General features: G+C 54.9%; 45 protein-coding genes and 1 tRNA gene (2 of these 46 cut by a window edge). 18 read left to right on the top strand and 28 right to left on the bottom strand.

Annotation, left to right across the window (positions count from 1 at the left end; translation table 11 throughout):
• The 9 genes from Q9245_RS12630 to Q9245_RS12590 form a co-directional block, all read right to left on the bottom strand.
• A protein-coding gene (locus tag Q9245_RS12630; protein ID WP_305897524.1) for a DUF1329 domain-containing protein crosses the window boundary here: on the bottom strand, positions 1-787 show its 5' portion. The gene continues 602 nt to the left of window position 1, outside the view; 787 of the gene's 1389 nt are visible here — the first part of the coding sequence; its start codon is at positions 785-787; its stop codon lies beyond the left edge, outside the window.
• A 200-nt stretch (positions 788-987) separates the two neighbouring features.
• Positions 988-3630 carry an aminopeptidase N gene (pepN, locus tag Q9245_RS12625; protein WP_305897523.1) on the bottom strand — a complete coding sequence of 881 codons (2643 nt, stop codon included), beginning with the start codon at positions 3628-3630 and terminating at the stop codon, positions 988-990.
• Between the two features lie 31 nt (positions 3631-3661).
• Entirely contained in the window at positions 3662-4498 is an 837-nt protein-coding gene (locus Q9245_RS12620) for a DUF2797 domain-containing protein (protein WP_305897522.1), read from the bottom strand.
• Complete coding sequence (locus Q9245_RS12615) at positions 4495-4797, bottom strand: YeaC family protein (protein ID WP_305897521.1); 303 nt, start codon at positions 4795-4797, stop codon at positions 4495-4497. Before Q9245_RS12615 ends, Q9245_RS12620 begins: the two co-directional genes overlap by 4 nt.
• A 146-nt stretch (positions 4798-4943) precedes the next feature.
• Entirely contained in the window at positions 4944-5627 is a 684-nt protein-coding gene (locus Q9245_RS12610; protein WP_281496337.1) for a rhomboid family intramembrane serine protease, read from the bottom strand.
• 17 nt (positions 5628-5644) lie between these two features.
• The gene (locus tag Q9245_RS12605) at positions 5645-6658 is read right to left on the bottom strand and encodes a metallophosphoesterase (RefSeq protein WP_305897520.1); all 1014 of its coding nucleotides are present in this window, start codon (positions 6656-6658) and stop codon (positions 5645-5647) included.
• Positions 6659-6660: 2 nt separating this feature from the next.
• Positions 6661-7545 (bottom strand): NAD(+) kinase, encoded by an 885-nt coding sequence (locus tag Q9245_RS12600; RefSeq protein WP_305897519.1) that lies wholly within the window; start codon positions 7543-7545, stop codon positions 6661-6663.
• A gap of 114 nt (positions 7546-7659) precedes the next feature.
• The gene (locus Q9245_RS12595) at positions 7660-8883 is read right to left on the bottom strand and encodes a DNA repair protein (RefSeq protein ID WP_305897518.1); all 1224 of its coding nucleotides are present in this window, start codon (positions 8881-8883) and stop codon (positions 7660-7662) included.
• 133 nt (positions 8884-9016) lie between these two features.
• Positions 9017-11080, bottom strand: coding sequence for an NADPH-dependent 2,4-dienoyl-CoA reductase (locus tag Q9245_RS12590; protein WP_305897517.1), 2064 nt, complete (start codon positions 11078-11080; stop codon positions 9017-9019).
• 145 nt (positions 11081-11225) lie between these two features.
• Here Q9245_RS12590 and Q9245_RS12585 point away from each other — a divergent pair, with 145 nt between their 5' ends.
• Complete coding sequence (locus Q9245_RS12585) at positions 11226-12272, top strand: AraC family transcriptional regulator (protein ID WP_305897516.1); 1047 nt, start codon at positions 11226-11228, stop codon at positions 12270-12272.
• 30 nt (positions 12273-12302) lie between these two features.
• On the opposite strand, the gene Q9245_RS12580 is transcribed toward Q9245_RS12585, so the two are convergent.
• Positions 12303-12379 (bottom strand) — tRNA-Asp (locus tag Q9245_RS12580).
• A 119-nt stretch (positions 12380-12498) separates the two neighbouring features.
• Positions 12499-13530, bottom strand: a complete 1032-nt coding sequence (locus tag Q9245_RS12575; protein WP_305897515.1) for an AraC family transcriptional regulator — start codon at positions 13528-13530, stop codon at positions 12499-12501.
• A 252-nt stretch (positions 13531-13782) separates the two neighbouring features.
• Here Q9245_RS12575 and Q9245_RS12570 point away from each other — a divergent pair, with 252 nt between their 5' ends.
• Complete coding sequence (locus Q9245_RS12570) at positions 13783-14661, top strand: MaoC/PaaZ C-terminal domain-containing protein (RefSeq protein ID WP_305897514.1); 879 nt, start codon at positions 13783-13785, stop codon at positions 14659-14661.
• A 47-nt stretch (positions 14662-14708) separates the two neighbouring features.
• Here the strand turns inward: Q9245_RS12570 and Q9245_RS12565 are convergent, their stop codons facing one another.
• The 7 genes from Q9245_RS12565 to Q9245_RS12535 all read right to left on the bottom strand — a co-directional run bounded on the left by Q9245_RS12565 (position 14709) and on the right by Q9245_RS12535 (position 22819).
• On the bottom strand, positions 14709-16274 hold the full coding sequence (locus Q9245_RS12565; RefSeq protein WP_305897513.1) for a response regulator: 1566 nt from the start codon (positions 16272-16274) through the stop codon (positions 14709-14711).
• 52 nt (positions 16275-16326) lie between these two features.
• On the bottom strand, positions 16327-16947 hold the full coding sequence (fixJ, locus tag Q9245_RS12560; RefSeq protein ID WP_133006082.1) for a response regulator FixJ: 621 nt from the start codon (positions 16945-16947) through the stop codon (positions 16327-16329).
• 38 nt (positions 16948-16985) lie between these two features.
• Positions 16986-19394: a Lon protease family protein gene (locus tag Q9245_RS12555; protein WP_305897512.1), complete on the bottom strand. Its 2409-nt coding sequence runs from the start codon at positions 19392-19394 to the stop codon at positions 16986-16988.
• A gap of 118 nt (positions 19395-19512) precedes the next feature.
• Positions 19513-19974 carry a flavodoxin family protein gene (locus Q9245_RS12550; RefSeq protein ID WP_305897511.1) on the bottom strand — a complete coding sequence of 154 codons (462 nt, stop codon included), beginning with the start codon at positions 19972-19974 and terminating at the stop codon, positions 19513-19515.
• 22 nt (positions 19975-19996) lie between these two features.
• Positions 19997-21043 (bottom strand): recombinase RecA, encoded by a 1047-nt coding sequence (recA, locus tag Q9245_RS12545; protein WP_305897510.1) that lies wholly within the window; start codon positions 21041-21043, stop codon positions 19997-19999.
• A gap of 166 nt (positions 21044-21209) precedes the next feature.
• Positions 21210-21710 (bottom strand): nicotinamide-nucleotide amidohydrolase family protein, encoded by a 501-nt coding sequence (locus tag Q9245_RS12540; RefSeq protein WP_305897509.1) that lies wholly within the window; start codon positions 21708-21710, stop codon positions 21210-21212.
• Positions 21711-21724: 14 nt separating this feature from the next.
• Positions 21725-22819 carry an FAD-dependent oxidoreductase gene (locus Q9245_RS12535; RefSeq protein WP_305897508.1) on the bottom strand — a complete coding sequence of 365 codons (1095 nt, stop codon included), beginning with the start codon at positions 22817-22819 and terminating at the stop codon, positions 21725-21727.
• Between the two features lie 128 nt (positions 22820-22947).
• On the opposite strand from Q9245_RS12535, the gene Q9245_RS12530 reads away from it, so the two are divergent.
• The 4 genes from Q9245_RS12530 (at position 22948) to fdxA (ending at position 27497) form a co-directional block, all read left to right on the top strand.
• On the top strand, positions 22948-23646 hold the full coding sequence (locus Q9245_RS12530; protein WP_305897507.1) for a TIGR04283 family arsenosugar biosynthesis glycosyltransferase: 699 nt from the start codon (positions 22948-22950) through the stop codon (positions 23644-23646).
• Positions 23643-24272, top strand: coding sequence for a TIGR04282 family arsenosugar biosynthesis glycosyltransferase (locus Q9245_RS12525; RefSeq protein WP_305897506.1), 630 nt, complete (start codon positions 23643-23645; stop codon positions 24270-24272). The genes Q9245_RS12530 and Q9245_RS12525 overlap by 4 nt, the downstream gene beginning before the upstream one ends.
• Before the next feature lie 103 nt (positions 24273-24375).
• Positions 24376-27012, top strand: coding sequence for a DNA mismatch repair protein MutS (gene mutS / locus Q9245_RS12520; protein WP_305897505.1), 2637 nt, complete (start codon positions 24376-24378; stop codon positions 27010-27012).
• 161 nt (positions 27013-27173) lie between these two features.
• Positions 27174-27497, top strand: a complete 324-nt coding sequence (fdxA, locus tag Q9245_RS12515) for a ferredoxin FdxA (protein ID WP_199007787.1) — start codon at positions 27174-27176, stop codon at positions 27495-27497.
• A gap of 90 nt (positions 27498-27587) precedes the next feature.
• Here fdxA and Q9245_RS12510 read toward each other — a convergent pair whose 3' ends face one another.
• The 4 genes from Q9245_RS12510 to Q9245_RS12495 form a co-directional block, all read right to left on the bottom strand.
• A complete protein-coding gene (locus Q9245_RS12510) occupies positions 27588-28616 on the bottom strand; it encodes a hypothetical protein (protein WP_305897625.1) in 1029 nt (342 codons plus the stop codon).
• Between the two features lie 17 nt (positions 28617-28633).
• A complete protein-coding gene (locus Q9245_RS12505) occupies positions 28634-29584 on the bottom strand; it encodes a DegV family protein (RefSeq protein ID WP_305897504.1) in 951 nt (316 codons plus the stop codon).
• Between the two features lie 191 nt (positions 29585-29775).
• Positions 29776-31152: a solute carrier family 23 protein gene (locus Q9245_RS12500; RefSeq protein WP_305897503.1), complete on the bottom strand. Its 1377-nt coding sequence runs from the start codon at positions 31150-31152 to the stop codon at positions 29776-29778.
• Positions 31153-31245: 93 nt separating this feature from the next.
• Positions 31246-32874 carry an acyl-CoA synthetase gene (locus Q9245_RS12495; protein ID WP_305897502.1) on the bottom strand — a complete coding sequence of 543 codons (1629 nt, stop codon included), beginning with the start codon at positions 32872-32874 and terminating at the stop codon, positions 31246-31248.
• A gap of 146 nt (positions 32875-33020) precedes the next feature.
• Here Q9245_RS12495 and Q9245_RS12490 point away from each other — a divergent pair, with 146 nt between their 5' ends.
• From Q9245_RS12490 to Q9245_RS12470, 5 genes are all read left to right on the top strand, one after another.
• The gene (locus tag Q9245_RS12490) at positions 33021-34517 is read left to right on the top strand and encodes a sensor histidine kinase (RefSeq protein ID WP_371824816.1); all 1497 of its coding nucleotides are present in this window, start codon (positions 33021-33023) and stop codon (positions 34515-34517) included.
• Positions 34510-35178 carry a response regulator transcription factor gene (locus Q9245_RS12485; protein ID WP_305897500.1) on the top strand — a complete coding sequence of 223 codons (669 nt, stop codon included), beginning with the start codon at positions 34510-34512 and terminating at the stop codon, positions 35176-35178. The genes Q9245_RS12490 and Q9245_RS12485 overlap by 8 nt, the downstream gene beginning before the upstream one ends.
• A 55-nt stretch (positions 35179-35233) precedes the next feature.
• Positions 35234-36046, top strand: coding sequence for a PhzF family phenazine biosynthesis protein (locus Q9245_RS12480; protein ID WP_305897499.1), 813 nt, complete (start codon positions 35234-35236; stop codon positions 36044-36046).
• 39 nt (positions 36047-36085) lie between these two features.
• The gene (locus Q9245_RS12475; RefSeq protein WP_305897498.1) at positions 36086-37276 is read left to right on the top strand and encodes an NAD(P)/FAD-dependent oxidoreductase; all 1191 of its coding nucleotides are present in this window, start codon (positions 36086-36088) and stop codon (positions 37274-37276) included.
• A 394-nt stretch (positions 37277-37670) separates the two neighbouring features.
• Positions 37671-39572, top strand: a complete 1902-nt coding sequence (locus tag Q9245_RS12470) for an LTA synthase family protein (RefSeq protein ID WP_305897497.1) — start codon at positions 37671-37673, stop codon at positions 39570-39572.
• A 40-nt stretch (positions 39573-39612) separates the two neighbouring features.
• On the opposite strand, the gene Q9245_RS12465 is transcribed toward Q9245_RS12470, so the two are convergent.
• The 3 genes from Q9245_RS12465 to Q9245_RS12455 all read right to left on the bottom strand — a co-directional run bounded on the left by Q9245_RS12465 (position 39613) and on the right by Q9245_RS12455 (position 43603).
• Entirely contained in the window at positions 39613-41172 is a 1560-nt protein-coding gene (locus Q9245_RS12465; protein WP_305897496.1) for a phospholipase D family protein, read from the bottom strand.
• 15 nt (positions 41173-41187) lie between these two features.
• Entirely contained in the window at positions 41188-42039 is an 852-nt protein-coding gene (locus Q9245_RS12460) for a universal stress protein (protein ID WP_305897495.1), read from the bottom strand.
• 76 nt (positions 42040-42115) lie between these two features.
• Positions 42116-43603: a SulP family inorganic anion transporter gene (locus Q9245_RS12455; RefSeq protein WP_305897494.1), complete on the bottom strand. Its 1488-nt coding sequence runs from the start codon at positions 43601-43603 to the stop codon at positions 42116-42118.
• 230 nt (positions 43604-43833) lie between these two features.
• On the opposite strand from Q9245_RS12455, the gene Q9245_RS12450 reads away from it, so the two are divergent.
• The 3 genes from Q9245_RS12450 to Q9245_RS12440 all read left to right on the top strand — a co-directional run bounded on the left by Q9245_RS12450 (position 43834) and on the right by Q9245_RS12440 (position 47556).
• A complete protein-coding gene (locus tag Q9245_RS12450; protein ID WP_305897493.1) occupies positions 43834-45114 on the top strand; it encodes an MgtC/SapB family protein in 1281 nt (426 codons plus the stop codon).
• A gap of 104 nt (positions 45115-45218) precedes the next feature.
• The gene (gene djlA / locus Q9245_RS12445; protein WP_305897492.1) at positions 45219-46001 is read left to right on the top strand and encodes a co-chaperone DjlA; all 783 of its coding nucleotides are present in this window, start codon (positions 45219-45221) and stop codon (positions 45999-46001) included.
• Positions 46002-46134: 133 nt separating this feature from the next.
• On the top strand, positions 46135-47556 hold the full coding sequence (locus Q9245_RS12440; protein WP_305897491.1) for an amidase: 1422 nt from the start codon (positions 46135-46137) through the stop codon (positions 47554-47556).
• Here Q9245_RS12440 and Q9245_RS12435 read toward each other — a convergent pair.
• Positions 47553-48272, bottom strand: coding sequence for a pseudouridine synthase (locus Q9245_RS12435; protein ID WP_305897490.1), 720 nt, complete (start codon positions 48270-48272; stop codon positions 47553-47555). The genes Q9245_RS12440 and Q9245_RS12435 overlap by 4 nt on opposite strands.
• A 108-nt stretch (positions 48273-48380) precedes the next feature.
• Here Q9245_RS12435 and Q9245_RS12430 point away from each other — a divergent pair, with 108 nt between their 5' ends.
• On the top strand, positions 48381-50006 hold the full coding sequence (locus tag Q9245_RS12430; RefSeq protein ID WP_305897489.1) for a methyl-accepting chemotaxis protein: 1626 nt from the start codon (positions 48381-48383) through the stop codon (positions 50004-50006).
• An 8-nt stretch (positions 50007-50014) separates the two neighbouring features.
• Here the strand turns inward: Q9245_RS12430 and Q9245_RS12425 are convergent, their stop codons facing one another.
• Together Q9245_RS12425 and Q9245_RS12420 are read right to left on the bottom strand one after the other, a co-directional pair.
• A complete protein-coding gene (locus Q9245_RS12425; protein ID WP_305897624.1) occupies positions 50015-53092 on the bottom strand; it encodes an efflux RND transporter permease subunit in 3078 nt (1025 codons plus the stop codon).
• Positions 53093-53097: 5 nt separating this feature from the next.
• Complete coding sequence (locus tag Q9245_RS12420; RefSeq protein ID WP_305897488.1) at positions 53098-54180, bottom strand: efflux RND transporter periplasmic adaptor subunit; 1083 nt, start codon at positions 54178-54180, stop codon at positions 53098-53100.
• A 331-nt stretch (positions 54181-54511) separates the two neighbouring features.
• On the opposite strand from Q9245_RS12420, the gene ilvG reads away from it, so the two are divergent.
• From ilvG to ilvD, 3 genes are all read left to right on the top strand, one after another.
• The gene (gene ilvG, locus Q9245_RS12415; protein WP_305897487.1) at positions 54512-56212 is read left to right on the top strand and encodes an acetolactate synthase 2 catalytic subunit; all 1701 of its coding nucleotides are present in this window, start codon (positions 54512-54514) and stop codon (positions 56210-56212) included.
• Complete coding sequence (locus tag Q9245_RS12410) at positions 56209-56487, top strand: ACT domain-containing protein (protein WP_305897486.1); 279 nt, start codon at positions 56209-56211, stop codon at positions 56485-56487. Before ilvG ends, Q9245_RS12410 begins: the two co-directional genes overlap by 4 nt.
• A 247-nt stretch (positions 56488-56734) precedes the next feature.
• Positions 56735-57671: the 5' portion of a dihydroxy-acid dehydratase gene (gene ilvD, locus Q9245_RS12405; RefSeq protein ID WP_305897485.1), read on the top strand. It continues 740 nt past the right edge of the window; 937 of the gene's 1677 nt are visible here — the first part of the coding sequence; its start codon is at positions 56735-56737; its stop codon lies off the right edge, out of view.

Below are 57671 nucleotides of genomic sequence, written 5' to 3'. Positions count from 1 at the left end.
AGCCATTACGTGGGTTAATTATCTGGTTCAGGGTTTCGTGAACCAGAATCGCTCCACCCGCCAGACGCGGAGGCGATTGGGTGAAGCTCAGGTAGTAGAAAATGACGTTATCAAGATCCTTTTCACTACCTTCAGGGTTATAGAAGTTAAAGAACGCTTCCTGCTGGGATGTCACCAGACCATAGGTACCGTTGGTTTGCACAGCCACTTCACTGCTGCGGCGAGTGATGCTGATACCGCGCCAGCGAGTCAGATGGTTCCAGATAACCTGCCAGGCTTTTTCTTCATTAGAGCCATGCAAAATCGGGAAAGGATAACCACCGTATGCACCCTTAAGCCCCTCCGCTTCGCCAACGATTCGGGCCTTGGTGGCATTCTTCTTTGTATTTTCTTCAACCCAGTCTGGCACGGCGTGGGTGCGGCGAGACTGGTACACAGGAATTCTGAAGGTGGTCGGATAGGTTTCCAGCATGGCTTTGACGCCATCGGTCAAATGCTCGCTGTACTGATCCATATTGGACGCATTAATCTCGAACAGAACCTCGTCGTCCGGAAATGGATCAATGTGATGTTGCCCGCTGCCTTCGTAACCGGCAGGTGGCTCAGTCAAGCCTCCGGTCCACGCTGGAATTGTTCCGGCCTCATTACCCGCCTTAACAGACCCGAACGGCGTGAGGTCATTACCAAGACGCGCGGCTTGGCTTGAAGAGACGGCGGCCGTCACCGGTGACGCGGCAAACGACAAAGCCAGCAGCCCGCCGAGCCATACATTCTTCTTATATTTCATTGTGTAACCTTAAAGTGTCTGAAAGCCTCTAGCGGGCCATCTTGTTATTGTCTGATACTACTCAAACTTTCTTTCAGGTTAGTCGATCGAGCAACAAAGTCTATCGACCAAAAGTGCGATTTTGTATCTACAACAGCCCGCCACCGTTGGCTCCACCCTCTACACGGAACCAACGGCGTCTGGGTTCCATTTACTCGGTATCAATCGGCCAAACTTTTCAGGACGACCTCATAAACATCACGTGAAAGCTCGTTTTTGTTGCGCACATGCTCCAGCGCGGCTTTCATCTGTTGGCGATAAGCCGGGGCAAACTTCTTCCAGCGGGTTAGCGGCGAAATCAAACGCGCAGCAATCTGAGGATTGCTATCGTCCAGCCTGCACACCTGGGCAGCCAGGAATTGATAACCACTGCCATCCGCACTGTGGAAGGCGGCCAGATTCTGTCCGGCGAACGCTCCGATCACTGAGCGAACCTTGTTCGGATTTTTCCAATCGAACGCAGGGTGCTCAAGAAGCGCCTGAATCTGAGACAACTGCCCGGCCTGATGACTCGCAGCCTGCACAGAGAACCACATTTCAACCACTTGAGGGTCATCGTTGAACTGGTCGTAAAATTCCGCCAGCGCCTGCTCGCGCTCATCCACAAAGTCGGAGTTCACCAACGCTCGCAACGCACCCAAACGGTCCGTCATATTGTCGGCCGAACGATACTGGTCCAGCGCGAACGCCAGGCCCTGGGTATCTTTAATGCCCAGAAGCCACGACAGCGCAGTGTTGCGAAGGCTGCGCAGGGCGATGGCATCCGGCGTCAGCTGATAATCGCCCTGGGCCTGGCTGCGCTGATAGCACGCAACCAACTCGTCCCGAAGCGATTCTGCCAGGTGAGCCAGCACACGCTCACGCGCCTCGTGGATTGCCGGCACGTCAGCCTGGTCCGCCAACTCGACTAAATAAGCCTCTGAAGGCAACAGCAGCATCTTCGCAACCAACGCCTGATCCAGAGAGGTGTCGTTCAGCAGACGGCGGTATGCCTCGACCAGTCTCGGATCGACCGGGACATCCTCCGGTGCACCGATCAAAGACTGAATAACATCAACAGCCAGACGCTGACCGGCATCCCAACGATTAAATCCGTCAGGATCGTGGCTCATCAAGAACAGCAACTGCTCACGACTCCATGGGTACTGCACGCGAACCGGCGCGGAAAAGTTCCGCAGCAGTGACGGTACCGGGCGCTCCGACAAGCCGTGGAATTCGAAGCTGTGCTCGGCATCCGTCAGTTCAAGCACACGATCAACCGGCCCAGCTTGCTCATCGGCGCTCAAATTCAACGGTAGGGGCTGGCCCGCTTTATCAAGCAAACCAAGAGCGAAGGGAATGTGCTGGGGCTTTTTCTCCGACTGGCCTGGCGTGTCCGGAATGCTCTGACGAATATTCAAGCGATACACGCCGCGCTGCTCGTCAAATTCATCGGCCACCGTGACCACCGGCGTACCCGCTTGTTCGTACCACAGGCGGAACTGGCTTAAATCGCGGCCGGAGGCATCTTCCATGGCCCGAACAAAGTCATCAGTGGTGACTGCCTGGCCATCATGACGCTCAAAGTAAAGATCGCTGCCTTTGCGGAACATCTCATCGCCGAGCAGGTTATGAATCATTCGTACGACTTCGGCGCCCTTCTCATAGATGGTCAACGTGTAGAAGTTGGAAATCTCCATATAAGACGCAGGCCGAACAGGGTGCGCCATAGGGCCGGCATCCTCGGCAAACTGCGCCGTGCGCAGAAGCGTTGCATCCTCAATACGCTTGACCGTTGGCGAACCCATATCGGCAGAGAATTGGGCATCCCGAAACACGGTAAAGCCTTCTTTGAGGCTCAACTGGAACCAGTCCCGGCAGGTGACCCGGTTGCCGGACCAGTTATGGAAGTATTCGTGAGCGACGATCGCTTCGATGCGCTGAAAAGAGGCGTCGGTTGCCGTCTCCTGGCTGGCCAACACGCAGGACGAATTGAAGATATTCAGCCCCTTGTTCTCCATCGCGCCCATATTGAAATCGTCGACCGCCACGATCATAAAGATGTCGAGATCGTATTCCCGGCCATATACCTCTTCGTCCCAACGCATGGAACGCTTCAAGGCACCCATGGCGAAGTCGCACTTGGCAGCGTTGCGAGGTTCGACATACATACGCAAATCGATGGAGCGGCCAGAACAGGTCGTGAAGGTGTCTTTTATCTCGACCAGATCGCCAGCAACCAGAGCAAACAAGTATGCCGGTTTCGGGAACGGGTCTTCCCAGGTCACAAAATGGCGGCCACCGTCGAGTTCACCTTGCTCAACCGGGTTACCGTTAGACAGCAGAATCGGGTAGGCCGACTTGTCAGCTTCCACGCGAGTACGGAACACTGCCATCACGTCCGGACGATCGGGGTAATAGGTGATACAGCGGAAACCTTCGGCCTCGCATTGGGTGCAAAACATACCGGAGGATTTGTACAGGCCTTCCAGACGGGTGTTGTTTTGCGGCTCAATCCAGGTCACCACATTCAATTCGAACTGGGCTGGCACGCTGTTTACCACCAGCTTGTCACCCTGCTCCTCGTAGGCATCGCCCGACAACACCACGCCATCCAACGACACGGATTCAAGCGTCAGGCTGTCGCCATCCAACTGCAAAGGCGCATCGGCCTGACTGGCCTCGGGGTTTCGACGCACAGCCATCGTACTGTGCACGCGGGCACCGTCTTCAAACAATTCGAAACGCAAATCCACACGATCAATCAAATACGCGGGAACCTGGTATTCGTTCAGGTATATGGTTTGCGGCTGACTGGTTCGCATTCATACTCTCCAAACTTAAAACATGACAGGCTCAGTCGAGAACCCGGAACCGGACTTCGTAACCGGTAAATTTTCGAATGTTGATCACGCCGGTATCGAGCATCAGGTACTGGCCCTTGATGCCCTCCAGTAACCCTTCGACCTCGGGTGTTTTATCCAGATTATGGGTTTTGACCTTTGCCGGCCACACCTGCACCGGATAACCCAGCCCAAGTGAGGCCTCATCCACAATTCGCAAACTGTCCTCGCCGTGTTGGCGCTTTAACTCGGCCAGATCGTCTTCGACCAACGCCAATATGCGCTGACGCTCTTCAACCAAATCCAGTTCCGGCACGTCGCCCTTCAGCATTGCTCGCCAGTTGGTACGGTCAGCGACATGGCTCTTACACGCAACTTCCGCCAGACCGGCCAGATAGCGGCTGGATACGCGCAACATAGGAATGGCATCCACCGCACCCTGATCGATCCAACGTGTGGGTACCTGGGTACCCCGCGTGATGCCAACTTTCAATCCGCTGGAATTGGCCAGATACACCACGTGTTCAACCATGCAATTGGCTTCGCCCCACTCTGGCTCACGGCAGGTGCCTAGATGAAAATGGCACTTCTCGGGGCTCATAATGCAGCTGTCGCAGGCCGCCAGCTTACGGAAACAGGGGTAACAAAAACCTTGGTTAAAACTCTTCTTGGTGGTGCGGTCGCAGTTGATGCAGCGAATCACACCCTCAAAATCCAGTCGCAGCTTCTTTCCGATCAGCTCGTTCATCGGGATTCGGGTATCGCCCACCGCCAGAGTGTACGCCACCGGATTACCCGCCTCCGCGGGCATTTTTCGCAAACGCCCGGTCACATCGATGGATTCAGTCAAACCTTTACCTCAACAAATTGATCCGGATCGACATCGTTGTTCTGCGCTTGGCGATCTTTTCGGAACTGTACAGAGGGGTCACAAGCCGTACCGGCCTTTTCGCCGCGATCCAGGTACCCCACCCGTTCTTCCTCCGGGATGTTGTGCTTGTTCTCGTAATATATGACCGCCTCGAGACAAATCGCGCGCTGCTCACGTGAAATGGCCCGACCGTCAGGCCACTTGCCCAGCTCAATGGCCTGTTTGAGGTTGCGGTAGATGGTCGGATCCAGCCGCTCAATCAGTTCGTCGTAGGTCATGACCCACCTCTTGAAAATAGGTTCGTGAAAAAAATCGGCAAATCCGTTTGACAGACGCAAATGATAACGATTATTATTTTCAAACCAAATGACACTGGTCGTTTCATTTGGTCTCTCTCATCAGGAGCTATTAGCTCTTTTCAGCCTCACCTTTGGGTGGGGCTTTTTTTATGGGGAGGCATAACCAGCGCCATGCCAAGCCCTCCGAGAAAACCGCCCAGGTGCGCTTCGTTCGCCATTCGGCCCAACCCAACCCATTCGGGTATGGGTGTAAAGCCAATGACCATCCATATGAGCGCGAACGTCACCAACGCCGGCGGAAACTGAAAACGGGGTCGCCGCTGCTGACTCAACCAGCAATAACCCAACACGCCATAAACCACACCAGACAAACCACCAAATAACGGCCCGGATACCAAGTACTGAAGCACATTGGATGCAAGGCTGGTGACAACAAATAAAGCAACCAGACGCGCCCGACCGTCGATCCACTCAATCTGACTGCCCAGAAACCAAAGCATCACCGCATTAAAGATCAGATGGGTCCAACTGAAATGCAGGAAATCCGGCGTGATCAAGCGCCAGACTTCGCCCGCCGCCAAGGTTGCCAACAGCGCGTCTAGCCGGCCCGACAGTGTATCGAATACATGCCAAGGCACTATTCGGGGATCTACCGCCGTCAGTTTAACGGCCAGCGCATTCTGGCCCATGCCTGTCAGCCAAACCATAATCAGGGCCAGAACAAGCACCGCTACTACCAAGGGGGCGTGCTTAGGCCCCGGCTGCCAACGGCCATCCGGGGTCACAGGGGAAGAGTTCGGGTTATTCAAACTTACCTCGCAGGGGGTTATCGAGCGACACTGTCTTCACTGATGGGATAATCGGTTTGGTCAGGACGACTGACATCCACCCAAACAAATTTGTCCTTTGAAAGGACTTTCTCATCATCCATCCGATACGCCACCATCCTTCCGTACTTCACGGCGCTGTAATCGATGCAGGCCACGTTGTGCTTCAGGGGGGCCGGCTCACTGTCCATCCAGTAATGGCCAACGAAAACCGGGGGCGCATCCTGTGGGTAGGTAATCAATTGCGCCCGCTCGTCTGGCGTCAACTCCATTGCAGCGACTTCCGGTGGCAGCGGGTCAGGCTGAAACACGACATCTGCGTAGGTTTTAGGGTTGTCAGCCCAGAATTTGGTGCGGAAAAATTCTCGGGTATAGCCATCACGACCGGTAATTTTTACACCTTCCGGCAAGCGGAGATCTGTTCCACGCAGCAACGTATCCATGACTTGACCTGCAAACGATTCAATCGCCGCAGACGCATGCAGGAAATCCTCATCAATGCACGCACCACCCTGATTCTCGCGAAACTGGTCAATCAACGTTTGATCCCAACAGGCGTGAACGGCACGAAAGCCCTCTTCTTCAATAAACAGCGGAATGGTGTAAAACCACTCCAGAAACTCGTTCCACTCATGGGGATACGCATCGAATTGCTCGAGCGTCTCCTTGATCAGCCGATCATGGCGCGGATTGTGTTCCCGCAGGAACTGTTTTCCGCTGCCCGGACGGGCGCGCGTGCAATAGCCCAGCGCGTTGTATTCGTGATTGCCCATTACAATACGGGCAGAACCTCGCTCAACCATATCCCGAACCAAATGCAACGATTCACGAATTCTGGGGCCACGGTCAATGATGTCACCTATGAAAATGGCCTGCCGACGCGGGTGCTGGTATACGCCGTTGTGCTTGCGATACCCCATCTGCTCCAGCAATTGCTCAAGAGTGTTTGCACACCCGTGCACATCCCCGATGATGTCGTAACCGCGACTTGCAACTTCGTTTGCTCTCACCATGATCAACTCGCTGCTATCTCGCTTGCCCAACCCAGCTTGTCACGGCAGGTGGCGTAGAAGTTGTGATCGGTCGGGTGAATAAGACGGATCTTGAACGGCTTTTTGGTGATGCGGATGATATCGCCTGGGGCACACGCAATATTCATCTGCCCATCAAAACTGACTTGCGGATAGGTTTCATTGGTTTCGCCGATCACCAGCTTGATCTCGCTTTTGCCATCAACCACGATCGGACGACTACTCAAGGTATGGGGAAACATGGGAACCAGGACAACAGCATCCAGCTTGGGGTGCATGATCGGGCCACCGGCAGACAAGGAGTAAGCGGTAGAACCCGTGGGCGTTGCCACGATCAGCCCGTCTGAGCGCTGGCTATACACAAAGTGACCATCAATATATAGGTCGAAGCCGATCATCCGGGTTGATTTACCCGGGTGCAGCACGACATCGTTCAGAGCCGATCCAAAACCCAGAGGTTGGCCATTACGCTCAACGTGGCCATCCAGCAGGAAGCGCGACTCTTCCATGTAATCGCCAGCCAGAACCTGCGCCAGACGTTCCTCGAGATCCACCGGGGAAATATCGGTGAGAAACCCTAACCGGCCCCGGTTCACACCGAGAATGGGCACTTTCGACTTTGCCAACTCCCGTGCCGCACCCAGCAGACTGCCATCACCGCCGACCACGATAACAAGATCGCAAATCTCCCCGAGCAGCTTTTTACTGGCCACCTGAAGGCCGTGGCCAGGGATCATGGTCGCGGTGTCTTCTTCAATAATGACCTGATAGTCGTTGGCCGTCAGGTATTGCTTAAGCTGACGCAGCGACTCGACCACTTTAACGCTGCCCATCCGGCCGATGATGCCGATATTCCTGAATTGATCCATGAAGTATCCTGTGGTGCCTTTATGCGACAGGCGCAGCGATCTGCCACCCTGATCTTTTTTCGAAGTTAGGGACAGTTTAACGAAACTCGCGCAGATACTAAAAAAAGATCGATATCACGGTTTGTGGGCGTCGCAGCGATCATCGATGCCCGCCTTAAATTCAGCGGGCTGCGTCACGCGAACGATCGGCTCGGCACACGTCACCCCGGCCTCGTTCTGCTGCATGCAGTGTGGATGCTCGTAGTGCTCCAGCCATTCTTGATAAGCCGACTCGCTCAAACCACAACGTTCCGCAGCATAAGCCACAGGGTTCTTGAAGTATGCGCTAATGTCAGCGGCTGGAAGAGAAATGTGACCAACGCCGTGGTGATAGGCCACCAAAAACACCGAATGATCCTGCAGCTTCGCTAGTATGGAGCCCTCCAGAGGTTCCCGATTCTTGAGCTCATCGTTTTCGCGCTCCAGAGCATCAATCGTCTCGTCACGGAGTTGCAGTTCGCGCTGTTTACGCTCGAGCTGCTCACGCAGCAACACCAACTCGGCACTGGTTTTGTCACCGGATTCCGAGTGGTCCTTCGCCATACCTTGCTGCATGGAAAGGTACTGTTCGTTACGCTCTGCCAAACGAAGCTTCATCTGGCCATTCGTATGCTTCAAGCGCTCATATTGCTGCTCAAGCTCCAAGAACTCAGACCGCAGAGCCTGCATTTCAACACGATGCTCTCTTCGCAGATCGCTCAAAACATCCCGGTGCACGCTTTGGAGGGTTTTTATCCGCAGCCGATGTTCACGCAGTAACTGGGCCATTCGGGAGCGTTGTTGGGAATCCTCGTCGCCCAGGCTTTCATCGACAAGATCGAGAGTCGGAATGTCGGCGGCCGTCGCTTCAACTTTATGGAACCGAAGCGAATTCTCCTGAACCGACTTGCGTATGGAATGGAAGTGGCTGTGCCCCGGCGTCATGTCCGGGTCCCAAAGAAAATCTTTTACTTTGGCATCCGGTGTCTGGCTGCGGCACACCAAACGGATTGGGCCACCGCCCAGATCCGGACCTTTTGAACCCTGTTCTGCCAACGCTTCAATCGGCACATTCCACGCCCGATCGGCCTGCCCTTCCTCATCAAACCAGATATTGAAAAAGACCAGAGCCGCGACCGTAAGATCCGGGTTCAGATTGACAAGCACCGCTCGCACTTCCGTTTCGGCGAGATCGGAAAGCCCCACATATCCGTCAAGAAACGCGCCGAATTCGGACAAACGCATTTGACGCGCAACCTGTACTCCATCCATGAAAAACACTGCCGAGTGAGCCTCGGCAGCTTGGCTGGCAATAACCATTAACCTTCTCCGTGCTTCGGGAACTCTATCACAAGGCGCTATCAGGCACGCCAAGACTCCAATTCGAGTCATCCTTGATACAGTCTAGCTAGACCTATCCCGAAACACAGAGAAAAACTGCAACGTTTTGTGATCAGATTTCAGCGGCCAACCGGCTGCCTTGATCGATCGCGCGCTTCGCATCCAGCTCAGCGGCAACATCGGCACCGCCAATCAGGTGCACAGGCAGGCCGGCCGCTTCCAATCCAGATTGCAACTCCCGCAGCGGATCCTGACCGGCGCAGATAATCACCGTATCGACCGGCAACACCTTGTCTTCGCCTTGCTCTGCGCCTTTCGGGGTCACGGTGATGTGCAGACCTTCATCGTCGATCTTGCGATAGCTGACCCCCGGAATCATCTGAACATCCCGGTTTTTCAGAGACGTACGGTGAATCCAGCCAGTGGTTTTGCCCAAGTTCTTACCGACTTTGGAAACCTTGCGCTGCAACAGGTAGACCTCGCGGGCTGGTGCCGGCACTTCAGCCTCGACACCCTTAATACCGCCACGGTGCTCGACGGTCAGATCCACACCCCACTCCTTCATGAAGTGTTCAGTGTTCAATGACGGGGATTCGCCCTCGTGCACGATGAACTCCGACACGTCGAACCCGATACCACCAGCCCCGATCACAGCAACCTTCTGACCAACCGGTTTGCGTTTCAAAATGGCATCCAGGTAGCCGATCACTTTCGGATGGTCGATACCTTCAATTGCGGGGGTGCGAGGCTTCACGCCGGTCGCCAAAACCACCTCATCAAATCCGCCGGCTTTCAAATCGACTTCTGAAACACGGGTATTCAATCGCACATCAACGCCGTGCTTGTCGAGCATGACACGGAAATAGCGAAGCGTTTCGTAGAACTCTTCTTTGCCCGGTATGCGCTTGGCCACGTTAAACTGGCCACCAATCTCGCTAGCATCGTCAAATACAGTTACCTTGTGACCTCGCTCCGCTGCAACCGTGGCGAATGCCAGCCCGGCAGGCCCTGCACCGACTACCGCGATCGATTTGGGCTTCATAGTTTTAACATAGGCCAACTCGGTTTCATTACAGGCACGCGGGTTAACCAAACACGTCGTCAACTTGCCGCTGAACGTGTGGTCCAGGCAGGCCTGATTACACCCGATGCACGTATTGATTTCGTCAGCACGATCTTCGGCGGCTTTAAGCACCAATTCAGCATCGGCCAAAAACGGACGCGCCATAGAGACCATGTCGGCATCGCCTTCTGCAAGGACTTTTTCGGCCACATCCGGCATATTAATGCGGTTTGTCGTCACCAGTGGAATACTCACCTCACCCTTCAGGCGCGCCGTCACTTTTGTGAAAGCACCACGAGGTACTGACGTGGCAATCGTAGGAACACGGGCCTCGTGCCACCCAATGCCGGTGTTAATAATGGTGGCCCCGGCCTTTTCAATTTCTTTAGCCAGATGAACGACTTCTTCCCAGGTACTGCCGTCTTCAATCAGATCTAGCATCGACAGACGATAAATAATGATGAAGTTTTCACCCACTCGCTCGCGAACTCGACGCACAATCTCAATCGGCAGACGAATACGATTCTCGTAACTGCCACCCCAACGATCGGTACGGTGGTTGGTATGCGACACAATAAACTGGTTGATGAAATAACCTTCCGAGCCCATGATTTCGACACCGTCGTAGCCGGCACGCTGAGCCAGAGCGGAACAGTTCACGTAGTCGTCAATCTGCTTCTGGATACCCTCTTCATCCAACTCTTTGGGCTTGAAAGGATTGATCGGCGCCTGGATGGCTGACGGCGCCACCAGCTCGGGCGAGTACGCATAACGCCCGGCATGAAGAATCTGCATGCAGATCTTACCGTCAGCCTCGTGCACAGCCTGGGTAATCACTTTGTGTTTGTCGGACTCTTCTTCGCTGGTCATCTTTGCAGCGTGCTGAAACACCGACCCTTCACTGTTAGGCCCGATCCCTCCTGTCACGATGAGGCCAACTCCGCCCCGGGCACGCTCAGCATAAAAAGCAGCCAAGCGCTCAAACCCTTGCTTAACTTCCTCCAAACCCGTGTGCATAGAGCCCATCAGAGTCCGGTTTCGCAGTGTGGTAAAGCCAAGGTCCAACGGCTGCAGAAGATGCGGGTATTTGCTGGCACCAGTGCTTGCGGTCATCGATATGTTCCTCATCATAATGTCTTATCAGGCCGGGGAACGCTCCCCGCTTATGTTATGACGAATACATTACCCAGCCGCCCCTCCACCAACAATATCCTGGAGTTACATTTGATTATCCTCAGAGAACACCGATAATACAGCCATGACCCAACAACCACGCCCAAAAGCCACTAACGCCCTCGGCGACATCAGCCTTCTCTACGTGTCTGTCTTGCTACGGGCCATTGTGGCGGAAGGTGGTGAAATCGAAAAACTCAAAACTCAATTTCACCTCAACGATTCAGCGCTTGCTTCACTGGACGCTCGAATCAGCATCCCACGCTACATGCGACTGGGCCATGCCGGCATCACTCTGACTGAAAATCCCGCGCTCGGGTTAAGAATGGGGGCTTTGACTCGCCCGGCAGACGCCGGGCTGGCCGGGCTAGCAGCTGAAACAGCGCAATCGGTCGGCCAAGCACTATCAACACTTATCCGGTACTCGCTGCTTACCAGCCAGAATTCCCGCGGCGAACCGACGCTCGACAAAACCAGGCGCCTTGCGCGCTTTCATTCCATCTCCCCCTACAACCAATTCAACTATTTCGTTGTGGATTCGATATTGGCCGCATGGGTGCAGCTCGTTCGCCACATGACAGGGCGCTACGATGTGCTCGAGCGTGTTCGCATCGAGTACCCGTCGATCGGTCAGGATGAATTGTTCGAAAGCTGGTTCCGCTGCCCGGTCGAATTTGGTGCCACGGAAAACTCGATTCAGCTGAAAGAAAGTGTATGGCTCCAGACGCCTGCACAAGCCCATACAGCTATGCACAGCAAACTGACCCAGTGGTGCGAGGAAGAGCTCACAGAAATACGGCAAGGCTGGAGTGTCGCCGACCGCGTACAGCGACTAATAACCCCGCTGCTCAGGGGTGAGACGCCTACACTGGAGACGTTAGCAGCCAAACTGGGCACAACCCCGTGGACACTGCAACGACAGCTCAGTTCGGAAGGAACAGGATTCAGGCAACTGCTGGATAAAACAAGAAAACAACTGGCGCAGGACTATATCCGGGAAACCAATGCGTCGTTATCTGAAATTGCCTGGCTGCTGGGTTTTGCCAACCCACCGGCGTTTCATAAAGCCTATCAACGCTGGTACGGAATCAGTCCGGGCGAAAGCCGAAAAGCAATACGTCAGGGAAAGTAAATCGAGAGAAAGCGAGAAGAGAAGAAAAAATGGCGGAGCGGACGGGACTCGAACCCGCGACCCCCGGCGTGACAGGCCGGTATTCTAACCAACTGAACTACCGCTCCGCGCGGGCTGTCTTTGCAAGCCGTTGATTGCTTGCTGACAACGAGGCGGAATTATATAGACCCCGGCCGCTATGTCAACGCTTTCTCGAAACTTTTTTCATTTTTCTCTAAATTGATTATTAAGCAGTCACTTCCGTGACATCTTTGCTCTGTGCCGTCTTGCGATACTCGATCGGCGTCATGTTTGACCAACGCTTGAATGCCCGGTAGAACGTGCTGGGCTCCGAAAATCCAGTCAAATAAACAATCTCATCGATCGACTCGTCGGTTGTTGCCAGCAACTGCCTGGCGAGCCGATAGCGGAAATCCGCCAGCACCTGGTTAAAGCTCGTTTCGGCCTCGGTCAGCCGGGTACGGAGTGTACGAGGCTTGATATCCAATCGCTCAGCGACCGAATCCAGCGTTACTTCACCACTGTCGAGCAACTCGGCCACGATACGCTCCACCGCGCCGACGATATCCTTCTTTTCAAGTCGCGCGACCTGTTCACTGGCAAAGCGCTCATGCAACGCCAACAACTCGGGCTCTGCGTGTGGCGACGCATACGACAGCACTTCAACCGGAAAATACAGTCGGTTTTCCTCAGCACCAAACACCACGTCACAACCCAGAACTTCTTTTACATGTTCAATGCCGCGATCGCGATCGTGCTCAAACTCAATGCGGGACGGATGAAAGCGGTCGCCAGTGATTGACCTGAAAAAGGTAACCAGCCCCTGCACAAAGCATTCATTGAAATGCTTGAGCCGGCGCACTTCTTCTGAGGCCGCATCCAGCACCATGCAGGCCTCATCTCCTTCGATCAGAAAGGCGGTGTTTGCCGCATCGCTCAGCAAACGCTGATAGTTTTGAGCTCGGCGAAGGCCTTCGCCGAAGGTAGGACTACTTAAAAACAAATACTCGAGAACCTGCCCTTTGTAGGGCGGCAATGCTGCACCCAAATGCAGTCCGATGTCCGGATCACCCGACTCATCTTCTACCGCCTGCCAGAAATAAAGCTGCGCACTGTGGGGTGTTCGAAGCTGCTCGGTGTATACGTAACTTTCATCTACGCCCAAGCGACTGAAAACCGCGTCGGTATCGATACCTTTCCTTTTCATCGCTTCGTAGATCAAGCGCAACATCACACCCGCATCACGTAATTCCTGCATAGTTTCCCTTGTATCCCGCGTTTTTATATTTAACAGCGTTCTCTTTGGCCCGCCGGACAACGCACCAAGCTTGCTTGGTCAATGCCCGTTGCCACGGGGTTTGACAGACTTCCTCGCAACCTTGACTTAGGCCAATGGCTAATATCATATCAGGCCATAGAAGCATAGTTGTACTAAATCACGAAAAAACCTCAACAATACAACTAACCCTCATACACCCTACGACGACAACCCGGCAACGGAGACAGCTTAATGCCAGATTCGATCACCTATCGCAACACCACTCCTAACCTGCTTCCGCTCTTTGGCCGGGCCTTACTCCCCAAACAGCAAAAGCCGAGTGAAAGTACGCAGATTCCAGAGCTACAAGCTGAAGTCGTTGGCATAGCCACAGACACTGATTCATTAGCCACCTACCGCAGAGTATGCGGCTTCAAAGCGGGGTCTCAACTGCCGGCCACCTGGCCGCACATTCTGGCTTTTCCTCTGCACCTGAAACTACTGACCGACCCTCAGTTCCCCCTCCCCCTGCTGGGGCTGGTGCACATTCGCAACAGCATCACCCAACATCGCCCGATTATGACCGGTGAGAACCTGGATATTCGCGTAACACTGGGAAACCAGCAACGGACAGAAAAAGGTATTGAGTTTGATCTGGTGACCGAAGCCCGCTCTGCCGGGGCTCTTATTTGGGAAGAAACCAGCACTAACCTGTTCCGCATGGCACGCTCGAAAACCGCCGAACCCAAGCCCCAAACGGCACGCAGAAAACCGGAAACACTGCCGTTTACCGATTTGATGACCGCTCCGGAAAACATCGGCAGGCAATACGCCAAGGTCGCGGGCGACCAAAACCCGATTCACCTTTACGCACTGACGGCAAAAGCCTTCGGATTCCCCAGAGCGATCGCACACGGCATGTGGAGCAAGGCACATGCGCTCGCCAAACTAGAGCAGAGAGATGATTGGAAGGAAGGCGCCTTCACCATCTCCTGCCAGTTTAAAACCCCATTACTGCTTCCGGGAACGGCACAGCTTAACTGGCAGGAAGGGCGTGACGGCTGGGATTATCAGGTACTGAACGCAAAAGGCACGGCACCGCATCTGAGCGGGCGTATTGACTGGCTCTAAGCGAGCCAGCTCGATGACAAGACTGCCTGAGAAATCAGGCAGCGTTTCTACTCCGCAGCACAGGCATCGGCGCCAGCGCCGGCTACAGGAAGCGTGAAATAGAAGCAGGCCCCTGCACCCTCCGGCCGCTCATAGCCAATTTCTCCGCCCTGAGCCTGAATCAGCGAACGACAGGTAGCCAGGCCAATGCCCATGCCGTCCTCTTTCGTGGTAAAGAACGGGTGAAACAGCTTATCTTCAGCCTCTTCAGCAACACCCACCCCGTGGTCGCGCACCTGCACACGTACGCACTTCTGACCACAACGACGCGCCGTCACTTCAACAGGTGCTGAGGATCCGGCCGCTCGAGTGGCCTCCAGAGCATTACGGATGAAGTTCAAGGCGACTTGCTGCACCTGTACGGGGTCAGCAACCACATCTGGCAGATCGTCTTCAACCACCACTTCAACCCCACCTTCGTTGTTGCGCATATCCACTTCAGCAAACTGACGGGTATCTTCAAGCAACGTGGGCACAGCCAATATTTCTTTTCCGGTCGCCGGCTTTTTCATGAATCGCCGAATACGGCGGATAATCTCGCTGGCCCGGTGGGACTGCGCCTCAATTTTTTCCATGGTTTCGTGCAGCAAGGACAAATCCGGAGCATCCTTGGCCATCACTCGACCCGAAACACGCGCGTAATTGGCGATGGCTGTTAAAGGCTGATTGACCTCGTGAGCAAACCCCGCCGCCATTTCACCCATGGTGGTCAAGCGCGAGGTGTGAGCAAGCTGATCCCTTTGTTCCTGAACAAGAGCGCGCGCTTCTTCCAAAGCCCGCTCGTTATTGAGTTCGACCGTGATATCCCGGAATACCACAACCGCCCCATGCAACTCGTCATTATCCAGCTTGGGGGTTGCCCGATACTCTGCGGGAAAAGCGCCACCATCAACCCGCTGCAACTGTATGTTGCGCTGATGTTCCGCCACGCCCTGGCGACACGTCCCCATGACAGGGAGGCAGGTATCGCTGTCCGACGCGGTGGCAAAATGCAGATCAAAAAAGTTTTTCCCGATAAGATCTTCCACGGGACAGTTTACGATCAACGCCGCGGCCTGATTCGCAAACTCGATCACGCCATTCTCATCCAGCCCGTAAATACCTTCGCTGATGGAATTGAGAATGCGGGCCTGGTCGCTGACCAACTCACGATTACGGGCTTGGAGCTCCCGCTCCAGAAGAATGACTTTGGCGTGAGTATCCACGCGCGCAATCACTTCCTGAGACTGGAACGGCTTGGAAATATAATCGGCACCGCCCAACGAGAACCCCTTCACTTTGGAGGGCAGGTCATCGAGGGCCGACAAAAAGACCACGGCACAGTCAGAAGTGACCGGATCGGCTTTAAGGCGCTCACACACCTCGTAGCCATCCATCTCCGGCATCATGATGTCCAGCAGAATAACTTCAGGACGGTGACGGTGTGCGAGGTCCAGAGCTTTTGCGCCTTCATTCGCAATCAGCAATCGATACCCCTTGTCTTTCAGGGTCTCGTAAAGGACCTTCAGGTTCTGCGGATTATCATCCACCAACAGAACAGTCACCTCTGAGTTTTCACTGGCACTTGCAGTCATAGTCAACCTAATCGGTTATAAGGATTCTGGCATGATGACCATACCAGCCCGATCAGTCGATAAGGTCCTTTACGGACAGCACCATACGCACCAGGTGTGCGAGGGAATGCGTTCCCATCTTGTGCATCACCCGCGAACGATGGATTTCAACGGTGCGCTGGCTAATTTCAAGCTCAATGGCGATCACCTTATTCGCCTGCCCGGCAATCATCCGATCCATGATTTCCGTTTCCCGAGGGGTCAAACTTTTCACTCGGCGAACAATCTCCATGCGCTCGCCCAAGGTCTTGCGCTGCTCCCTGTCTTGTTCGAGCGCCGCTTCGATCTTTTCCAGAAGCGCTTCTTCCCGGTAAGGCTTCTGAATAAAGTCCACAGCACCTTCTTTCATGGCATCAACCGCCATCGGCACGTCACCATGACCAGTCACGAAGATGATCGGCAAGATGGAATGCTTTTCGTTGAGTTTTTTCTGCAATTCCATGCCATCCATGCCAGGCATCCGGATATCCAGCACGATGCAGCCAGCCATCTCTTCCGAATAATCTTTCAGGAAAGCGCCTGCATTTTCGTAGGTTTTCACCGGTTTGCTGTCAGATTTAAGCAGCAGCGCCAGTGAATCACGGACGGCTTCATCGTCCTCTACTACATACACAGTCTGCGGGGTATCAGTCATGAAAGTTCACTCTCCTGTCCGTTTTGTTATGGGGCCACTCAGTGAATGGACGGATCTTTCTGATCGTCCCGAGCGTGTTCCTGGCGCTCATGTTCACGCATTTTTTCGAGTCGTTGCTGGATAATGCCAAAAACGCTCTGTTTAGGGTACCTGCCTTTGCTGTCTGCTTTACCGGCCGGCTTGCCCAACAACAGTGTAATCGCATCTTCGACCCGGGCAACCGGATACACTGAAAACTTACCGGCTTTGGCGGCCTGAAGCACTTCACTATCCAGCATCAGGTTCTGTACATTGGTGTGAGGAATGATCACGCCTTGCGTGCCGGTCAGGCCACTTTTCAGTTCACAGGTGGTAAAGAAACCTTCGATTTTCTCATTGACCCCACCAATGGGCTGCACTTCACCAAACTGGTTCACCGATCCGGTAATCGCTAAATCCTGACGCACAGGCACGCCCGACAAGGTGGATATCAAAGCCACCAGTTCCGCCAAGGACGCACTGTCACCATCCACCTCGCCATAATTCTGCTCGAACGTCAGACTGGCAGACAGATGCATCGGATCGTTCATGGCGAAATGCGAGGACAACCAGGAACTGAGAATCATCACGCCTTTGGAGTGAATGTTCCCGCCCAGCTTCACATCGCGCTCGATGTCGATAATCTCCCCGTCACCATAGTAACAAGACGCCGTTACCCGGTTAGACAAACCGAATTCGAAACCGCCTGTCGATAAAACCGATAGTGCATTGACCTGCCCCACACAGGTGCCGGTAGTGCTCACCAACGTTGTACCATCCCGAATGGAGTCGTAAAAATGATCCCGAATTCGGCTGTCCCGGTAGCGGGCACTTTCCAGTGCACGAGTCACGTGCACATCACTGATTAAACGAGCACCGGCCTGCCGCGCCCAGAAGTCGGACTCTCTAAGCAGGTTGGCAATATCAGCAGCATGCAACGAGAGCCGATCTTGATGCTCAGCCCTGCGCGCACTGTACTCGATGATTCGGGCTACCGCTTTGGCGTTACAGTGCAGCAGCTTTTTCTCGACAACCAGGCTGGCAATAAACTTGGCGTACTGCACCTGACTGTCCACGGTGCGGTACATTTCATTTTCAAAATCTGCCGTCACTCTGAACAGCTCTGCAAACTCAGGATCGTATTCCTGAAGCAGCATCCAGGTTTCGCGATCCCCGAAAAGCACAATTTTGACATCCAGCGGAACAGCTTCGGGCTCAACCGAGATCGTGCCCGACAAGGTCAGCTCCCGCTCGAGAGAGTTAATCTCAATCGCATGAGATCGAAGTGCACGCTTCAGCGCATCCCATACAAAGGGCTGTTCAAGCACCTTTTCGGCGTCCATCAGGAGGTAGCCACCATTGGCGCGATGCAGACTGCCCGGGCGAATCAATGAGAAATCCGTGAATACGGTGCCCTTGTACGTTACGTTCTCTACATAGCCGAACAGACTGTGGTAAGTGGGGTTCTCTTCAACCACCACAGGCACTTCGTGATTGCTTTGATGCACCAGAAGGTTGATCAGGTAGCGACGCGGAGCCTTTCTATCCAGCGAAGCATAGGCCATTGCCGCCTGCTCCTCGCCGTCTTCCAGAAAGATATCGAGATTCTCTGCCAGGTCTTTGCGCACAGTTTTCAGATAGGCAACCACATCCGAATGCTTTTCATACTTGGCTTCCAGCTCGTCAAACTGATGCCCGGATAGACCTTCCAGCGTTTCCTGGTTGAGCGCCTGCTGCTTTTCGGCGTACTCCATTTCCCAGTCGGCCAACTTACGAAGTGCTTGCCGCAGTTTTTTCTCTAACTTGTTTATGACCTCTTCAAATTTATCCCGCTGGGCGTCGGTCAACTCTTTGAAACTTTCAGGTGTATGAGGCTGATCACCGTTCATGGCCACCAACCGGTATCCCCCCGGCGTCGTCACGGTGAGGCTCACCTTCTTACGCCGTGCTTGTGCGGCCACCTTCTCCAGTTCGTCTTCCTGCATTTTGACGTAGTCGTTTTTCAGGCTTTCGGCTCTTTCGAGAAAACCGTCACCTTCGAACGTCTGAGGAATCATTTTGACCAAACGGGACATCAGTTTGTCCATGTCCTGCTTGAGCTGATGCCCCATACCCGCCGGGAGTTTAAGCAGCTTGGGATTCCGGGGCTCATCGAAATTGGCGACATAGCACCAGTCGTGAATCTGCTGTTTGGTATCGGTGTGGTGCTCGAGGTAGCGCAGCATCATCGTGCGCTTGCCCAGCCCGTTTCGGCCAACAGCGTACACGTTATACCCACCGTGAGGCATGGCCAACGCAAAGCGAACGGCCTCTTCAGCGCGATTTTGGCCCACGATTTCGGCCAGTGGCTCCAATTGCCGGGTAGTTTTAAAGGGCAGGTCTTTCAGAACACAGGATTTGTACAACTGTTGCAGCGGCAATGACTTCAAGTTTGGTACCCGTCGAGGTCGATTTCAAATAGTAAAAACAACCCTGCATTGTAGTGGTTGCGCTGCTGACTGTCGCCTATCACTTCCGGTTTTATCCAATTGGCACTGTCTGATGGCATTACACCAGGCCTGCATCCAGGCTGGCGGCAACATACATGCCTAACTCTTCACACTGTTCGGCAAACTCTTCTTTGTATTCGCCACGACAGGTCAATGGTTCGTTAACCAACTTCCACCGCAATCCTGTGGTGATACTTTCTATGGCTCGTCGCGTGCCCGTGCCATCGTGCCCGGCACGAATATAAAAAGCGAAAGGGAGACCTTGGGTCTCTTCAAGGCAGGGGTAATAACTTCGATCGAAGAAATCTTTGAGGGCTCCCGACATATAGCCGAGGTTTTCGGTGGTACCGAGAATGATGGCATCACAAGCCAGCACATCCTCGGGCCCCGCTTCCAGTGGCGCTTTTACAACCACCTCAACGGTTTCAATATCCGGATGGCGGGCGCCGCTGGCAACGGCCTCCCGCAACCGCAAAGTATTCGGAGATGGGGCATGAGCCACAATAAGCAGCCGTTTCATAACTCACCTCCTACACTTGTGATTAAAGCAGTTCGCCGTTTGCCTCTGCCGGTGCCGCCTCAACCTCTTCTTTCTTCACAGGCTTAGGCATTAGCTTGTCGCGGACTTTGGCCTCGATCTCCTGGGCCACATCCAAATGCTCTTCCAGGTATTTGCAGGCATTTGCCTTGCCCTGACCGATTTTGTCGCCATTGTAGGCATACCAGGCACCCGCTTTATCAACAAAGCCTTCCTTCACGCCCATATCAAGCACCTCAGCCATGTGGTAGATGCCCTTACCGTACATGATCTGGAACTCGGCCTGCCTGAAGGGCGGAGACACCTTGTTCTTAACAACTTTAACACGGGTTTCGTTACCGACGACTTCGTCACCGTCTTTGACCGCACCAATACGGCGAATATCCAGACGTACAGACGAATAGAATTTCAGCGCGTTACCACCGGTTGTGGTTTCGGGGCTACCGAACATGACACCGATCTTCATACGAATCTGGTTAATGAACACCATCAGACAGTTCGCATGCTTGACGTTACCCGTTAGCTTACGCAGCGCTTGAGACATCAGGCGCGCCTGAAGACCCACATGGCTGTCACCCATCTCGCCTTCAATTTCAGCCTTCGGCGTCAAAGCCGCCACCGAGTCAACAATGATCACGTCGATGGCGTTGGAACGCACCAGCATATCGGCAATTTCCAGAGCCTGCTCGCCAGTATCCGGCTGTGACACCAGCAGATCGTCTACATTGACCCCCAGTTTTTCAGCGTAGATTGGGTCCAGTGCATGCTCGGCATCGATAAAGGCGCAGGTTTTGCCCTGCTTCTGGGCTTCTGCGATAACCTGCAGGGTCAGGGTGGTTTTACCGGAGCTTTCCGGGCCGTAAATTTCAACAATCCGGCCATAAGGCAAGCCACCTATACCCAAAGCCACATCCAACCCCAGGGAACCGGTAGATACCGCAGGGATGGCTTCGCGGGGCTGGTCACCCATTTTCATCACGGCACCTTTGCCGAACTGACGCTCAATCTGGCCCAATGCTGCGCTGAGTGCTTTCTTGCGGTTATCTTCCATTATTGCCTCACCTTGTTTACCTGCGCGGCCGACCCTGAAAACGTTTGTGGTCAGCACCGATATTCGAAAGAAAGAACTGGAAGCTATCCAGCGCTTTTCCTGTATATTTGAACAGTATTAAAACATAAGCGTTGGCAGAGACCAACCCCCGCTCAAGCGAAAAACATCACAGCTTTCGTAGAAACTTCGTAACCCCTTGCAGGACATACAAAACCGCCTGGCGCCGCACCTGTTCACGGTCACCATCAAAACGTTTCACGCTGGCCTCCACTCTCCCGTCTCCGGTTCCCCATGCAAACCAGACAGTACCAACAGGCTTTGACTCGCTGCCACCCCCGGGGCCGGCAATGCCACTGATTGCCACGGCCACATCGACACCTGCAACTCTGATCGCACCGGCAACCATCTGGCGGACCACCACTTCACTCACAGCACCATACGCATCCAACGAAGAGGCCTCTACGCCAAGAATGGCCTGCTTGGATTCGTTGCTGTAGGTCACCAGTCCTGCCATCAAATACGCCGAAGAACCCGCCCTATCGGTCAAAACTTTGGCCACCCAGCCACCGGTGCAACTCTCGGCGGTCGCCATCGTTCGCCCCTGCTGCTCCAGCAGCTCGGCCAGCGCATTACCGGCCTGTTCAAGCGCCAGATCTGATGCCTGCATCGCTCTATCTCCCATTAGAAACCACCCACAAACCTGCGATCAATTTTGTCTTTCAAACGCCAGACCCACTGCCCGGAAAAAGCGAACGGGCCGTAACTGCCTATCGCGGTTTTGTCGCCACAAGAAAGAAGGTACAACGTATTGGTTCGCGGCTGAAAGGCCGTGAATTCACCCGATTCTGTCGCGGCGCGCAGATTCGCCGCCAGCACCGGTGCCGTGCGAACCGCGTGCACACCCGACCGGTTTAGTGATTGATCCAAACGACTGCAGACATCGCCTGCAGCAAACACTTCCGGATGGGAGAGGCTTTGTTGATGCTCATTCACCAACACAAACCCTTGGGCGTCCACCGCCAACCCGCTTGTTGCCAGAAAGGAAAAAGCCTCTGAACCGGTTGCAGCCATAACCAGATCCGGGCGCATAGTCACGCCGTCAGTCAGGACCAGATCATGGCCCGCCGCTTCCGCACGCTGCTCAACCACCTCTATGCCCAGTGCTGCCAGCTTGTTGTGGGCCAACTTACGGATGCGCGGACGAAAATCCGGCAAAAGCCCCTGATTACCGGTTATCAAACTTACCTTGGCCGGCGCTGTCGCACCCGCTCGCCCGGCATGTGCGACGGCCATCGCCAGTTCGGCCCCCGCAGCACCACCTCCCACCAGTGCTATGTGCGCGCCCTTGGCACCCGAACGTTCATGGTGTCGTGACCACTGCTGATGAAACTGCCCCAGAGGCTTAATACTAAGCAGCGTGCCAGCGTACCCCCGCAGGCTTTCAAGATTGGTTGTCGCACCGATGTCGATCGATAGCCAGTCGTAATCCAGCAGATCGCCGTCCGTCAGCCGAACCTGCTTTTTATCCGCCCGCACTTCGATCACACTGCCCAGCACAACCCTGGCACCCGCCGCCAGAGCCAGCGATCGGGCATCAATTCGGCATTGATCAACGGAATAGTGCCCGGCAACCCCTCCGGGCAACATACCCGAGTAGTATTGCCACGCTGAGGGCGTAACCAGCACCAACTCCACGTCTTTCAGCGGGGCCGACAGCCATTGCTTCAAGACGATCAGATGTGCGTGCCCGGCCCCCATCAAAACCAGTCGTTTCATAGTGACTCCGAGGATTGGCAGCGACACAGTACAAACAAAGGTGTTCTCAAGTGCGACTCCATCTGGTTAGATAACAAGGTTATCGTTTATGACCCGCCCCCGGACATGTTACGGAGCATTTGATCTACGTGCCACGCACCACCACGGTTCAACCTGAGCTCGCCATCATCGTACCAGTGCTGAACGAAGCGGCGGTATTAACCGAGCTAATGGTGCATTTAACCCATTGGCACCAACGGGGAGCCGAAGTAGTCATAGTTGATGGCGGCAGCACCGACCAAACCGTAGCAATAGCTCGCGAAAGAGGATTCAACGTCATCACTGCTCCAGCCGGCCGTGCCAACCAGATGAACGCCGGCGCGCACGCCAGCCACGCAGAACGTTTGCTTTTTCTACATGCCGACACGCGGCTACCGGACAATGCCGATCACGTTCTGGCTCGCATATTTAGTTCCACAGGCCCGGCGTGGGGACGTTTTGATGTGGTGATTGAAGGGCGCTCCAAAATGCTGCCCGTTATCGCAACCTTGATGAACTGGCGCTCGAGATTCAGCGGTATTGCGACCGGAGACCAAGCCTTGTTCATGAGCCGGGAACTGTTTAATCAAACCGGCGGATTTCCTGAACAGCCGTTGATGGAAGACATCGAGATGAGCAAACGGTTGAAGCAACTCTGTCGCCCTGTTTGCCTTCGGCATAAAGTGATCACCTCCGGCCGAAGGTGGGACACCCGCGGCAGCTGGCCAACCATCCTGCTCATGTGGCAACTTCGGTGGGCATACTGGCGCGGCATTCCTGCCCAACAACTGGCAGAGCGTTACCGATGAAGCCTGTTCGAATCCTTATCATGGCCAAGGAACCCCGGCCCGGTCGTGCCAAAACCCGGCTGATTCCAGCTCTGGGCGAGCAGCACGCTGCGGCCCTGGCCGACCGATTGTTTCAGAGAACGCTGCAACAAGCTTTGGCCGCCGATCTGGGACCGGTTGAACTGCACATCACACCGGATCCGTCGGCCCGCTATTGGCAAGAACTTCCGGGAGCGGAACGCTGCGAGCGCTTCTCACAAGTGGAGGGCGATCTGGGCGCCCGCATGGCAGCCGCTGCTCGGAATGGCCTGGCTCAGAGTACAGCCGTACTGATCATCGGCACCGACTGCCCAGACCTTGATGCCGATCAGCTCAAAGCGCTGGCGCAATCGCTGCAAAGCTACGATTGCTGCTTGTGTCCAGTCACTGATGGTGGTTATGCGTTGATTGGCTTACGGCAATTTTCTCACACGTTGTTTACCGATATCCCCTGGAGCACAGCGGACGTTGCACCGATCACCCGGAACAGAGCCAGAGCGCTCGGCTGGACATGCTACGAAAGCAAGTATCTACAGGACGTGGACGAACCGGAAGACCTCCTTCACCTCAGTCAAAACCACCCCGAGCTGATTTCTCCGAGCGACTAAACGACGTTTAATCAGAATCACCCGGAAAGGAACTTCGAGCCCACAGCGGCTCGTGGTAACATCCCAACCTTTTACACGATTGCCCCCCAGTTACCGAGGACATATGACGGCATCCGCGAAGAACCCGGCCAAGCAGGAATCTCCCAAGCACACCCCCATGATGCAGCAGTACCTCAAAATCAAAGGTGAACACCCCAATGAGATGGTGTTTTACCGCATGGGGGACTTTTACGAGCTGTTTTACGACGATGCCAAGAAAGCCGCCGAGCTTCTGGACATCACCCTGACCGCCCGAGGCCAATCCGGTGGCAACCCTATCCCGATGGCGGGCGTACCGTTTCACGCAGCGGAAGGCTACATCGCGCGCATGGTTCGGGCGGGCCAGTCCATTGCGATTGCTGAACAAATCGGCGACCCCGCCACCAGTAAAGGCCCGGTAGAACGCCAGGTTGTCCGCATTGTTACGCCGGGCACCCTCAGCGACGAAGCCTTTCTGGAAGACCGCAGAGACAACTTGCTAGCCGCCATCTTCAGCCACAAAGAGCAGTTCGGCTTTGCCTCGCTGGATATTTCAAGCGGCCGGTTTGCGGTGTCTGAGCTTGATAGCCTGGAAGCCCTGCAGGGCGAACTTCAGCGCCTGCGGCCCGCAGAAATACTGATCAGCGAAGATTTCCCCTACGGCGAGATTCTTGAAGGCTTCACCGGTGTGCGCCGACAAGGCCCATGGCTGTTCGAAATGGACACCGCACACAGGATCATCACCCAGCAGTTGCAGGTAAAAGATCTCACCGGCTTTGGCTGCGAAGATCTGCACCTAGCCGTTTGCGCCGCCGGCTGTTTGCTTCAGTACGCGCGCGAGACCCAACGCACCGCCCTGCCCCACATTCGCAAGCTGACCCGGGAACGCCGGGAAGAAGCGGTGATTCTGGATGCGGCGAGCCGCCGGAATCTGGAAATCGATACCAACCTGATGGGCGGCCACCAATACACCCTCGCCTGGGTGATGGATCGCACCGCTACCCCCATGGGTGCCCGGGAGCTGCGCCGATGGCTCAACCGGCCCCTGCGTGACATCCATGTAGTCCGCCAGCGTCAACAGGCAGTTGCAGCACTACTGGACGGTTTCCACTACGAGCCGACTCACGATCTACTCAAGCGTGTTGGTGACATTGAGCGAATTCTTGCCCGCGTTGCCCTGCGATCCGCGCGGCCGAGAGACCTTGCGCGCCTGCGAGACGCCTTTCAGGCCCTGCCCGACCTTCAGGAAACCCTGAAAGCCGTTCAATCGGATCACATTTCGCATCTGGCGAACACGGTCAGTGAGTACCCTGAACTGGCTTATCTGCTTGAACATTCCATTATCGAGAACCCACCGGTGGTGATTCGTGATGGCGGCGTGATTCGCGAAGGTTTTGATGCGGAACTGGACGAGCTACGTAACATCAGTGAGAACGCGGGCCAGTACCTGCTCGACGTGGAAACCCGAGAGCGCGAACGCACCGGCATCAGCACCCTGAAAGTAGGTTATAACCGGGTACACGGTTACTACATCGAAATCAGCCGTGCCCAGTCAGATCAGGCGCCGGCAGACTATATCCGGCGCCAGACCCTGAAAAACGCGGAACGCTTTATTACCCCAGAGCTGAAAGAGTTCGAAGATAAAGCCTTGAGCGCCAAGAGCCGCGCCCTGGCCCGGGAAAAGGGCCTATACGACGAAGTTCTGGAAGCCGTGGCCGAGCAATTGGCGCCACTTCAGGACGCCGCTCAGGCTCTGGCCGAACTCGACGTACTGAGCAACTTTGCCGAGCGCGCCACCAGCTTGCGCTTCACGGCACCGGAGTTTACCGACGAACCCGGCTTCACCGTCGAGGAGGGCCGCCATCCGGTGGTCGAGCAGCTGTTGGATGAACCGTTCGTGCCAAACAACCTGCTGATCGACGACAAGCGTCGCATGCTGGTCATCACCGGCCCGAACATGGGCGGTAAATCGACCTATATGCGCCAGGCTGCGCTGATTGCACTGCTCGCCTATACCGGCAGTTTCGTGCCCGCTGACCGCGCTGTGCTCGGTCCGGTTGACCGTATTTTCACTCGTATGGGGTCATCGGATGACATTGCCGGCGGTCGCTCCACCTTTATGGTGGAAATGACGGAAACGGCTAACATCCTGCACAACGCTACCGAACACAGCCTGGTGCTGATGGACGAAGTAGGCCGAGGCACCAGCACCTTTGATGGCTTGTCACTGGCCTGGGCCACCGCTGAACACCTGGCCAAAGAAATCCGGTGCTACACCTTGTTCGCGACCCATTACTTTGAGCTGACTCAGTTGGCCGAAGACCTGGAGCACGCCGTCAACGTGCACCTGACAGCAACCGAGCACGACGACAGCATCGTGTTCCTGCACAACGTCCATGACGGCCCGGCAAGCCAGAGCTACGGCCTTCAAGTTGCCAAGCTTGCGGGTGTACCTCAAGACGTTATTCAACACGCAAAAACCCAGCTGGCGCATCTGGAAGGCAGCGCCGCCCCGGCGGCGGAGATTCGGAAATCCGAGCCTGCCCCCGTCCAAGCTCCGGCACCAAGCGCCTCTGACCACGGCGCGTTCCAGAGCGACATGTTCGCCAGCATGGAACCCAGCGATGTTGAACGGGCTTTGCAGAAGCTGGATGTTGACGGCCTGAGCCCGCGAGACGCGCTCAATCAGCTGTACGAACTCAAAGCGTTGCTGAGAAACTAGCGGGAATAAACGCTAACTTGACCTAAGTAATAAGGTTATAGCGGTCTGAGGCTTGCGGCTGGCAAGGGCGCTCCCTACAATATCGCGCATAAATTAAGAATGGGGCCGATTTTACCGAGCTCCTGATGAGATTGATTGTTCTACGAACCAGGGATCCGACTATGGCGTTTATCGTTACTGATAACTGCATCAAGTGCAAATACACCGACTGTGTAGAAGTCTGCCCGGTAGACTGCTTCTACGAAGGCCCCAACTTTCTGGTTATCGACCCGGACGAGTGCATTGACTGTGCCCTGTGCGAACCAGAGTGCCCGGCAGAAGCTATCTTCTCGGAAGACGAACTGCCTGCGGGCCAGGAAGCTTTCGTAGAGATCAACGCCGATCTCGCTGGCAAGTGGCCGAACATCACTGAAAAGAAAGACCCGCTGCCAGACGCGGAAGAATGGGACGGAAAAACCGACAAGCTTCAGTATCTGGAGCGCTGATTCCAGCCGGTACCCCACACAAAAAAGGCCGGAAGATGAATGTCTTCCGGCCTTTTTTGTGTGCTGAGGAAACCCGCCTGCCGCTGACAGCTATTCTGCCAGCAACTTCCTGGCCGCCGCTGAGCGATAAAACGCGCCCAGCCGTCTTCGCAACAAAGCTTCCAGATAACCCTCCGCTCGCAAGACATCCACCATAGGCAGAATGAGCTCCTTGAGTTCGGTCACGATCACTTCACGAGTGACCCCTAAATCCTGCAACAAATCCAAAACTGGCACGCTGCCATATTTCTCGTAGAGATGTTCCACCACAGCGGCTGCACACCCTTCGAAATACGGCGTTTTCCGGAAACTCAGCCAAAACTCGTAACCCAGCACCACAAATTCCTGAAGCCGTACGTCACCCAAACCCTCGTTCAACTCCGCGATCGTGGTGCCCTCGACTGAAACCCAGGCCGCCATCACACTGTCCCGAAGTTCGTCGTCCGTCAGGGCTTTCTGCAGAAACTGCTCACTTCGGGTTATTAACCCTGGCAAGCTATCAGACAACCAGGCCTTGATGCGCCGTTCGAAGGTTTCATCCAAACCCGGCACGGCTTTGTTGGCCACCTTCTTGCCAAACTTCATCATCGAACCGACACCCGGCACGGAGCGGGTCAACAAGTTATCTTCGTAAAGATAATTGACCAGACCGTGGTACACCACATTAGAGACAAGCTCCTGGTAAACCGGGTGCGCCATAATTTCAGCAATAAAGCGTTCGCGCTGCTGTCGGAGCTCCAGTGCCTCCTCCACAAAAGCGGCAGCTTGTTCTCGCGACAGTATTTCGCCCAACGTGGTGTCGGCCTGCACCGGTGCATTGGTCACCTTCGCAGCCATTTCACCCGCCAGTTCCGGTATGCCTGCGTCCAGCTCCATGTTCACCACAACACGACGAATCACCCCCATCACCTGCTCCGCGCTGACGAGCTGTTCCAGCGTAACGGTGCCTGCGTGATCAAGCAGCTCATCCACTTCGGTTTCCAGAAACCTGGTCAGCTTTGCGCCTTTCAGAGACGACAACTCATGTTTAACGTGGGCCTCAAAGAGCTTGTCGGCTAGATCTGGCGTAGATTTGGTCATAGGGGTGTCATCCATTATTACTGGTAGTCCTGAAATTCATGGGGTTCGGCCGCCAAACACAGGCAGATGCTTCCCGGGCCGACATATATCGAACTGGTAATGCCCATTTGCGACAGCAACAACTCTACATTATTACGCTCGCAGGTTTCGCGAAGACGATCCAGCCCCGGCAGTGCTTCGATTTCATCCCAGCTTAACCCACAGGACATGCTCAGGTAGGGCGTTAGCAACCCCGCTTCAATGCGGGCGATGGCATAATTCATGACTCTCTCGACGGCCACATCGAAATTAAAGGTTTTCGCCACCGGCTTACCTTCCGCCCCTTGCCCGAAAATCACGGGAGTCAGATTTAAAGCCTTCCCCAAAAACGCAGCAACGGCCGAAACACTTTTATCGCCTCGACGTCGGGCTCGTTCGCGAATGTAGTGGATATCCCGCGGAATAACACAGGTGTAAATATTATCTGCAAACGTTTCAACTTCGTATTTCAAGGCATTTTTGGAGGCTTTTTGCTCTATTCGTTTTAGCGTATGAGCCGCTAACAACCCTTGGCCCGCAAAAATCTGCTTGCTATCAATGACCCGCATGGAAAACTTGCCCGGCCGACCGGATGCCTCACGGGCAACCTGGTAGTTCGCCATGACCGAGTGCATTGCATCACTGGCATTTTGATAAATCTGGCTGCGACTGCGCGTAACGGTTTCACAAATGGCGATATCGTATTCAGTGACGATCTTTTCCATAAACAGATCGTGAATCTGTTTAACCGAAAAAGCTTCTGTTTCGGCATGGTGCCCTTTTTCCAACAGGCCACTCTTATAAAACTGCTGAGTCAATGCCGGATCGTGAGTATCTATGTAGGTCTCGCCATTAATGATGGCGGTTACCGGCAGAATAAACAGATCGTGTTTGGTGGCAAATTCATGGGGCAAATCACAGGCTGAATCAACAATTAAGCCAACGCGCATACTACACACCTCCAGATTCAGGCTACCTTGATCACGGCATGCCTTTTCTTATCATTATTTTAAGGGAGGTAGTGTCACACAGGCATAACAACAATGCAGCCGCCAGAAGGGGCCAAAAAAAAAGGGAGGCACGAAGGCCTCCCAAGGACACACAGGGGTTGATGCCGCCGTTGATAGCAACGGCGCCAGGATCAGTGTTCGTCGGCTACTTCAGCGCCGGGTGCTTCCGGATCCGAGGTGAAGCCCAGCAGGCGGGTACGCTCGATCAGGAAATACAACACAGCACCGGTCGCCAATCCCCAGCCTGCACCGTAAACCGCGAGCACTACGCCCATGGTGCCGGCAATGCCGCGCTCGGTGTTGTTCTCAAGCTGCTCAAGGCCCACCATCAAACAGATGTAACCGGTCAGCAACAGAGTCAACGACAAGGCGATTGGCAATACTGGCTGAAAGAAGCTCACCAAAGGCAGTACAAACAGAGCAATGAAGCCGGTAATCCAAAAAGTACCGCCACCGCTGTAGATGGAATCCATCGCATTACGGCCATACTTGTAGCGCTCAGCCATGGTGGCGGTGACGGCCGTCCAGATCGGGCCAGCCAGGCCGGGATACGGTGCGAAGAATGCGTGGCCACCATTACGAAGTGCAGTCACGAGGTGAGCCCGATCAATGCTGTTATCGATGTCCTCATCTTTTCGCAGATGATCCACACGACTCATCAACGACTGCCCCACTACTATGTCGCCAAACGCGATAACGTAGGCAATCACCGCCGTCGGAATGGCATACAAGAAGACATTCATATCCGGAAAGCCAACGGTGAATGGCAGGTAGTTCCAAAGCTGATCAAACGCGGGCTTGGTGATCCCCCACTGCACATCCGGCACGTCGTATTCACCGGTCGCAAAGCCCACCAGAATCGCCACAACCATACCCGGCACCATGCCGTAATTGGCAATCTTGCGGGCCAGTGCACTCTTGTCGACAAAACCTTTGAACGAAACCGAGAACATCAGGTACAGACACACCAAACCACCGACAATCAGTGAGATCGGCGTATTGGCCAGTCGTCCACCCGCTTCAATTTCGCCCATTAGAGCCGCGATACCGGCGCCAATGATGATGCCGCCTTTCATGGAACGGGGTATCCACTCCACCAGTTTACTGCCGAGGCGAGTCACACCCAGGATCAGGAAGATCAGGAATACCAGAAACTGCAGCGCAAACAACGCCTGAATGGCTTCGGGGCCGGGCTCGTAATCCGACAGGAACAACAGCACCACAGGGATCCCCGGCGTAATCCAGCCCGGTACCAGCGGCACACCCAACAACGCAGGCAGCATGAAACCGATGCCGCAGATCACCACGTAGGCCAAGGCTACGTCGTAGGGAACGCCCAGATATTTTTCAAGGAGTGGAATCATGGCAAGACTGACCACGAACATGATCAAAGCCTGCACCATCTCCGCGAATTCCCACCGATAGTGAACAAAAGGCAATCGAACCTTGAAGGGGCCAGCCGGCCAGTACGGCTGCTCTTCGCCATTTTTTCTCTGTAAAAGTTGCATAACAATACCTCCGGGCACACCGTAACGGGCGCCAACTCATGTTGTTTTTGTGTTGAGGTTTGGCTGCGCCGGGCGGCGCAGCTTATGGTCTGATCAGTTCAGCTCTTTGGCCTGATCCCGAAGCACAAACTTCTGGATTTTGCCGGTCGAGGTCTTGGGCAGATCAGTGAATATCACCGTTTTGGGCACCTTGAAGCGAGCCAGATGTTCGCGGCAGAAGCTGATGATGTCGTCTTCAGAGACATCTCCGGCTTCTGGCTTCAGGGTCACGAACGCACAAGGTGTTTCGCCCCATTTTTCATCAGGCCGCGCGACAACGGCCGCTTCCATCACAGCGGGATGCCGGTACAGAGTGTCTTCCACCTCGATGGTGGAAATATTCTCGCCACCGGAAATAATGATGTCTTTGAGACGATCCTTGATTTCCAGGTAACCGTCTTCGTGCCAGACCGCCAGGTCACCGGTATGGAACCAGCCACCACGGAACGCTTCTTCCGTCGCTGTCGGGTTCTTCAGGTACCCTTTCATCACGGTGTTACCGCGCAGGAAAATCTCACCGATGGTTTTGCCATCTTTGGGTACCGGCTCCATGGTATTCGGGTCACCCACCATGGTTCCGCCCATGGTGTGATAACGAACACCCTGACGCGCTTTCAGCTTGGCACGCTCATCCAGCGGCAGTTCGTCCCACTCGGATTTCCAAGCACACACGGTCACGGGGCCATACACTTCGGTCAAGCCGTAAACGTGAGTGACCTTGATACCAAGCTCTTCGATCGCGCCAATAACCTGAGCGGGGGGCGCAGCACCGGCTGTCATAGACTTCACTTCGTGATCGATGCCCGCTTTGGCTTCGGGCGAGGCGTTCAGCAATGCGTTGAGCACGATCGGCGCGCCACACATATGGGTAACCTGATGATCACGAATCAACTGCAGAATTTTTTCCGGGTCAACCCGGCGCAAGCAAACATGGGTACCGGCCATAGCCGTGATGGTCCACGGGAAACACCAGCCATTGCAGTGGAACATTGGCAGTGTCCAGAGATACACCGGGTGCATCCCCATAGACCAAACCGCCTGGTTACCCAACGCGTTAACGTAGGCGCCGCGATGGTGATAGACCACGCCTTTCGGGTTACCGGTGGTACCGGAGGTGTAATTCAGGGAGATCGCGTCCCATTCATCCGCAGGGAAACTCCACTGAAACTCGGGATCCCCCTCTTGCAGGAAGGCTTCGTAATCCAGATCGCTAACCTGAACACCTTCACCGTATTCCGGGTCGTCGACATCGATCACCAGCGGCTTGTTTTTCAATCCACTGACGGCATCCTTGATCACTTGGCCGAACTCGCGGTCCGCAATCACGACTTTCGCTTCGCCGTGTTCCAGCATGAAGCCGATCGCGTCAGCATCAAGCCGAACGTTCAGGGTATTCAACACCGCGCCGATCATCGGTACAGCAAAATGGCACTCCACCATAGCCGGGATATTCGGCAACATGACCGCGACCGTATCGCCCCGGTGAATACCACGACCTTTCAGGGCCGAGGCCAAACGCCGGCACCGATCGTACGTTTCTGCCCAGTTCCGGCGAATAGCGCCGTGAATGATGGCGGGATAGTTCGGATAAACGCTGGCGGTACGTTCGATGAAATCAATAGGCGATTGGACCGCGTAGTTCGCGTCCCGTGGCGCAAGGCCGTCATCAAAGATCGAAGTCATGTGTGTGGTCCTCATATTCGGGTGTTATTTTTATGTCGTCTACGGTGGAAAGGTTAGACTAGTTATTCTTTCGATTGTTCAAATGGTAGATTACAGAATTATTGCTAGGAATTCTACCATCGTATTATAGGGTATATTCTATACTTATGAATAATTCCTCAACCACAAAGGGATTCGTGCAATTGCTCCCGCAAGATCCAAGCCCGTCTCTTATTGTAGATGCTCATGCACAAGTGCTCGCGGCAAATCCGGCGGCGCAATCCCTTCGGGCAACAAAGGCTGGGCAATACGATGAGGTCTTGCCCATCAATACAAACGCACTTATCAAATCGGCATTGAGCCAGAATCGGGCCATCGATCAGGTTGAATCCAGGATCGGTAGCGTCATTTTGCTATGGTGTTTCATTCCGGACGCAGACACTCAACAGGTTTTGATTCGCGGCCGAGATGCCACAACCGACATCCTCACCCAGGAAGAAGCCACCCGCTCAAGCCGCCTCTACCGGCTGATCACCGAAAACACCACCGACCTGATTTCACGGCATGCGCCGGACGGCCGGTTTATCGACGCTACGCCAGCATCTTGGCGCTTGTTGGGTTATTGGCCCGAAGAATTACGCGGGCAACGTTTGGAAGACATTTTCAGCGGTCATCAAACGGATACCTTATTTGCCGAAACCCGACAAAAACTTCGAGACGACGGCTACGCCACCATGACCCTCCAGATCACCCATAAGAACGGTGCCCGGCGATGGCTGGAGATTGCCAGCCGCGCCATTCGAGAAACCTACACGGGCGCCGTGGTGGAAGTGATCAGTGTGTCCCGGGACATCACCGCCCGAATAGAATCAGAAGAACAAAACCGCCTGCTGGCCGACGAACTGGCCCACACTGCTCGGCTAGCCACCCTTGGGGAACTGGCTTCAAGCATTGCACATGAGATGAACCAGCCACTGGCCTCCATCGTAAACTTCGCCAGCGCCAGCCAACGCTTTCTCAGAAAGCGCGACCAGCATCCGGAGCAATTGTCAAAAGTGGATGATGGCCTTCAAAAAATCGTTCACCACGCTAACCGCGCATCCGAAGTGATCAAGCGGCTGCGCGCGTTCTTGCGTAAAGGCAAGAAAAGCATGGGGCCAGTGGCACTCAACACGGTTATCTCCGACGTCTCCCGCCTGTGCCAATGGGAGGCAGATAAACATGGCGTAAAGATCTTGAGGCAGCTTGCCCATGAGGATCCGGTTGTTACTGCAGACCCGATACTGCTGGAACAAGTACTGATCAACCTGATTCGAAATGGTATCGAAGCGAACGTTGATGCGTGCGACAAGCAAACAGAAACCAGATCTTCACGCATTCTGGTCAGCACCCTGATCAATGATCACCATGAGACCCTGATTGTGGTAACCGACGAAGGCCCCGGCCTCGACGAGGAAGGGATTCGACAGATGTTCCAGCCGTTCTACACCAGCAAACCCAAAGGACTTGGCTTGGGGCTTTCCATGAGCCGCTCTATTATTGAGGGCTTTGGCGGATTTCTCGATGCCCTGCCCGCTGAGACGGGCGGACTGTCGCTGATTTGCCGCTTCCCGAACACCCCAAACACCAACCCCACACACAAACAGGAGCCTTTCAATGCCTGAACTCACGTCCGCTGCAACCAACACCGTGTTCGTCGTAGACGATGATGCAGGCATGCTGGAATCAACTCAGTGGCTGCTTGAGTCAGTCGGGCTTCAGGTTAAGGCGTTCAGCGATGGCCGACAGTTTCTGAACGAGGTCAACGAGAACCGTCCCGACTGTGTGGTGCTGGATATTCGCATGCCCGGGCTCGGCGGTCTGAATGTTCAGGAAGAACTGCAAAAACGCGACATTGAAGTGCCGATTATCTTTGTCTCCGGTCACGCGGACGTGCCCATTGTCGTCCGGGCTTTCAAATCCGGCGCGTTCGATTTTATCGAGAAACCGTTCAACGAACAGCTGCTACTGGATAGCATCCAGCAAGCGATGCAAACCCCGAATACATCCGAGAGCCAGGTGGCTATTAGCCACGATGCGGAAGCCCTCATCAGCACCCTCACCCGCCGCGAGCGCGACGTATTCCTTCCACTGGCGCAGGGCTACACCAGCCGGGAAATTGCGGAACAGCTGGGGGTCAGCGTGAAAACCATCGATCTTTACCGGGCGCGGGTGATGAAACGTCTGGGTGCCGACCGGCTGCCAGACGTAACCGGCATTGCTATTGCGGCCGGTTTGTTAAATCCGGAGGCGCTGCGCGAAGATCGGTCACCGGTGACCGCCTAGCGAATCCAGGCCTGACGACCAAAGCCCCAGGTGCACCGAACATACAGGACAAACCATGCAAACCCCGATCTACCAAATTGATGCGTTCACCAACGAGTTGTTTGGCGGCAATCCGGCCGCGGTCATGCCCCTTGAGCGCTGGCTACCTGACACCGTGCTGCAGTCGATAGCAGAAGAAAATAACCTTTCGGAAACGGCGTTTTTGGTGCCCACCCCCGATCGGGAAGATTCCGACTTCCACATTCGGTGGTTTACGCCGGAATCGGAAGTGCCGTTGTGCGGCCATGCCACCCTGGCAGCGGCTTGGGTGGTGTTCAATAAGCAGGCCTGGCCACACGACATAGTGCGATTGCAGTCAAAGTCCGGGCCACTGTCAGTATCCCGGAGGCCGGATGACTCTCTTGAGCTGGACTTCCCCAACCTCGCCTACGAGCCCTGCGCCACCCCTGAATTGATCAAAGCCGCGATGCCAGAAGCACCCAACGAAGCGTTCTTTGTTCCCAACGACACCAATTACATGATTGTGATGGCGTCTGAGGCGGAGGTCCTGGCCGCAGCCCCTGACCTTCAATTACTCACGCAGCTAGGCAATCAGGGCTTAATCGTGACCGCGAGGGGCGGACAATGTGATTTTGTCAGCCGCTATTTTGCTCCGGGTGTCGGCATCGACGAAGACCCGGTCACTGGCTCTATTCACAGCGTGCTCACCCCCTACTGGGCTGAGAAATTGGACAAAAGATCCTTAACTGCCATGCAGCTCTCTAAACGGGGTGGCAGGCTTCACTGCGAGCTTCGGGGCGACCGTGTGGCAATTTCCGGCCACGCCGCCTTCTTCATGGAAGGCTCCGTAAAGCTGCCCTTAGACTGATATACTGCCCGCCGGTTTTTTATCAGTGGCGGGCAGGCAATGGCAGTATCTTCATCACACTATGACGTTATCATCATCGGCGCAGGCGCTGCCGGGTTGATGTGTGCGGCCACTGCCGGTTATCGCGGGCGTAAGGTGCTAGTCGTGGACCACGCCAACAAACCCGGCAAGAAGATTCTGATGTCGGGTGGCGGGCGCTGTAATTTCACCAATCTGAATAGCACGCCATCGAACTTTCTTTCCGACAATCCGCATTACTGTATTTCGGCACTGAAGCGCTACACGCCGCAGGATTTTCTGGAGCTGGTGGAGCGCCATGGCGTCGAGCATGAAGAAAAAGCCCCGGGCCAACTGTTCTGCCAAAACAGCGCGAAAGACATCCTCAACGTGTTACTGACAGAATGCGAATGGGCCGGAGCAGAAATCCGCATGGCCACGTCGGTCACGCAGGTGCAGCCCACCGAGACCGGTTACAAACTACAAACCAGTTCAGGTGCGCTGAGTTGCGAATCGCTGATAGTCGCCTGCGGCGGGCTTTCTATCCCTACCATGGGCGCAACCGGGTTTGGCTACGAGCTTGCCAAACAGTTTGGTCTGAGCGTACTGCCCACTCGAGCAGGCTTGGTGCCCTTCACTCTGCACCCTGAATTGAAGCAACAACTATCCCCATTGTCTGGGATAAGCTGCCCGGTGGAAGCCCATTGTCACAACCATCATTTTAGGGAACCGTTGCTGGTCACCCACCGCGGCCTAAGTGGTCCATCGATGCTGCAGGTATCCAGCTATTGGCAACCCGGCGACGAGGTACACATCAACCTGTTGCCAGCGCAAAACATTCAAGACGATCTGTTTACGTTGCGCAAGCACAAACCTCAGTCCACCATCGCCCAGTACCTGAACCAACATTTGCCCAAGCGCTTTGCTCAGGCATTCAATGAATTACAGGGCTGGAGCAAGCCGCTGCAGGAATACCGAAACCCGGAACTCGAACAGGTTGCCAATACACTGGGAAACTGGACGGTAAAACCCGCCGGTACAGAAGGATACCGAACCGCCGAAGTCACGTTGGGCGGTGTAGACACTCGTCAGCTGTCGTCAAAGACCATGGCAGTTCTGAATCGGCCCAATCTGTACTTTATCGGAGAGGTGGTGGACGTAACCGGGCATTTAGGCGGGCACAATTTTCAATGGGCCTGGGCCTCCGGCGTGGCGGCTGGAAATTCAGCTTAAAGCATCGAAAACATTGGCGCACATCACCAGACACATGTCGCAATCAAGACTTGCCCTCAACCCATTCGAATCCTCTCATTCCTCATAACATCGCTGTAATTCACAGGATTGTTCACTAACAAACTCACACGCTACAATAGCCCCACCCTGTGGATTGGCTCAGACGTACGTCCTTGTTATGCATAACGTCGCTGCTGTTCGGGCCCGTTAACATACAACAGTCTGTGATTGAGCCGGTTGTTGATATCCGTTCCTCTTAACGCGTGTTGCCATTTCTCAGATGAAATACCAGTCCCGCTTTCGTCAGCTGTCGATTTTTTTAATCAAATGTTTTCTGTTTTCCTTCAGCATCCTGTTGGTTTCACGCTACCTGTTTTTTTTGCATATACGGGATGTGTTGCCAGAAACAGGGGTTGGAGATGATATCTGGCAGGCTTTTTTTGTTGGCGGGCGTTTTGATGCCAAGGTCACCGCGATTGCCTATTCTCCGCTTTTGTTGAGCGGCCTTGTTGCCGCGGCATTTCACGGCGCTTACCGGCGCTGGTTAAGATTTTCGATCGGCTACCATACCGCTATAGCCACCCTCTATGTTATTGGCTGCATCTGCAATTTCTATTACTACACGACCTACGGCAGTTATGTAGATCTGTTTGTGTTCGGCCTATGGGAAGATGACTCCACCGCAGTGCTTGTCAATATCTGGGAAGACTACCCTGTCATACGCGGTTCTCTGGTGGCTTTTGGGATCGGCGCGCTGGCCTATTTCTTCTCCCGGAGGTTCCTCCGCAGTCGGTTGGGCCGAATTAACCCACGAGCGCACTGGCACTGGGGCGTTACCGCACTGGCCGTTGTCGCCATGTTTCTGTCCACTTTTGTCACGGCGCGGGGCACTCTAGACAGCCATCCCCTTAAGCGTTATCACGCAAGCGTTTCCCAATACAAACCGCTCAACATGGTCACCCCAAACGTATTCATGGCGCTGGAGTGGGCAACCTCTGATTATAAGGAACAACAGCGCTTTGAACCTGTTTCTGAGGCCGAACTGACCGCCCAGATGGAAAAAGTTCTGGGCCAGCCAACCCCGGTCTACCACACGCCGGAAAACGAATACCTCCAAGAGCATCCGCCCCATGTGGTTGTGACGATGATGGAGGGAATGGGCATGAATGTTCTGGTGGAAGACAACCCTCCGGAAAACGACTTATTAGGACGACTTCGCCCGCATTTCAAGGACGACTTTCTGTTCAAGCGCTTTTTAGCGGGCACATCCGGGACCATCGACAGTATTGTTATGACACTGTTTCATAGCCCTGTAGCGACCATCAGCCACTCCTCGGCCCAAACGGTCGCATTGCCGAGCTCTGCGGTTCTACCTTACAAGCGGGCGGGCTATGAGGTGGCGTTTTTGTACGGTGGAAATGGCATGTGGCGCAACCTGGCCAGCTACCTGCCAAGGCAGGGATTCGACCGCGTCTATGATGAAAATGACATCATCGAAGCCATTCCGGAAGCGGACGAATACTCAGGAACCTGGGGTGTACCTGATGGTTTTATGTTCCAGTTCGCCAACAAGGTACTGGAAGAAGCGGACAAACCTACCCTGCTTTTTATTATGACCACCACCAATCATTCACCGTACCAGGTACCGGAAATCTACGAGCCTAGGCCGACGGAACTCAGTGACCGGTTTGCCGCGATGGCCGAATATGAAGGAGAAGAGGCCAGCGTACTGCTTGAAACTTTCCAGTACGCCTCGGATGCGCTGGGCCAATTTATGTCAGGCATCAAACAGTCAACGACGCTTCGCGACAACACCATTATTGCGGTAACCGGCGACCACCGCGTGCGAAACTTGAGCATACATGAGCCCACAGAATACGGCCTCACCTATGCGGTACCATTTCTGTTACACGTGCCGGAGCCAATTCTTGAAAACGTATCCCATCGGTATGACCCTCTACGCATCGGGTCACATCGGGATATTTTTCCCACGCTCTATCATCACAGCTTGTCAGACCAAGACTATATTACTCTGGGTGGCGAGAACCTTCTAAGCCCCCACGGGGTCAGCAACGTGGGATTCAACCTGAAGCGCAGCATCAATAAGTATGGCGCGTTCAGTAACGACAGATCCGGTCTGTTTTACCCCTGGCAAGACGATGACCCTCTATTTAATCAGCCAAACCCGGAAGAAAAGCGGCCATTCGACGCTGGTTGGGCAGAGGATTATCACCGATTGATGGATTATTACCTTCGCTCCCAAATTCTGCCTACGCAGAATTCGAATTCACAGTAGCACATCAATACGCTGCGGTGAGGCGTGCTGCCTAAGACACTTATAGATACTTTTCCAGCGGCAGCCAAGACAAGAAACGGGATTTCGCTCGGCGCCAGAAACCAACATCCGGTTCTTGATGCACCTGTTGATCTGCCGATTGCCACAATAAATCGCCATTCTCATCCAGTGTCACATGCCAGCTGTTTCCGGGTGTCATGGAATGACGGATATCGTCAGATACGGCTTTAGCCATTTCCGGGCTCTGAATGATCAGCACCGTTTCACCGTTCAAATAGATTGAGCGAAGATTTACATTGAGCGAACCTACAAACAAAGTACGCTGGTCAAATACAACGGCTTTGGAATGGAGACTGACGGCGCCGCTATCACAAGCCGCTTCATTAAGGACCCACGCTTTACATCCTTTTGCATCAGGACGAAGTTCGTATAGCTCGATGCCACTTTCAAGCATTTCTTCGCGCCACCGGGCGTAGGCCGAATGATTGGTCACCAAATCGTTCGATGCCAGCGAGTTGGTAATCGCACGTATCGAAAGCCCCGGCTTCACCACCTCGCGCAAATCGCTGAGCTGCTCATCAGCCAATACAAAATACGCCGATTCCACCAAAATTTCTGTCTCGGCCTGTGAAACCAATCCGTAAAGAGCCTGCGCTGTGAGCTTCGGCGTATCTGTGGGAGCTTCCGGGTCTTTCGGTGGCAGGTCATACACCAGCTTGGCCGGTGCTTGAATCAAGCTGGCAAAGCGCTCCTCCAGCAAAGTGTCTGCAGCCTCATGCCCTTGAGGTGGTATCGCTTTAAATGACTGAGCCTGCGCCGTTTCATTAATCAAGCGTGACCGGGCGCTGACGGCCAGTTCCGGAGGTTGTGGCTGGTAGATATCTTCAAGCGGGTACGACCACTGACTATTCCAATAGGCTTCGAAATTGTCGGTCATATCGCCAACCAAAGGACCCAGTGCCATGACGTCACGGTCCCGAAAATTCAGCTCAGAATGCTCATCAAAATACTCGTCACCGATATTTCGGCCTCCGGCAATGCCGGCATAGCCATCCGCCACAAACGTTTTGTTGTGCATGCGTCGGTTAATGCGGTCGAAATCGAGAATCAATGATAAGAAACGGCCAATACCGCTGCGCGAGCGAGCCGGATTGAAGATGCGAACGCGAATATTAGGATGACCGTTCAGTACGGCAAACAACGATTCCTTACCGGCCACGTTGATGTCGTCCAGCAACAGCCGGACATTAACGCCACGCTCTGCCGCCGCTAACAAACGGCCGGCAAGATAACGCCCGGAGTTGTCGTCATTCCAGATATAGTATTGGGCATCAACAGATTGGCTGGCAGATTCGATAAGTGCCGCACGCACGAGAAACGCATCGCGGCCTGTATTGAGGAGCAGAAACCCTGTATCCGGCTGACTGTCGGATAGATGTTTTTCCGCCTGCTGAGTGAAGAACGAATCAGCCACTGCTTCGTGTGCCAGATTCTGATCATGCTCGAGCGGTTTGAGCGCCGAGGCGCACCCCGTCAACCCCCCTAACAGAAGCCACAAACTCAATGACTTGATAAGCGAAGTCTGCAGCTTGCCGGGCATGACGGACGTTCCTGATTAGCGAAGAATAACCAACGGCTTGGTTGCGGATTTCAGCATGGTCGTGGTGGTGCTACCCACCAGGAACTGCCGAATGCGAGAATGACCGTAGGCGCCCATGACCAGCATGTCGATACCCTGCTCTTTCTGGTAGGCGTGCAAGGTGGGTTCCACATCGCCCTGCCGAATGGCCAGGGTGATCTCCACATCCAACCCAGACAGCTTGGCTTTGGCTTTCTTCAGCTGTTCCCAGTTATCAGCGGTATCGGGACCCACCATCACCAAGTGCAGCGGTATGCCTTTCAAAACCGGGCTTGCCGCCAGCATCTCCACCCCTTTGAACGCGGTTGCGCTTCCGTCAAACGCCAGCATGGCGGTTTTCGGCTCAGAAAACTCATCCGGCACCAGAAGAATCGGGCGCTGCACACTGCGAATCACGGTTTCCAGTTGGCTACCGACATGCAGATTGCTGTCCGAGCTGCTCTCACCGTGCAAACCCATTACGAACAATCGGGTGTCGTGTTCCAGTGCCACCAGAGAGTCGGTCAGGTTACCGTGGCGCTGCCGTTTCACCACCTCAGCCGTGCCCGAGGCGGTAATCCGGCTTTCCGCCTCGTCCAGCATGTGGTGTCCATGCTCAAGTGCCAACTTGGACCGCTTGCGATCGAGTTCCGCCAGCTCGGTCAAAAGCTGCTCACGACTCCCGAGGCCGATATTGCCGGCCAGATCCGGCTCCGACGGATAACGTTCGTCATCCAGAACGTGCAACAGCATCAAGGGTGCTTCCATGTGCCGGCTTGCCCAGGCTGAGTAATCGCACACAGCGTGCACAGCTCTGGAACCATCAATACAGGCTACAACTCTCAACATGTCTGCCTCGCCTTTATCAGAATTCTGTTTGTTATTATGGCATTGCCCATCCGCATTTGCGTTGACACGGGGCACGTCAGTGCCCCATCAGCTGATCTACCGCTTCGGGTTTATCGTGCACTCCGAACCGGTCAACAATCGTTGCACTGGCTTCGTTCAGGCCAATCACCTCGACATCCGCACCCTCTCGGCGGAACTTGATTACGGCCTTATCCAAGGCACCAACTGCAGTGATGTCCCAAAAATGGGCGCGACTGAGGTCAATCACAACATTATCAACCGCTTCTTTGAAGTCAAAGGAAGCCGTGAACTTTTCTGAAGAACTGAAGAACACCTGGCCGGTTACCGTATAACGACGGGTATTGGTTGCTTCGTCCAGCTCGGAAGTCACCGCCATGTAATGCCCCACTTTATTGGCGAAGAACAAGGACGCCAGCAGCACGCCCGCCAAAACACCGAACGCCAGGTTATGGGTAGCAACCACAACCACGACCGTTACCACCATCACGATGTTAGTCGAAAGCGGGTGATTCTTCAGATCCCGAATGGAGGTCCAGCTGAACGTACCAATAGACACCATGATCATCACGGCAACCAGCGCGGCCATCGGAATCTGCACCAGCCACTCATCAAGCACCAACACCATCACCAGCAAAAACACACCCGCTGTCAGCGTCGACAAACGGCCACGGCCGCCCGATTTAATATTGATGACAGACTGACCGATCATGGCACAACCCGCCATACCGCCCAGCAGACCAGAGCCAATATTGGCGATGCCCTGACCTTTACACTCCCGGTTACGGTCACTGGTGGTATCCGTCAGATCATCCACGATGGTTGCGGTCATCATGGATTCCAGCAAACCTACCACCGCCAACCCGGCAGAATACGGCAAAATAATCATCAGTGTTTCGAGGTTGAACGGCACATCAGGCCACAGGAAAATCGGCAGGGTATCCGGCAGTTCACCCATATCGCCGACCGTGCGGATGTCCAGGTTCAGAAGCATGGCCACGGCGGTCATAGAGATAATGCACACCAGAGGAGACGGGATCAGCTTGCCCACCTTGGGTACATAGGGGAACAAATAAATAATACCCAGCCCGGTCGCCGTCATGGCATACACGTGCCAGGTTACGTTGGTCAGTTCAGGCAACTGAGCCATGAAAATCAGAATGGCCAGCGCGTTTACGAAACCGGTCACCACCGAGCGGGACACAAAACGCATCAAACTACCCAGCTTCAGGTAGCCGGCGGCTATCTGAAACACACCGGTCAGAAGCGTGGCAGCCAGCAAATACTGAAGGCCATGTTCTTTTACCAAGGTCACCATCAGCAGTGCCATAGCACCGGTCGCCGCCGAAATCATACCGGGCCGGCCACCCACAAACGCGATAATAACGGCGATGCAGAAAGACGCATAAAGCCCGATCTTGGGATCAACACCCGCAATGATCGAGAACGCGATGGCCTCGGGTATCAGCGCCAGAGCCACCACGATGCCGGACAGCAAATCACCTCGAATGTTCGAGAGCCAATCTTGTTTAAGTGAGTTCACCATGGTTGGGGATATCCAGTTACACAGAGAAAAAAGAAACAGTCACATGCGCAGCTAAAACAGCGCACAGAAAACCCAGGGAAGGCAGATAACTACAGATTTTGGGGCGCGAAGCTTACCAGAAACTGCCCAAAAAAGTAACAAACCCCCACAACCGCGCAGGCCAAAGATGCCCCGCGCTCTGTAATTTCCTAAACTGAAACACAACGGCTCACTATTTACGGAAAAACTGCATGGATGATGTTGCAAGCCAGTTTATTGCCTCGAACCAAACCGCTCTCCACCTGGCCTTATCATTACTGCTTGGAGCCATCGTTGGCCTTGAACGAGGCTGGGGGGCCAGAGAACAAAAGGCCGGGGAACGCATTGCCGGTATCCGAACTTTCTCACTGGTGGGTTTTCTTGGTGGTTTATCAGCGGTTCTGGCCACCGAAATAACCGTTTGGGCCTTCCCCGCACTGCTCTTTTGCGTCGCAGCCATCGGGCTGGTTGCCTATCGGGAGCGTCTGACACACATTCGTAACTTCAGCATCACCGGTTTGATCGGCATGCTTCTGACCTTCTGCTTTGGCGCCGTCGCCGTTGCCATCGACCCGGTGATTGCGACTGCCGCTGCGGTTGTCACCGCCCTGATTCTGGACAACAAACAAGAAATTCATAATTGGGTTAGGAAACTGCAGGCTCATGAACTGGACGCCGCACTGAAGCTATTGCTGATTTCGGTGGTCATGCTGCCCTTGTTGCCCGACGAGCGGATGGGGCCTGGTGGAGTGCTGAATCCCAGAGAAATCTGGTGGATGGTGGTGATGATCGCCTCCATCTCCTTCGTCGGCTATTTTGCCATCCGCGTGGCCGGCACCCAGAAAGGCATATTGTTCACCAGCCTTTTTGCCGGCCTCAGTTCGTCAACCGCGCTAACGCTGCATTTTGCTCGCCAGTCGAAACAAAATCCCGTGCTCAACCCGCAGTTCGCCGCAGGGATTCTGATTGCCTGTGGTACCATGTTCCCCCGCATTCTGGTTTACTGCCTGATCATCAATCCCGCGCTGTTACCTGACCTTGTCATGCCCGTGCTGGTGATGACCGTGTTTTTATACGGCCCCGCGTTTTATATCTGGCGCAGCAACATCCGACATAAATCGGTGAGCCAACCCATCCTGTCCCAGAACCCCTTGGACCTCGCATCCGCAGCGGTATTTGGTGTGTTGCTAACAGCGATCTTGCTGCTCGGTGAGTTTCTTAAAAACACCTTTGGCGATGCCGGCATCTATGCCCTCGCCGCCACCTCTGGCATAGCCGATGTCGATGCCATCACTTTGTCGCTGACTCGTATGTCTAACAACGGCCTGGGTATGGAAGCGGCGGTTCTGGGGATTGTCGTTGCCGCCTCAGTCAACAATCTGGTGAAGTCCGGTATTGCCTGGGCCATTGGCAACCGCCATGTCGGGCTCCTGGTTGCCGTCCCTATGATGCTCTCTCTTGCCGCAGGCTTACTGGCGGCCTGGTTGCAATAGTGTTGTCACGACCGAAACATGCCGATGAATGAAAGCCTGTTCATGAAGTCACGACAAAAAACCCGTATATTTCAGCTATTGATAATGACCTAAAGGAATCCTGAATGCTGTTCGCTATGATCTTTGGTGGCCTGATCGGTTACGCCTTTGGCCGCTTTCCCGGCTTTTTGATTGGCGCTGCCATTGGCGCTTTCCTGTTTCAGCGTCTGAAAAGCAAGCTGGTCGGCGGGCTGCAGCACATTCAGCAGAATTTCATAGAATCGGCATTCTCGGTAATGGGTGCCTTGTGCAAAGCCGACGGAGTGGTCAGCCGCGATGAGATCCAAATGGCTGAAACCATGTTCGTACGGTTCCGGCTCAACGAAGAGCAAAAGGCGATCGCCAAAGCGGCGTTTAACCGCGGTAAGCAGCCGGATTTTGATTTAGACGCCGCGCTTCAGCAGTTTCTTGCGGCTGCGGGCCGGCAGCCGGCCCTGCTTCAGATGTTTCTTCAGATTCAGGTATCCGCGGTCGCGGCCGATGGCCAGGTTCACCCCGCCGAACACGAAATGCTACTGCGCATTGCCAGAGGGCTGGGCCTGCCTGAAAGCCAGGTAGACCAGCTCGAAGCCATGTTGCGCGGCGCTCACGCAGGCCAGGCCGGCAGCAGCACGAATTATTCGACCGGTCAGCAACTGGAGGATGCTTATAAGGTACTCGGCGTTGCACCAGCCGCTTCCGATACCGAAATCAAACGCGCGTACCGCAAATTGATGAGCGAAAACCATCCCGACAAACTGGCAGGCAAAGGCCTGCCCGAGAGCATGCGGGAAATGGCGGAAGAACGCACACGAGAAATCAGCCACGCCTACGACGTCATCAAGGACGCCAGAAAAAAGGCGTCTTAAACACCCCAAAGTCGCCCACGTCCCAACTGTCAAAAACTCCCCTACTGATCGTGACGACATACCTGAAATGATATGTCGTCACGTTTCAAGCTGCGTTATGGTTTAGCTCCAATCGATTGATCCGGAGTATGGAATGGACCACAAACAGCCTGCCTCTTTTCACTGTTTTCAGGATGATGCGCTCGGCTCGTCCGATGCGACAGATCTCGCCGAACGAATTCGCTGCGGCGAAGTATCTGCAGGTGAAGTCGCCGAAGCGGCGATTGCAAGATCCAGGCAGGCTCAGGCAGTACTCAATGGTGTAGCCACCGACAATTACGAGCAAGCACGGGCGCACGCCGAAGTGGCAGGTGCGTCTCAATCTCCGTTCGCGGGCGTTCCGACATTCATCAAAGACAACGTAGACGTAAAAGGTTTACCCAGCGGACACGGCTCCGCAGCTGTGCCGCTCAGCCCCGCCCAAGCCACCAGCCCATTTGTTGAACAGATGCTGGCGCAGGGTTACATATGCCTCGGCAAGAGCACTCTGCCGGAATTCGGATTCAATGCCTCCACCGAGTTTGCCAACAGCGAACCGACCCGAAACCCATGGAACCTGGCCTACTCCAGCGGTGCATCCTCTGGCGGCTCGGCAGCGATGGTCGCGGCAGGAGTGGTGCCAATTGCCCACGCCAACGACGGTGGTGGCTCCATTCGCATTCCCGCCGCCTGTTGCGGCCTGATCGGGCTCAAACCCACTCGAGGTCGGGTTATCCTGAACGAAGCAGCGAAAAGCATGCCCGTGGATATCGTCAGTGACGGCGTAGTGACAAGGTCAGTGCGCGACAGTGCCGCCTTTTACGCCCATGCAGAGCACTACTTCTACAATCGGAAATTACCCAAGATTGGTCATGTGCGGGGCCCGGGTGAGAAACGCCTGCGGATTGGCTTGGTCTTCGACTCCATTAACGGCCACCCGACGGACGCAGATACCCGGGCCACGGTTGAGAAAACGGCCAAACTGCTGGAACAGGCCGGGCATATCGTTGAGCCCATGAGCGTTCCTGTGGCGAAATCCTTCCCGGACGATTTCGCACTTTACTGGGGCATGCTCGCCTTTGGCATGAAACTTAAAGGCCATAAGATCCTTCACCCCGATTTTGATAAACACAAGGTGAACGGCCTGACCCACGGCCTCGATCGCAGAACCCGTAAGAATCTCTGGAAACTTCCTGCTGCCATTTGGCGCCTGAAGCGCTCCTGGCACGATTACGCACGTGAGATGACCGGTTATGACGCGGTATTGACACCGGTACTCGCCCACACCACGCCCCCGCTGGGCCACCTTAGCCCGACGGTGCCTTTCGATACCCTGTTCGAACGGCTGACGCAGTATTCCAATTTCACACCTTTGGCCAATGCCACCGGAGCTCCAGCTATTTCAGTGCCGATGGGATTGACCAACAACAACCTTCCGATATCAGTCCAGTTCATGGCCAAGCACGGCGACGAACGCACACTGCTCGAACTGGCTTACACCCTGGAAGCGGAACACGGGTTTCCCGCCTTGCGTTAAGTCTGTGAAAAGAGAGTCAATACGTCCTGAAAACTCTGTTCCGGCGGTGTTTTCAGGACAACCGGCTCACCCGTGACCGGATGCTGAAAATGCAGCTCCGTGGCAGCCAACAACAGTCGGCCTTGCCCGAACCTTTCGGCAAAGTACCGGTTATGCCGCCCCCGACCGTGATTGGCATCGCCAATAATCGGGTGATTAATGTGCTTCATATGCCGGCGCAGCTGATGCTTCCTTCCGGTTTTCGGGTATAGCTCTATCCAGCTATAGCGGCTGGTGGGGTAGCGCTCGATTTCGACAGGCAATTCGCTGGTTGCCAATCTCCGGTAGTGAGTCAGCGCTTCTCGAACCGGCTGTTCCTGCCCTTTCAATCGCCGATCTTCCGGCTCCTCCTTCAAAGGGTGATCAATCACTCCGGAATCCGGTGTCCAGCCACGCACCACCGCCTGATAGGTTTTCGACACCTCGCCGGCCATCATCGCCTGCCCCATGAGCCTGGCCGTATCCGGGTCACGAGCGAATAGCAGCACGCCCGACGTAGGTCGGTCCAGCCGATGAATCGGATACACATGCTGGCCGCCGTTCAGCTCCCGTGCGTATTGCAAGGCAAACTCGGTTTCGTGCTTGTCGATGGGGCTTCGGTGCACCAACAGCCCGGATGGCTTGTGCACGGCCAGTAGCCACTGGTCAGAATAAATTTCAAAAAGGGGGTTCAGCATTTTCACGAATGGCCGATAATAGGAAGCTATCTACGGCAGGGTTCTCCTGACCGCTCCGTACGACCGAATCATACCGTTCAACCCCCACATGAAACAGGATTACCTCCAATGCAGTGGTACACCAAAAGTATCCTGAACCGAATTCTCACCGTTGTTTCGCTGGCCAACATTCTGATTGCAACCATGGCGGCGATGTATTTCAACAGTTCATTGAAAGTGCAAGAGCATTACGATCACCTGGTTAGCGCCGAAATGGTCCAAGCCATCCAGGCTCAGGACATCCTGAGCGATTTCAAAACACAGGTTCAGGAATGGAAGAACGTATTGATTCGGGGAACGGATCCGGCGCAGCGTGAAAAGTACTGGAATAGGTTTCAGAGTACGGAAGCAAACATTCAGCACCAGCTTGATCAATTGATCCCGACGCTGACGGATGCCAAAGCAAAAGCGCTGATGCAACGATTCCAAGCGTCTCATGAAACCATGGGACGCGCCTATCGCGAAGGCTTCATGCGATTTGAAGCCGCAAATTTCGACCACACCGCAGGAGATCAGGCAGTGGCCGGCATCGACCGGGAGCCGAGCCGGATGATTGAGGGTGCGGTCACGCAAATCCGGGATGTTGCCGTTTCACGCTCGGCTGAGTTGCGCCAAGATGCCACGTCCGACACATGGTTTATGGGCAGTCTGTTGCTTGGCGCTATCATTCTGGGCACCCTCGCCTGCTTGATTGCATTGATTCGCTCGGTGATACGCCCTACTCAGGAGCTCGTTGGCAAGCTATCCAAAATTGGCGCAGGCGATCTGTCCGACCCGGTTACCCTTGAGCGTCGGGACGAACTGGGCAAACTGGCAGATACGGCGCGGGTTCTGCATCGTTTCCTGACCGATACCGGCGAACTGATGAAGCAGAATGCCACCCAATTGGCCGATACCGGCGCAATGATCCGCACCAGTGCCGATGCCGTTTCGAACCAATCAGATCAAGCACACCAGCGTATCGACCAGATCGCCACCGCCATGAACGAAATGTCTGCGACGGCGCAGGACGTCGCTCGCCACGCGGCCTCCGTGGCCGGTCAGGTTGATGAAACCACCAATCAGACCCGTCATGCCGACGATCAGATCAACATTGCCGTCAGCAGCATGAATCGCCTGACGGACCAAATCCAAAGCTCTACCGAAACCGTAGCGCAACTGGCGAAAAGCGGTGAGCAGGTAGGCAATGTTATGCAGGTTATTCGCGAGATTGCAGACCAAACCAACCTGTTGGCATTGAATGCCGCGATTGAGGCGGCACGAGCCGGAGAGGCGGGAAGAGGTTTTGCCGTTGTGGCTGACGAAGTACGCAATTTGGCAGCAAAAACACAGGCGTCTACGGTGGAAATTGACGGCATTATCGCCAATATTCAGTCTGGATCTAAAGATGCCACAGAGTATATGGAGGCCTCCGGGATTGTCGCCAGAGAGAGCAGCGACTCCGTGGATGCCGTCAGGCAAACGCTGGCAGTTATCAATCAGCGCATGCTCAGCGTAAATGACGCGACCACTCAGGTTGCGACAGCTGCTGAAGAGCAAACCAGCGTCAGTGAGGATATCAATCGAAACGTTACGGAAGTGGCCGAGATTTCCGAAAAAATGTCCAAAGCGGCAGAAGACAACCTGCGGGCTGTTCCGGAACTCGAGGCAATGGCCGGCAAAGCCCAGGCCATTGCCCAGCGCTTACAACACTGAGCCCGGCTTTAGCCGGAGCGGCCGGTCAGCAGCCGAAATCGCTGACCGGCGTTCTCCCCCAGCACCAGCAAAGCTGGGGTCAGCAGTAAGGTAAGCAAGGTGGCAAACGCCAAGCCACCGGCGATTGCGCTGGATAACTGAGTCCACCACTGAGTGGACGGCGCCCCCAATCCTAACGACGGCTCCAGCAAGTTCACGTTAACGCCCAGTACCATAGGCATCAGGCCAAGAATCGTGGTGGTGGCGGTCAAAAGCACCGGGCGGAAACGCAAACAGCCGGTTTCGAGTGCCGCCTCGAACGCTTCCATGCCTTCTCGCTTCATCTGATTGTAGGTATCGATCAGAATGATGTTGTTGTTCACCACAATACCCGCCAACGCAATAATACCCATGCCCACCATAACGATGCCGAACGCCTGGCCGTTCAGCAGCAGGCCAAGGAGTACTCCCGCAGTCGAAAGCACAATGGCGGAAAGAATAAGCAACGTCTGGTACATGGAATTGAATTGAGTGAGCAGAATAAGCACCATCATACCAATCGCCACCAAAAACGCGCTCATCAGGAAGCTAGAGGCTTGCTGCTGATCTTCATTTTCGCCACCGAAGCGCAGCGTGACGCCTTCCGGTGGTTCCGGCATTTGTTCTTGCAAGGCCTTGAGCAGCTCGTCCATGCGCCGGCCCGGCGCCACATCAGATTTAATGGTGACGGTACGCTGACCATCCACACGCACGATACTGCCGGTTTTGTCACCCGGCCCCAAAGTCACGAATTCCGACAATGGTACCTGCCCCCGAGGCGTATTAATGGTCTGCCGCTGCAGGTGCTCAAGCTCACGCCAGTTATTCGGTACCCGCACCGCAATATCGACTTCATCCCGAACATCCTCGGGCCGATAAGTAGCCAGAACCATCCCGTTGGTCACCAAACGCACGGCGCTACCGATGCTCAGTACATCGGTCCCAAAACGAGCGGCAGCCTCGCGATTTACCTGCAGGCGCCATTCAATGCCCGGCAAACTGCGATCATCTTCAATATCGATAAAGCCGCCGATACGCTGCATGGTCTGTTCAATTTCATCCACGTAGGCATCAAGCTGCCCGGAATCCAGACTGCTGACCAACAGCTCAACAGGTTTGCCGTCTGCCGGGCCACCTTCCTGTTTTCGGAACTCCAGCTCTATACCGGGGATGCCTGCGGTTCGTGCACGGAAATCTTCCAATATTTCCGTGGCCGGCCGGCGCGTATGCCAATCGGTGAACTGGAACTGCAAAACACCGATAACATCCGGCGCCATGTTGTTGCCGGTGGCCAGCATCGAGCGGGCGTACAGCGCTTTTACTTCTGGCATGTTCTGCAAATGGCGCTCTACTTCACGAACAATGGCATCGCGCTCAAGGACCGAAAGATCGCCCCGGGCACGTACCTGAACCTGTGCCGAATCCGGTTCCACACTCGGAAAGAAATCGACGCCATGGTTGAAGCGGCCATAGGCGGCATAGATCAAAACGATAAGTACCAGGGCCCCGGTCAGGGTGAGTCCGGGGCGCCGAAGAATGTTGCCCAAGGTGCTTCGGTAGGCTTTCATAATGCGCCCTTCGACCGCATCTTCATGAACGCGCCGGCCACCACTGACACCGCCCATAACCGGCAGAAATACAAGCGCCATGGCCAGTGAGGCCACCAGACAAATCAGCACGGTCATCGGCAGAAACTTCATGAATTCACCCACAACCCCCGGCCAAAACAGCAGCGGCACAAACACCGCCAGCGTGGTTGCCGTCGATGCGATCACGGGCCACGCCATTCGTGACGCTGCCTCAACCCAAGCGGTTTTGACCGGTTGGCCATCGGTCAAATTACGGTCCGCCAGTTCCGACACCACAATGGCACCATCCACCAGCATTCCCGCCACCAGAATCAAACTGAACAACACCACGATGTTGAGCGTTAATCCCATACTCCAGATAACCAGAATACCGGTCAGGAACGCCCCCGGAATGGTTAGTCCAACCAACAGAGCCGAACGCGCGCCCATGGCCGCTATCACCACAACAAGCACCAGAACGATCGCCGTCAGCACGTTGTTGAGCAGGTCTGAGAGAATGTCCCGAACCTCCTCCGACTGATCCATGATGTAGCGAATCTCGAGCGCGTCCGGCAACTGGGGTTTCACCTGTTCAACCAGTGAGCGAACTTTTTCGATGGTGGCAATAATGTTCGCACCGGATCGTTTCGACACCTCCAACACCAGGGCCGGTTCGTTGTTGATTCGCGCAAAACCGGTCGGATCTTTAAATGTCCGCTGCAACATGGCGACATCACCGAAGGTGACGACGGTGTCGCCATCTACCTTGATGGGCATCGACATCACATCCTCAATCGACTCGATCACACCAGGCACTTTCAACGACATGCGACCGCTACCGGTATCCAGTGAACCGGCTGCCACCAGGCGATTGTTGCGGCTAACCATAGCGGCGAGTTGATTGAAATCGATGCCGTAGCTTTCAAGCACCTGCGGATCAACCACGATTTCCAACAGGTCTTCCCGGTCGCCGCCAATATCCACTTCCAATACTTCAGGCACGGCTTCTATGGCATCCTGAAAACGCCGAGCAATCGTGATCAACTCACGCTCTGACAGGGGGCCAGACAGGCCAATGGAAAGTACCGGAAACAGCGAGATATTGATTTCATGCACCCGAGGCTCATCGGCTTCTTGCGGCAGCTTGCTGCGGGCGGTGTCCACTTTTTCCCGCACATCCTGCAGCGCTTTATCAGCGTCAAACCCGGCATCAAATTCCAACATGACGGAGGCATGGCCCTCAGAGGCGTTACCCCGCATCTCTTTGATGCCTTCGAGCGAACGTAACTCCTGCTCCATGGGGCGGACAAGCAAACGCTCGGCATCTTCCGGACTGATGCCATCGAGAGTCATGGCGACATAGATCACAGGGATGGCGATATCAGGGCTCGATTCCTTGGGAATCACTTGGTAAGCAATCATTCCACCCATCAGGAGAAACAAGAATGCCAGCAAGGTGGTCCGGCTTCTGTCCATGGCAGCTGCAATAAGGGTTCTCACAATCATCAGCCCCGCTTGTCGGAACGATCAACCGGATTCACTACCTCACCGGCGACCACAAATCCGGCTCCGCGAGTGATCAGTAGTATTTCGTCGGGCAAGCCGGTTACCCAGGCTCCATCGGTGGAAATGCTGAGTAATTTGACCGTTTCGAACACCACCTGATTGTTCGAATCAACATACTTCACGCCGGGGCGCCCATCATCATTGAGGCTGAGATACGCGGGCGAAATGAACATGGCCTTTTGCTCAGGCAACCGCACATTCAGGGTCGCCGTGCCGCCCGCCGCGCGCTTACGCTCCGGGTTTTCGACCACCACTTCTACTGCAAAGCTGCGAGTAGCGGTATCAGCAGCACTGGCAACAAAGCTGACCACGCCAGCCAGGCGGGTGTCATCCAGTAGTATGACTTCAACCGCTTGCCCGGGCTGAACGTCTTTCACCGTTTGTTGAGACACCTGGCCTGTGGCTTTCAGCCGATCAATCTGTACCAGTTCGAGCAAGGGCGTGCCTACTTTCACCAGCGTTCCGGGGTCCACTTCGCGGCGGTTGACCACCCCATCAAACGGCGCCACAGGGTTCAGGTGCTGCAGAGTCAGCTGTGCCGCCGTCAGCTCCGCCCGCGCCGCCGCAAGCTCGCTCTCCAGACTCAATATTTCCTTCTCCGCCACCAGGTTTCGGGCTTTCAGCTTACGGGCCGCAGATAAATCGGCGTTCAGCTTACGTATGCGTGCCTGCCAGCTGGCTACGATAGAATCACGGCCATCGGTGGAGAGCTTCAACAGAGGATCACCTGCTTTTACCTGCTGCCCCAGGTTGGCCTGCAAGCGCTCAACCGTTCCCGCCGTGCGTGCACTGACCATGACCTTCTGCCAAGGTTCGATTTGCCCCTGCAATTTTATCGAGGGCTGGTAGAGCTCCGCTTTCAGGATTTCCACTTCGACCTGAGTAGGCTCTTTCTCCTGCTGTTCGGGCGTTTCCGGCGCATCGTTGCTCGCTACCTTGACCTCTCCGGTCGTCAACCAGAGGATCAAAGCCACAATTACCAGCAGCGATAGCCCCAAAGAACCCCACTTTGCTTTCGTCATACCACTCTCGCCGTTTTCATTGTTTTTGGTTGCCGTGAAAGTTGGATTTATGCAAACAATTTGCAATAAGTAGTTGCAACCGGTTTTAAACGTGCGGTAGATTCTACACATATTGTTCAACTCTATTCAGAGCAAACTGTCGATTTTATGAACTTCACTGCTGTAATCGTCCTAGTCAAGCTAATCCTGGTGGTCGTGGTACCGTCCGGGGGCTTTTGCGTGGACAAGCAGGTGAAATAGCGACAACCTGACACAGACACCAGAAACCCCCGGCACCGAAAGGTCCCGGGGGTTTCTTTTTATGCGGCAAAAGAAAAGGGAAATAACGACCATGAACGGCGCACAGCACATTCTTGACGCGTTTCACCGCCACAGCATCCATACCGTTTTCGGTTATCCGGGCGGCTGCATTATGCCGCTCTACGACGCGCTGGTAGACGATGTTGGCGTGGAGCATGTGCTGTGCCGCCATGAACAGGCCTGCGCCTTGGCCGCCGATGGGTTTGCCCGTGCCAGCGGCGACATTGGCGTTTGCATTGCCACCTCGGGCCCCGGCGCCACCAATCTGATTACCGGCGTTGCCAATGCCTATATGGATTCCATTCCGATGCTGGTCATCAGTGGCCAGGTACCCTCGCCCTTGATTGGCACCGATGCGTTTCAGGAAACCGACATTCTCGGCATGACCCTGGGCATCGTTAAGCACAGTTACCTGGTGGACGATGCAGAAGCTCTGCCGGCCATTATGGAAGAGGCCATCACCCTGGCCCAAAGTGGCCGGCCGGGGCCGGTGTGGATTGATATTCCAAAGAACATTCTGCTCGCCGACGTTGCTACTCCTGTTGCAACGAAAACAAATGCACCCAAAAGCCACTGTCCGGATGTCGCCGAAGCGTTGGCCATGCTGCGATCTGCGAAGCGCCCCCTGCTTTACAGTGGCGGCGGGGTGTCCTTGGCGCAGGCGGAGGACAGCTTCCGTCAATTTGCTCAGGCCTCCGGCATGCCTTCGGTTGTTACCCTGAAGGGCATTGGCAACCCAGGCAAAGGCAATCCTCATAACTTGGGCATGCTGGGTATGCACGGCTCTCGTGCGGCGAACAAAGCGGTGGATGAGTGCGATTTGCTGTTCGTGATCGGCGCTCGTCTGGATGATCGGGCTACCGGCAAGCTGGACGGTTTCGCGCCTAACGCCCGGATGATTCATATCGATGCTGATGCCGCCGAAATCAACAAGCTTCGCCCTGCGGATCTCGCGTTGCGCGGCGATCTGAATCAGATCCTCGAAGCATGCACCAAAGAATTGAATTCAGAACCTCTGTCGATCTCCGACTGGCAGAAGCAATGTAAAACCTGGCACACCACCGGCGGCTTTCAGGCTGCAGACAACGAAGAGTCTCTGGCACCGATTTCAGGCCCGGCGTTTGTTCGCCAGCTTTCAAAAATCGCACCCGACAACGCCGTGATTGCCTGCGACGTTGGTCAGCACCAAATGTGGGTAGCTCAGCATTACGAGTTCGACCATCCGCGCCATCATCTGACCAGCGGTGGTTTAGGCACTATGGGCTTTGGTTTGCCAGCAGCCATCGGTGCGCAGTTTGCTGATCGCAACAGCACCGTGATCAATGTGACCGGTGATGGCTCGTTTATGATGAACGCGCAGGAGCTGGCCACCATCCGCCGGTACAACTTGCCTTTGAAGCTGATCATTCTCGATAACCAGTGTTTGGGCATGGTTCGCCAGCAGCAGGAGCTGTTCTACAGCAACCGTGAGAGTCACATTAATTTGGATGACAACCCGGATTTCGTAGCGATGGCCCGGGCTTTTGATATTCCGGCGCTGCACATTGAGCGCACAGATCAGATTCGCCGCGGTATTGAAGCCATTCTGGCTTATGACGGGCCGATGTTATTGCACGTTGCCATCAGCCGTGAGGAGAACGTTTGGCCGATTGTGAAACCCGGCGGCAGCAACAAAGAGATGATTGATGAAACCCGGCGCACCAGCGCATCTAATAAGGAGCAGGTAGCATGAGTCCGCAAGCAGAGTGTTCTACACCCAGTTATCACTTGAATTGTCGTATGCAGTCGGAGGCGGCGGCGCTTGAGCGGTTGTGTCAGGTGGTTCGGGTGCGTGGGTTTCGGATTTCTCAGATGTCGATGAACTCTGGCAATGAGCATTTGGAGATTGCGTTGACGCTGGAGGGTTCCCGGCCGATTGCTATGCTTCGGGCTCAGTTGGAGAAGTTGCATACGGTTGAGGAGATTTTGGTTCAGCCGCTGAGTGCGGTTCGGTCGGCTTTGGGTTGAGGTTGGGTGTTTTCGCCTCCCTAGCCTGTTGGTTTTGGGGGCGGGTTTGCGGGGTGCGGAGTCATTTTCTTCTGGGAAAAATAACTCGCTTCGCTCAGACATCTTTTTCCCTGTCAGAAAATGACTCCGCCCCCCGCTACCGGCGGACCTTTTGGGGATAGGCCGTGGTGGACGGTTGCACTTGGTTGCTATGTGGTGTTCTCTGGTGTCTACCGTTTTCGATTTCTAACTTATAAGGATGGGGTTCATGGCTACGGATAAACGTCGTCGCTATTCTGCACCGGTGGTAGATGGCATCAATAAGTCTGCCAGCCGGGCTATGTTGCGGGCTGTGGGGTTTGAGGATGCGGATTTTCGGAAGCCTCAGATCGGGATTGCTTCTACCTGGAGCAATCTTACGCCTTGTAATATGCACATTGACGGGCTGGCCCGTGAGGCTGCCAAGGGGGCGGATCAGGCCGGTGGTAAGAGTTTGATTTTTAATACCATCACGGTGTCAGACGGGATCGCCAACGGGACGGAGGGTATGAAGTATTCTCTGGTTTCCCGGGAGGTGATTGCAGATTCCATTGAGACGGTGGCCGGTTGTGAAGGTTTTGACGGGCTGGTGGCCATTGGCGGGTGTGACAAAAACATGCCCGGCTGTTTAATGGGGCTGGCGCGATTGAACCGGCCGTCGGTGTTTGTCTATGGCGGGACGATTCAGCCGGGCGAGAATCACACCGACATTATTTCTGTTTTTGAAGCGGTGGGTGCACACGCTCAGGGCAAGATGGATCTGATTGAGGTGAAGCAGATCGAGGAAACGGCGATTCCCGGGGCCGGGTCCTGTGGCGGTATGTACACCGCGAATACCATGGCCTCGGCAATTGAGGCCATGGGGATGAGTTTGCCAGGCAGCTCGGCCCAAAACGCAGTGTCCAACAACAAACTGGCTGACTGTGAAGCGGCCGGCGAAGCGGTTTTGAAACTGCTGGACGCAGACATCAAACCGTCGGACATCATGACGCGCGAAGCCTTTGAGAACGCCATCACCGTGGTGATTACTTTGGGCGGCTCCACCAATGCCGTGCTGCACTTATTAGGTATGGCGAGTACGGTGGGTGTTGAGTTGTCTTTGGATGACTTTGTCCGGATCGGCAAAAACGTTCCTGTGCTCGCTGATCTGCGCCCGTCAGGCCATT

Source organism: Marinobacter sp. MDS2 (assembly GCF_030718085.1).
Classification (GTDB): domain Bacteria; phylum Pseudomonadota; class Gammaproteobacteria; order Pseudomonadales; family Oleiphilaceae; genus Marinobacter.
Note: the sequence above shows the minus strand (reverse complement) of the source record. Positions and strands in the feature narration are given on the sequence as shown.

Coding starts and splice junctions, on each gene's coding strand:
- Q9245_RS12505 (WP_305897504.1), bottom strand. CDS start 29,584: ATGCGCGTTGGCTTAATTGTTGATTCAGCCTGTGATTTGCCCCATGAA.
- Q9245_RS12465 (WP_305897496.1), bottom strand. CDS start 41,172: ATGCCCGGCAAGCTGCAGACTTCGCTTATCAAGTCATTGAGTTTGTGG.
- Q9245_RS12495 (WP_305897502.1), bottom strand. CDS start 32,874: ATGACTTCGATCTTTGATGACGGCCTTGCGCCACGGGACGCGAACTAC.
- Q9245_RS12575 (WP_305897515.1), bottom strand. CDS start 13,530: ATGCAGGAATTACGTGATGCGGGTGTGATGTTGCGCTTGATCTACGAA.
- Q9245_RS12410 (WP_305897486.1), top strand. CDS start 56,209: ATGAGTCCGCAAGCAGAGTGTTCTACACCCAGTTATCACTTGAATTGT.
- Q9245_RS12480 (WP_305897499.1), top strand. CDS start 35,234: ATGCAAACCCCGATCTACCAAATTGATGCGTTCACCAACGAGTTGTTT.
- Q9245_RS12590 (WP_305897517.1), bottom strand. CDS start 11,080: ATGACCGCAAGCACTGGTGCCAGCAAATACCCGCATCTTCTGCAGCCG.
- Q9245_RS12600 (WP_305897519.1), bottom strand. CDS start 7,545: ATGGATCAATTCAGGAATATCGGCATCATCGGCCGGATGGGCAGCGTT.
- Q9245_RS12500 (WP_305897503.1), bottom strand. CDS start 31,152: ATGCAACTTTTACAGAGAAAAAATGGCGAAGAGCAGCCGTACTGGCCG.
- Q9245_RS12595 (WP_305897518.1), bottom strand. CDS start 8,883: ATGGTTATTGCCAGCCAAGCTGCCGAGGCTCACTCGGCAGTGTTTTTC.
- Q9245_RS12490 (WP_371824816.1), top strand. CDS start 33,021: ATGAATAATTCCTCAACCACAAAGGGATTCGTGCAATTGCTCCCGCAA.
- Q9245_RS12510 (WP_305897625.1), bottom strand. CDS start 28,616: ATGACCAAATCTACGCCAGATCTAGCCGACAAGCTCTTTGAGGCCCAC.
- recA (WP_305897510.1), bottom strand. CDS start 21,043: ATGGAAGATAACCGCAAGAAAGCACTCAGCGCAGCATTGGGCCAGATT.
- Q9245_RS12540 (WP_305897509.1), bottom strand. CDS start 21,710: ATGCAGGCATCAGATCTGGCGCTTGAACAGGCCGGTAATGCGCTGGCC.
- Q9245_RS12525 (WP_305897506.1), top strand. CDS start 23,643: ATGAAGCCTGTTCGAATCCTTATCATGGCCAAGGAACCCCGGCCCGGT.
- ilvG (WP_305897487.1), top strand. CDS start 54,512: ATGAACGGCGCACAGCACATTCTTGACGCGTTTCACCGCCACAGCATC.
- Q9245_RS12475 (WP_305897498.1), top strand. CDS start 36,086: ATGGCAGTATCTTCATCACACTATGACGTTATCATCATCGGCGCAGGC.
- Q9245_RS12565 (WP_305897513.1), bottom strand. CDS start 16,274: ATGACTGCAAGTGCCAGTGAAAACTCAGAGGTGACTGTTCTGTTGGTG.
- Q9245_RS12435 (WP_305897490.1), bottom strand. CDS start 48,272: ATGCTGAACCCCCTTTTTGAAATTTATTCTGACCAGTGGCTACTGGCC.
- Q9245_RS12460 (WP_305897495.1), bottom strand. CDS start 42,039: ATGTTGAGAGTTGTAGCCTGTATTGATGGTTCCAGAGCTGTGCACGCT.
- Q9245_RS12605 (WP_305897520.1), bottom strand. CDS start 6,658: ATGGTGAGAGCAAACGAAGTTGCAAGTCGCGGTTACGACATCATCGGG.
- Q9245_RS12535 (WP_305897508.1), bottom strand. CDS start 22,819: ATGAAACGACTGGTTTTGATGGGGGCCGGGCACGCACATCTGATCGTC.
- Q9245_RS12450 (WP_305897493.1), top strand. CDS start 43,834: ATGGATGATGTTGCAAGCCAGTTTATTGCCTCGAACCAAACCGCTCTC.
- fdxA (WP_199007787.1), top strand. CDS start 27,174: ATGGCGTTTATCGTTACTGATAACTGCATCAAGTGCAAATACACCGAC.
- Q9245_RS12550 (WP_305897511.1), bottom strand. CDS start 19,974: ATGAAACGGCTGCTTATTGTGGCTCATGCCCCATCTCCGAATACTTTG.
- Q9245_RS12585 (WP_305897516.1), top strand. CDS start 11,226: ATGACCCAACAACCACGCCCAAAAGCCACTAACGCCCTCGGCGACATC.
- Q9245_RS12440 (WP_305897491.1), top strand. CDS start 46,135: ATGGACCACAAACAGCCTGCCTCTTTTCACTGTTTTCAGGATGATGCG.
- Q9245_RS12430 (WP_305897489.1), top strand. CDS start 48,381: ATGCAGTGGTACACCAAAAGTATCCTGAACCGAATTCTCACCGTTGTT.
- mutS (WP_305897505.1), top strand. CDS start 24,376: ATGACGGCATCCGCGAAGAACCCGGCCAAGCAGGAATCTCCCAAGCAC.
- djlA (WP_305897492.1), top strand. CDS start 45,219: ATGCTGTTCGCTATGATCTTTGGTGGCCTGATCGGTTACGCCTTTGGC.
- Q9245_RS12485 (WP_305897500.1), top strand. CDS start 34,510: ATGCCTGAACTCACGTCCGCTGCAACCAACACCGTGTTCGTCGTAGAC.
- pepN (WP_305897523.1), bottom strand. CDS start 3,630: ATGCGAACCAGTCAGCCGCAAACCATATACCTGAACGAATACCAGGTT.
- Q9245_RS12615 (WP_305897521.1), bottom strand. CDS start 4,797: ATGACCTACGACGAACTGATTGAGCGGCTGGATCCGACCATCTACCGC.
- Q9245_RS12420 (WP_305897488.1), bottom strand. CDS start 54,180: ATGACGAAAGCAAAGTGGGGTTCTTTGGGGCTATCGCTGCTGGTAATT.
- Q9245_RS12455 (WP_305897494.1), bottom strand. CDS start 43,603: ATGGTGAACTCACTTAAACAAGATTGGCTCTCGAACATTCGAGGTGAT.
- fixJ (WP_133006082.1), bottom strand. CDS start 16,947: ATGACTGATACCCCGCAGACTGTGTATGTAGTAGAGGACGATGAAGCC.
- Q9245_RS12570 (WP_305897514.1), top strand. CDS start 13,783: ATGCCAGATTCGATCACCTATCGCAACACCACTCCTAACCTGCTTCCG.